The 57,671-nt window shown below is 65.2% G+C and carries 52 protein-coding genes, 1 tRNA gene, 1 rRNA gene and 1 other RNA gene (1 of these 55 only partly in view); 24 read left to right on the top strand and 31 right to left on the bottom strand.

What is annotated here, in order from left to right; all coding sequences use genetic code 11:
• The 3 genes from F4X41_06490 to F4X41_06480 all read right to left on the bottom strand — a co-directional run.
• A 23S ribosomal RNA gene (locus tag F4X41_06490) occupies positions 1-1,124 on the bottom strand (its annotated part extends 2,299 nt beyond the left edge of the window); the annotation flags it as partial.
• A gap of 164 nt (positions 1,125-1,288) precedes the next feature.
• Positions 1,289-2,278 (bottom strand): nucleoside hydrolase, encoded by a 990-nt coding sequence (locus tag F4X41_06485; protein ID MYB16667.1) that lies wholly within the window; start codon positions 2,276-2,278, stop codon positions 1,289-1,291.
• 57 nt (positions 2,279-2,335) lie between these two features.
• Positions 2,336-4,918 carry a hypothetical protein gene (locus tag F4X41_06480; protein ID MYB16666.1) on the bottom strand — a complete coding sequence of 861 codons (2,583 nt, stop codon included), beginning with the start codon at positions 4,916-4,918 and terminating at the stop codon, positions 2,336-2,338.
• Here F4X41_06480 and F4X41_06475 point away from each other — a divergent pair.
• Positions 4,649-6,244: an iron-containing alcohol dehydrogenase gene (locus F4X41_06475; GenBank protein ID MYB16665.1), complete on the top strand. Its 1,596-nt coding sequence runs from the start codon at positions 4,649-4,651 to the stop codon at positions 6,242-6,244. The genes F4X41_06480 and F4X41_06475 overlap by 270 nt on opposite strands.
• Here the strand turns inward: F4X41_06475 and F4X41_06470 are convergent.
• Positions 6,241-7,269 (bottom strand): C-terminal binding protein, encoded by a 1,029-nt coding sequence (locus F4X41_06470; protein ID MYB16664.1) that lies wholly within the window; start codon positions 7,267-7,269, stop codon positions 6,241-6,243. The two genes, F4X41_06475 and F4X41_06470, sit on opposite strands and share 4 nt — an antisense overlap.
• The gene (locus F4X41_06465; protein MYB16663.1) at positions 7,239-8,516 is read right to left on the bottom strand and encodes an iron-containing alcohol dehydrogenase; all 1,278 of its coding nucleotides are present in this window, start codon (positions 8,514-8,516) and stop codon (positions 7,239-7,241) included. Before F4X41_06465 ends, F4X41_06470 begins: the two co-directional genes overlap by 31 nt.
• A gap of 49 nt (positions 8,517-8,565) precedes the next feature.
• Here F4X41_06465 and F4X41_06460 point away from each other — a divergent pair, with 49 nt between their 5' ends.
• The gene (locus F4X41_06460) at positions 8,566-9,375 is read left to right on the top strand and encodes a TerC family protein (GenBank protein ID MYB16662.1); all 810 of its coding nucleotides are present in this window, start codon (positions 8,566-8,568) and stop codon (positions 9,373-9,375) included.
• A gap of 21 nt (positions 9,376-9,396) precedes the next feature.
• Here the strand turns inward: F4X41_06460 and recR are convergent, their stop codons facing one another.
• The 4 genes from recR to ffs all read right to left on the bottom strand — a co-directional run bounded on the left by recR (position 9,397) and on the right by ffs (position 12,381).
• Complete coding sequence (gene recR, locus F4X41_06455) at positions 9,397-10,002, bottom strand: recombination protein RecR (GenBank protein MYB16661.1); 606 nt, start codon at positions 10,000-10,002, stop codon at positions 9,397-9,399.
• Positions 10,003-10,035: 33 nt separating this feature from the next.
• Positions 10,036-10,329 carry a YbaB/EbfC family nucleoid-associated protein gene (locus F4X41_06450; GenBank protein ID MYB16660.1) on the bottom strand — a complete coding sequence of 98 codons (294 nt, stop codon included), beginning with the start codon at positions 10,327-10,329 and terminating at the stop codon, positions 10,036-10,038.
• Between the two features lie 32 nt (positions 10,330-10,361).
• The gene (dnaX, locus tag F4X41_06445; GenBank protein ID MYB16659.1) at positions 10,362-12,056 is read right to left on the bottom strand and encodes a DNA polymerase III subunit gamma/tau; all 1,695 of its coding nucleotides are present in this window, start codon (positions 12,054-12,056) and stop codon (positions 10,362-10,364) included.
• Positions 12,057-12,115: 59 nt separating this feature from the next.
• An RNA gene (gene ffs / locus F4X41_06440) (signal recognition particle sRNA large type) lies at positions 12,116-12,381 on the bottom strand.
• Positions 12,382-12,576: 195 nt separating this feature from the next.
• On the opposite strand from ffs, the gene F4X41_06435 reads away from it, so the two are divergent.
• Positions 12,577-12,897 (top strand): NIPSNAP family containing protein, encoded by a 321-nt coding sequence (locus tag F4X41_06435; protein ID MYB16658.1) that lies wholly within the window; start codon positions 12,577-12,579, stop codon positions 12,895-12,897.
• Between the two features lie 25 nt (positions 12,898-12,922).
• Here the strand turns inward: F4X41_06435 and F4X41_06430 are convergent, their stop codons facing one another.
• Positions 12,923-14,257, bottom strand: a complete 1,335-nt coding sequence (locus tag F4X41_06430; protein MYB16657.1) for an MFS transporter — start codon at positions 14,255-14,257, stop codon at positions 12,923-12,925.
• A 164-nt stretch (positions 14,258-14,421) separates the two neighbouring features.
• Between F4X41_06430 and F4X41_06425 the strand changes: the two genes are divergently transcribed.
• From F4X41_06425 to F4X41_06385, 9 genes are all read left to right on the top strand, one after another.
• Positions 14,422-15,201, top strand: a complete 780-nt coding sequence (locus F4X41_06425) for a glucose 1-dehydrogenase (protein MYB16656.1) — start codon at positions 14,422-14,424, stop codon at positions 15,199-15,201.
• Between the two features lie 41 nt (positions 15,202-15,242).
• Entirely contained in the window at positions 15,243-15,698 is a 456-nt protein-coding gene (gene rpiB, locus F4X41_06420; GenBank protein ID MYB16655.1) for a ribose 5-phosphate isomerase B, read from the top strand.
• Between the two features lie 86 nt (positions 15,699-15,784).
• On the top strand, positions 15,785-16,888 hold the full coding sequence (gene tal / locus F4X41_06415; protein ID MYB16654.1) for a transaldolase: 1,104 nt from the start codon (positions 15,785-15,787) through the stop codon (positions 16,886-16,888).
• A 15-nt stretch (positions 16,889-16,903) separates the two neighbouring features.
• Positions 16,904-18,508 (top strand): glucose-6-phosphate isomerase, encoded by a 1,605-nt coding sequence (locus F4X41_06410; GenBank protein ID MYB16653.1) that lies wholly within the window; start codon positions 16,904-16,906, stop codon positions 18,506-18,508.
• A 29-nt stretch (positions 18,509-18,537) separates the two neighbouring features.
• Positions 18,538-19,464 (top strand): decarboxylating 6-phosphogluconate dehydrogenase, encoded by a 927-nt coding sequence (gnd, locus tag F4X41_06405; GenBank protein MYB16652.1) that lies wholly within the window; start codon positions 18,538-18,540, stop codon positions 19,462-19,464.
• The gene (gene zwf, locus F4X41_06400; GenBank protein ID MYB16651.1) at positions 19,362-20,936 is read left to right on the top strand and encodes a glucose-6-phosphate dehydrogenase; all 1,575 of its coding nucleotides are present in this window, start codon (positions 19,362-19,364) and stop codon (positions 20,934-20,936) included. Before gnd ends, zwf begins: the two co-directional genes overlap by 103 nt.
• Positions 20,937-20,958: 22 nt before the next feature.
• Positions 20,959-21,822 (top strand): PHP domain-containing protein, encoded by an 864-nt coding sequence (locus tag F4X41_06395; protein ID MYB16650.1) that lies wholly within the window; start codon positions 20,959-20,961, stop codon positions 21,820-21,822.
• Between the two features lie 121 nt (positions 21,823-21,943).
• Complete coding sequence (locus tag F4X41_06390) at positions 21,944-22,792, top strand: fructose-bisphosphate aldolase (protein MYB16649.1); 849 nt, start codon at positions 21,944-21,946, stop codon at positions 22,790-22,792.
• A 65-nt stretch (positions 22,793-22,857) separates the two neighbouring features.
• Positions 22,858-23,328 (top strand): molybdenum cofactor biosynthesis protein MoaB, encoded by a 471-nt coding sequence (locus F4X41_06385; GenBank protein MYB16648.1) that lies wholly within the window; start codon positions 22,858-22,860, stop codon positions 23,326-23,328.
• Here the strand turns inward: F4X41_06385 and def are convergent.
• Both def and F4X41_06375 read right to left on the bottom strand, forming a co-directional pair.
• Positions 23,325-23,834, bottom strand: coding sequence for a peptide deformylase (gene def / locus F4X41_06380; GenBank protein MYB16647.1), 510 nt, complete (start codon positions 23,832-23,834; stop codon positions 23,325-23,327). The two genes, F4X41_06385 and def, sit on opposite strands and share 4 nt — an antisense overlap.
• A gap of 337 nt (positions 23,835-24,171) precedes the next feature.
• Entirely contained in the window at positions 24,172-24,597 is a 426-nt protein-coding gene (locus F4X41_06375) for a hypothetical protein (GenBank protein ID MYB16646.1), read from the bottom strand.
• Positions 24,598-24,867: 270 nt separating this feature from the next.
• On the opposite strand from F4X41_06375, the gene F4X41_06370 reads away from it, so the two are divergent.
• Positions 24,868-26,163 carry an insulinase family protein gene (locus tag F4X41_06370; GenBank protein ID MYB16645.1) on the top strand — a complete coding sequence of 432 codons (1,296 nt, stop codon included), beginning with the start codon at positions 24,868-24,870 and terminating at the stop codon, positions 26,161-26,163.
• Positions 26,164-26,203: 40 nt separating this feature from the next.
• On the opposite strand, the gene glpK is transcribed toward F4X41_06370, so the two are convergent.
• A complete protein-coding gene (glpK, locus tag F4X41_06365; protein ID MYB16644.1) occupies positions 26,204-27,694 on the bottom strand; it encodes a glycerol kinase GlpK in 1,491 nt (496 codons plus the stop codon).
• Positions 27,695-27,762: 68 nt separating this feature from the next.
• Between glpK and F4X41_06360 the strand changes: the two genes are divergently transcribed.
• Positions 27,763-29,424: a peptide ABC transporter substrate-binding protein gene (locus F4X41_06360; protein MYB16643.1), complete on the top strand. Its 1,662-nt coding sequence runs from the start codon at positions 27,763-27,765 to the stop codon at positions 29,422-29,424.
• Here the strand turns inward: F4X41_06360 and F4X41_06355 are convergent.
• The 4 genes from F4X41_06355 to F4X41_06340 are packed head-to-tail and all read right to left on the bottom strand — an operon-like array spanning position 29,406 to position 34,312.
• Positions 29,406-30,386, bottom strand: coding sequence for an ROK family protein (locus F4X41_06355; GenBank protein MYB16642.1), 981 nt, complete (start codon positions 30,384-30,386; stop codon positions 29,406-29,408). The two genes, F4X41_06360 and F4X41_06355, sit on opposite strands and share 19 nt — an antisense overlap.
• Complete coding sequence (locus F4X41_06350; protein MYB16641.1) at positions 30,383-31,573, bottom strand: MFS transporter; 1,191 nt, start codon at positions 31,571-31,573, stop codon at positions 30,383-30,385. Before F4X41_06350 ends, F4X41_06355 begins: the two co-directional genes overlap by 4 nt.
• Before the next feature lie 32 nt (positions 31,574-31,605).
• Positions 31,606-32,859 carry a DUF2088 domain-containing protein gene (locus F4X41_06345; protein ID MYB16640.1) on the bottom strand — a complete coding sequence of 418 codons (1,254 nt, stop codon included), beginning with the start codon at positions 32,857-32,859 and terminating at the stop codon, positions 31,606-31,608.
• Between the two features lie 58 nt (positions 32,860-32,917).
• Positions 32,918-34,312: a sulfatase-like hydrolase/transferase gene (locus F4X41_06340; GenBank protein MYB16639.1), complete on the bottom strand. Its 1,395-nt coding sequence runs from the start codon at positions 34,310-34,312 to the stop codon at positions 32,918-32,920.
• Positions 34,313-34,460: 148 nt separating this feature from the next.
• Between F4X41_06340 and F4X41_06335 the strand changes: the two genes are divergently transcribed.
• The 7 genes from F4X41_06335 (at position 34,461) to F4X41_06305 (ending at position 39,919) form a co-directional block, all read left to right on the top strand.
• Entirely contained in the window at positions 34,461-34,700 is a 240-nt protein-coding gene (locus tag F4X41_06335; protein MYB16638.1) for a FeS-binding protein, read from the top strand.
• Positions 34,701-34,726: 26 nt separating this feature from the next.
• On the top strand, positions 34,727-35,914 hold the full coding sequence (locus tag F4X41_06330; protein ID MYB16637.1) for a polysaccharide deacetylase family protein: 1,188 nt from the start codon (positions 34,727-34,729) through the stop codon (positions 35,912-35,914).
• Between the two features lie 10 nt (positions 35,915-35,924).
• Entirely contained in the window at positions 35,925-36,137 is a 213-nt protein-coding gene (locus F4X41_06325; protein MYB16636.1) for a hypothetical protein, read from the top strand.
• A complete protein-coding gene (locus tag F4X41_06320) occupies positions 36,138-37,271 on the top strand; it encodes a DNA replication/repair protein RecF (GenBank protein ID MYB16635.1) in 1,134 nt (377 codons plus the stop codon).
• Positions 37,102-37,629 carry a DUF721 domain-containing protein gene (locus F4X41_06315; GenBank protein ID MYB16634.1) on the top strand — a complete coding sequence of 176 codons (528 nt, stop codon included), beginning with the start codon at positions 37,102-37,104 and terminating at the stop codon, positions 37,627-37,629. The genes F4X41_06320 and F4X41_06315 overlap by 170 nt, the downstream gene beginning before the upstream one ends.
• Positions 37,607-38,737 (top strand): mandelate racemase/muconate lactonizing enzyme family protein, encoded by a 1,131-nt coding sequence (locus tag F4X41_06310; protein ID MYB16633.1) that lies wholly within the window; start codon positions 37,607-37,609, stop codon positions 38,735-38,737. Before F4X41_06315 ends, F4X41_06310 begins: the two co-directional genes overlap by 23 nt.
• 102 nt (positions 38,738-38,839) lie before the next feature.
• Entirely contained in the window at positions 38,840-39,919 is a 1,080-nt protein-coding gene (locus tag F4X41_06305; protein ID MYB16632.1) for an LLM class flavin-dependent oxidoreductase, read from the top strand.
• A gap of 9 nt (positions 39,920-39,928) precedes the next feature.
• On the opposite strand, the gene F4X41_06300 is transcribed toward F4X41_06305, so the two are convergent.
• A complete protein-coding gene (locus tag F4X41_06300; GenBank protein MYB16631.1) occupies positions 39,929-40,684 on the bottom strand; it encodes a sugar phosphate isomerase/epimerase in 756 nt (251 codons plus the stop codon).
• A gap of 139 nt (positions 40,685-40,823) precedes the next feature.
• On the opposite strand from F4X41_06300, the gene F4X41_06295 reads away from it, so the two are divergent.
• Positions 40,824-42,347, top strand: coding sequence for a sulfatase-like hydrolase/transferase (locus F4X41_06295; protein ID MYB16630.1), 1,524 nt, complete (start codon positions 40,824-40,826; stop codon positions 42,345-42,347).
• A gap of 26 nt (positions 42,348-42,373) precedes the next feature.
• On the opposite strand, the gene F4X41_06290 is transcribed toward F4X41_06295, so the two are convergent.
• The 4 genes from F4X41_06290 to F4X41_06275 all read right to left on the bottom strand — a co-directional run bounded on the left by F4X41_06290 (position 42,374) and on the right by F4X41_06275 (position 46,619).
• Positions 42,374-43,318, bottom strand: a complete 945-nt coding sequence (locus tag F4X41_06290; protein MYB16629.1) for a sugar ABC transporter permease — start codon at positions 43,316-43,318, stop codon at positions 42,374-42,376.
• 158 nt (positions 43,319-43,476) lie between these two features.
• Positions 43,477-44,412, bottom strand: coding sequence for a sugar ABC transporter permease (locus tag F4X41_06285; GenBank protein MYB16628.1), 936 nt, complete (start codon positions 44,410-44,412; stop codon positions 43,477-43,479).
• A 138-nt stretch (positions 44,413-44,550) separates the two neighbouring features.
• Entirely contained in the window at positions 44,551-45,498 is a 948-nt protein-coding gene (locus F4X41_06280) for a sugar ABC transporter permease (protein ID MYB16627.1), read from the bottom strand.
• A 179-nt stretch (positions 45,499-45,677) separates the two neighbouring features.
• Complete coding sequence (locus F4X41_06275; protein ID MYB16626.1) at positions 45,678-46,619, bottom strand: sugar ABC transporter permease; 942 nt, start codon at positions 46,617-46,619, stop codon at positions 45,678-45,680.
• A gap of 113 nt (positions 46,620-46,732) precedes the next feature.
• On the opposite strand from F4X41_06275, the gene F4X41_06270 reads away from it, so the two are divergent.
• Positions 46,733-46,805 (top strand) — tRNA-Gly (locus F4X41_06270).
• 55 nt (positions 46,806-46,860) lie between these two features.
• On the opposite strand, the gene F4X41_06265 is transcribed toward F4X41_06270, so the two are convergent.
• The 5 genes from F4X41_06265 to F4X41_06245 are packed head-to-tail and all read right to left on the bottom strand — an operon-like array spanning position 46,861 to position 51,857.
• The gene (locus F4X41_06265) at positions 46,861-47,571 is read right to left on the bottom strand and encodes an ABC transporter ATP-binding protein (GenBank protein ID MYB16625.1); all 711 of its coding nucleotides are present in this window, start codon (positions 47,569-47,571) and stop codon (positions 46,861-46,863) included.
• Positions 47,572-47,586: 15 nt separating this feature from the next.
• On the bottom strand, positions 47,587-48,348 hold the full coding sequence (locus tag F4X41_06260) for an ABC transporter ATP-binding protein (GenBank protein MYB16624.1): 762 nt from the start codon (positions 48,346-48,348) through the stop codon (positions 47,587-47,589).
• The gene (locus F4X41_06255; GenBank protein ID MYB16623.1) at positions 48,345-49,361 is read right to left on the bottom strand and encodes a branched-chain amino acid ABC transporter permease; all 1,017 of its coding nucleotides are present in this window, start codon (positions 49,359-49,361) and stop codon (positions 48,345-48,347) included. Before F4X41_06255 ends, F4X41_06260 begins: the two co-directional genes overlap by 4 nt.
• Before the next feature lie 42 nt (positions 49,362-49,403).
• Complete coding sequence (locus tag F4X41_06250) at positions 49,404-50,762, bottom strand: hypothetical protein (protein ID MYB16622.1); 1,359 nt, start codon at positions 50,760-50,762, stop codon at positions 49,404-49,406.
• A gap of 30 nt (positions 50,763-50,792) precedes the next feature.
• On the bottom strand, positions 50,793-51,857 hold the full coding sequence (locus F4X41_06245; protein MYB16621.1) for an ABC transporter substrate-binding protein: 1,065 nt from the start codon (positions 51,855-51,857) through the stop codon (positions 50,793-50,795).
• Positions 51,858-52,114: 257 nt separating this feature from the next.
• Here F4X41_06245 and otsB point away from each other — a divergent pair, with 257 nt between their 5' ends.
• The gene (otsB, locus tag F4X41_06240) at positions 52,115-53,071 is read left to right on the top strand and encodes a trehalose-phosphatase (GenBank protein ID MYB16620.1); all 957 of its coding nucleotides are present in this window, start codon (positions 52,115-52,117) and stop codon (positions 53,069-53,071) included.
• A 27-nt stretch (positions 53,072-53,098) separates the two neighbouring features.
• On the opposite strand, the gene F4X41_06235 is transcribed toward otsB, so the two are convergent.
• The 4 genes from F4X41_06235 to F4X41_06220 form a co-directional block, all read right to left on the bottom strand.
• Positions 53,099-53,992, bottom strand: a complete 894-nt coding sequence (locus F4X41_06235; protein ID MYB16619.1) for a hypothetical protein — start codon at positions 53,990-53,992, stop codon at positions 53,099-53,101.
• A gap of 57 nt (positions 53,993-54,049) precedes the next feature.
• Positions 54,050-55,969, bottom strand: coding sequence for a DUF4914 family protein (locus F4X41_06230; protein MYB16618.1), 1,920 nt, complete (start codon positions 55,967-55,969; stop codon positions 54,050-54,052).
• Between the two features lie 99 nt (positions 55,970-56,068).
• Positions 56,069-56,542 (bottom strand): SsrA-binding protein SmpB, encoded by a 474-nt coding sequence (smpB, locus tag F4X41_06225; protein MYB16617.1) that lies wholly within the window; start codon positions 56,540-56,542, stop codon positions 56,069-56,071.
• Between the two features lie 100 nt (positions 56,543-56,642).
• Positions 56,643-57,377: a hypothetical protein gene (locus tag F4X41_06220; protein MYB16616.1), complete on the bottom strand. Its 735-nt coding sequence runs from the start codon at positions 57,375-57,377 to the stop codon at positions 56,643-56,645.
• Positions 57,378-57,671: the final 294 nt, after the last annotated feature.

The following is a 57,671-nucleotide window of genomic DNA, read 5'->3' as shown; positions in this document are numbered from 1 at the left end:
ACTGCCCGGTATATCTGCTGGTATTCGGAGTTTGATAGGGGTTGGTAAGCGTGAGCCCCCTAGCCCAGTCAGTGCTCTACCCCCAGCAGACTCAAGATCCGGACGCTAGCCCTAAAACTATTTCGGGGAGAACCAGCTATATCCAGGTTCGATTGGCGTTTCACCCCTAACCACAGCTCATCGCCCAAATTTGCAGCTTTGGTGCGTTCGAACGTCCACGAAATGTTACTTCCGCTTCCTTCTGGCCATGGTTAGATCACCTGGTTTCGGGTCTAACCGCTGTGACTATTCGCCCTATTAAGACTCGCTTTCGCTCCGGCTCCGAACCAGAGATTCTTAACCTCGCCACAACAGTTAACTCGCCGGCTCATTCTTCGATAGGCACGCCATCACGCGTTGCGACCGTTTACGGGCTTAGGCGCCGGCGGTGTCCCGCGATTCCTGCCGAAGCAGTCCCCGCGTTCAACCACCCGCGCTTGGCCCAAGTCGCCATAGCGCTCTGACTGTTTGTAAGCGATCAGTTTCAGGTTCTATTTCACTCCCCTCCCGGGGTACTTTTCACCTTTCTCTCACGATACTCGTTCGCTATCGGTCACCAGGAGTAATTAGCCTTGGAAGATGGTCCTCCCAGGTTCCCACAGGGTTTCACGTGTCCCGTGGTACTCAGGATTTAGAACGGAAGGTCGCGGGCTTTCGCCTACCGGGCTATCACCGTCTCTGGCGGGGCTTTCCAGCCGCCTTCGGCTAACCTGCGTCTTTGTAACTTCCTTGGTCCCTGCAGGGGGACCGGTTCGATCCTGCAACCCCGCGCGCACAACGGCCTGCACCTTCATACATGAACGCGGTTTGGGCTGATCCCCTTTCGCTCGCCACTACTGAGGGATTCGCTATTGCTTTCTTTTCCTCGGGGTACTTAGATGATTCAATTCCCCCGCTTGCCTACCTGCTCCTACTTTGGAAATCCTTCAGAACAGGCCGACAGGCGTTTCCGCCTGCCAGGTTTCCCCATTCGGGCATCTGCGGGTCAAAGCTCGCTCACAGCTCACCGCAGCATTTCGTAGTCTGCCACGCCCTTCTTCGGCTCCTAGTGCCAAGGCATCCACCAATCGCCCTTAATATCTTGGGATCTATTGGATTCCTCGGGTCGGCAAAACTGAAGTTTTGCACATATTGACTTGTAAAAGGTGCTGCCTCAGCCTGGTTTCGGCATCAAGCGATACCGCGTCCAAGGACGGGCTTTGGCAAAGTTAGCTGTAGATTGTAATCCAACCACCCGGAAGCGGTCGAATCAGCCGCCCAGCAGCGATGCGAATGCGGCCCTGAAAGCACCCTCGTCGGCCGAACGCGATATCTCCCAGACCGCGGTCGGAGTCACCGCCGGATCAACCGAGCGCCGCATCGCGTCGTCCAACAGGGCCTGGGACCGCAGATCGACCACGGTCATCCCCCAGGCCGCGTCCCGGCCGGCGTCCACGTCAAGCGGATACAGGCCCGAGTCGACCGCGTCGCGGTCGGACAGCCAGACCATCGTCAGCATGTCCGGACAGACCATGCGGCCGCCGGCATTGGCTTTCGCGGTTACCGCGTGGTAGTGGGTCAGCGGCTCACGCAGGAATCGGGCCGCCGCGGTTCGGCCTTCGTTGAGCAGGCTCACCTCGGCCTCGCCGAAGGTGGTGTTTTTCATCACGTCAAAAGTGAGCATCCGTGGCGGACTGGGCCAGTTGGCGTTGACCATTTCCTTGGCCGCCAGAGGGTCGCCGGCCACGTTGAAGCTGGCCACCGGCGAAACGTTCCCGGGCAGGTTGAAGGTGCCGCCCATATATATGAACTCCTTCAGCAGCCCCGGCAGTCCAGGTTCGAGGCGCAGCGCGCGGGCGATGTTGGTGGCCGGGCCGAGGGCCGCCAGGGTGTACTTCCCGGGATTGCGACGGCATAGGTCGACGATCGCCTGGTCGGCCGGCAGGGGATGTGGGTCGATTTCGTGATCGGGAAGCTCAGCATCGCCGAGCCCGTCGTCGCCGTGCACGTAGCTGGCCCGTGCCGGAACCGGCGAACCGGCCAGGGCGTCGGCCGCGCCCAACGCAAGTGGCACATCGGACCGATCGGCGGCGCCCAGAACCCGGGCAATGTTGCGGGCCACCGCCGGTTCGCCGACATTGCCGTGAACGCTGCAGATCAGCGCGACGTCGAACTGCGGCGTGGTCAACGCGTACCAGAGCGCTACGGCGTCATCGACGCCGCAGTCGCTGTCGACGATCAATTCAATTGGTTCAGACATTGGTTGGCTTCCAGGGAGAGTTCGGACCCTTCAATCGGCTAGGCACTGGTCAAATCGCTATCCGATCGCCGCCAGGGTAGGCGTGGCCGGCGGCACTTCGATTTGGCTCGTCCGCAACCAGACGCCGACAGATGCGTCGGCCGGCAGGATCCTCGCCCGTGGTTCGATGTGCGCACCATCGGACGCAAGGAATGACAGCAGGATCCGGCCTTCCGCGTCGCGGATTGAACGGATCACGCCGATCGACTGGCCAAAGAGCTGGACTGCACTGCTTGAGTGTTGGGCGCCGGGTTGCGAATCCGCTTCCAGGAACCTTCGTTGCGGGAGGATTCGGCGGCCGTTGGCCAGCTCTACCGCGTGCTCGACGCGACCGTCTTCATGCACGCGGACGAGGATGCGCAGGCGGTGCGGATCGGGTTCATCAGCCGGAGCGGTGGATACGAACCGGTACCCGGGCAATTGGAGTGCCTGGAATGGCGAGATGCCCAGCGTACTCAAGAGCTGGTCATTTTCGTCGTCGATTTCCGCGATCGCGCACTGGGCGTTGTCGACCAAATACCCGAACAGCGGCAACGCGAGCCGCAGTTCGGCGTCAAGATCCAGAGCCGCCGCCGGATCCGCCCCGTCGGCCAGGGCCAGCATTCCCGCCAGGCCGCGAACGGATCCAAAACACGTCGCTTCGCGTGCGAATTCGGACAACTGCTCCGCCACCGCGCCGTCCCAACCTTCATCGTCAGTGCGGGCTGACCGAACCAGTTCGCCGGCGTCGATCAGGGGCGCCAGCACGCTCTCGGCGTACCTCAGTTGGGAAAGCAGGGCGAGCGCTTCCGCGTAGGAGATTGCCGCGCCTCCGGCCAGCCTTGACTGGAGATTTCGCCAGCTCGAGGCAAGGGCCGCGTATTTTCGCGACGCATTTTGCGCGCTTACCAGCACCAGGCCCTCGACTCGCGCCGGATCTATGAGCAGCCCCGCGGAGTGCGATCCGGCGAGGCCGGATTCGGTCACCGACATCAGGTAGTCACGTGCCAATGCGGCGCGGACCGAATCGGGCGTCGGGCCGGTGGGGAAATCCGGGTCTCCCGGAACCGGAACCGTGCCGGTTCGAAGTTCCTCCAACCGTGAAACTGCGGGCCGGTCGAAGATGCCGCCTAACAGCACGCTCCGCACCCCGGCGGCAAATACTGCCTGTCTGCGCTGCAGAATTCCGACCGCGGCTTCGCGGTCGGCCAGGTCGGTGACCGTCCGGGTGACTTCGCCGTCGGCATCCGATTGCGCGGTCACCTCGAAGGTTGAGTCGTCGACGCGTACGCGCAGGGGTCCGAACGTGGCCCCGTCGATGACGTCGATGTGCTTCCAGACGCTGTGGTAACTGACGCCACGTCTTTCCTCATCGAGGACGAAAAGCGCGACAAGCACCCAGGACCGGCCGGGTCGATTAAGGGTCATTTCCTGGGCCGCCACCCCCGCAAGGGTTTCGCTGGAACCGCTGGCCGTGACGTCGCCGGTGTGGTACGAGGAGCCCGCGCTCCAAGCAGATTCCGTCACCGCCAGGTTGTAGAACCACTGCCGGATGAAGCCCCCGGTGCTGCCGGGCCCGTAGCCTTGGACCTGGACGATCGGGGCGACTTCGTGCAAATCGCCACCGCCGACGTTACCCACGCGGTAGTGCACCGTGAATGGTTCGCCGGCGATTACCCGGTCCGGGACCACCAGGGCTTCGACTTTCGGAGCGGGCATCAGCTGCCGGTCCAGCTCGTCGATCAGTCGGATGAATAGCTCGAAGTCGGCCGCCAGCGGTTGCAGACCCCCACGGCTGTAGGTCGTTGCCTCGACGATGTACGCGCCGGCCGGCAGGAATTTCTCGATGCGCGCGTTGTTGCCTATCCCGCCGTCGTCATTCGCGCCGATCACGGCCCCTTCGGGAGTGGCCATCGACAGAACCGGGTCGCCGTTCGTCGACGTGAGGTCGACGCGGACGCGACCTGGCTCCGGAATTTGGAATAGGTAGTTGCGAGCCGGGTGGGCGACGACGATCCTGGAGCCGCACGTCTGGTGCGACCAGGTCCCGGAGGCGGCGAGGTCGGTTCCCGGCTGCAAAGTACCCAGAGGGATGATCTCGCAACCCTCGACGAACCCAATCGTCAATGCGAAGGAAGCCGCCCCGCGGGCGCGTCCGCCGACCGTTGTGGCTTCGATTTGATATGTGCCCGGCTCGAGTTCGCGTTCGATGCGGGCATTCAGCAGCTGACCGCCGTCATCGTCGTCGGCCAGGCGGTTTCCGTCGGAGTCGAAGAGATACAGATAGGGATCGGCCGATTCGGAGGTCAGCTCGATGCGCACGCGCCCGGCCGCCGCCACTTCGAATTCGAAATGCCTGGCTTCGCTCCCGGGGCGCAGTTCGGACTCGCAGTCGGCGGTGCTCCAGCGTCCGCTGGCCTCGAGCGCGGCGGTCGGATCGGAAAGCTGGCCCAGCGCGGTGGCCGCGCAGCGCTGTTCATCCTGACCCAGGGCCGCATCGAAAGCCGGACTCACCGCGATCACGGCGGCCACTGCCAGAAGGGCAACCAGCAGCCGCGCGGCGGCCGGGCGTGGGAGGATCGCGATTCTCAGTGGGTACTGCCTGCCGAGAGGGAAAGTCAGCGGATATTCTCGCCCCGCCCGCCGCCGCCGATTCGAATCGGGTCGCGCGGCGGTGCCGCCGGTCGGCGAAAGCCGGCGCCGGCCAAAAAATCGGCGAACATATCAGGGGTTACCCCAGCAACAGAACCGTCCGCTCAACGGACGACAGCGATCCGAGGATTTTTCATGGCCGTAGACCCTGCCGTATTCAGGACGACCAAGATCGTGGATTTCGAAGCCGGCGCGGTTGGCCGGCTGGCCGAGGAATTCGGATACCTTGGCGGAAGCAAGGCCTTCGTCGTCACCGACCAAGGACTGCGCCAGGCCGGCATCGTCGACCGGGTTGAATCGCTTCTCGCCGAGGCCGGAATCCCCTTCCAGACGCGCGAAAACCCGGCCCAGGAACCGCCGGCGTCGCTGATCAACGCCACTGCCGATGAAATCGCCGGTTCCGGCGCCGACGTCGTCATCGGCCTGGGCGGCGGCAGTTCGATGGACACCGCGCAGATCGCCGGTTGCGCGGTCGCCAACGGCAAGCGGGTCGAGCAACTGATCGGGGTAAACGAGGTGACCCGTCCCGGTTTACCCAACATTTCGATTCCGACCACCGCCGGCACCGCCTCCGAGGTGACCGGCAACGCGGTGGTAGTGATGGACGATTCCTCCAACAAGGTGCCGGTTATTTCGCCGCACATTTACCCGGACGTGGCGATCGTTGATCCCGAACTGACGCTGGGTCTGCCGCCCGCGGTGACCGCCGCTTCGGGGATCGATGCGTTCTGCCACGCGACCGAGTCGTACCTCTCCAGCAACGCCACCGTGCAAACGAAGATGTTCGCCCGCGAGGCGATGGGATTGATTCTCCAGAACCTGCCGCGCGCCTACCGGACGGGCTCGGATATCGAGGCGCGCAGCGGCCAGATGCTGGGAGCGCTATTGGCCGGATATACGTTGGCAAATGCCGGCGTGACCATCATTCACGCCGCCGCCCACGTCATCGGCGCCCGCTACAAGGTCCCGCACGGCATAGCCAACGCGATCTGCCTGGTGCCGATATTCAAGTTCTACGCGCGAACCGTGCCCGAGCGGGTGGCGGAGTTGGCCGGTCCGCTGGGGATCTCGGACAAGATCGCCGCAACCACGGCCCGCGCCGATGCCGCGATTGGGGTCGTCGAGCAACTGGTCGACGATCTGGAAATCGAGACCCGGATGAGCGCCTACGGCGTGCGCATGGACGACATCGACGAAATGGCGCGTTTGACCGCCGATTCCGAACGCCTGCAGCTGCAGAGTCCCGCCCAGGCCTCCTTCGAGGAGCTGCAGGAGATGTTCCGGGGGATCTACTAGCTGCGGGAGCGACCCTTGCCGCCCTCGGCAAAGTCGGGGTTGGCGATGTGGTCGGGCTCTCGGCCGGCCAGGACGTCAACCACGCTCTGAGCGGCGCGCCGCCGGTTTTCCTCCAGCGAGGTCTCGGAGTAGAAAGCGGTGTGCGAAGTCAGGATCGTGTTCGGCGCCGTCCGCAGCGGGTGGTCCGGTTCTAGCGGTTCGGTTTCGTAAACATCCAGCCCCGCGCCGGCGATCCGGCCCTGCTCCAGCGCTCTGGCCAAGGCGACGGTGTCTACCACCGGCCCCCGGGAGGTGTTGACCAGATAAGCGCTGTCTTTCATTGCCGCAAATTCGGCGTCGGAGAAAAGATGGTGAGTATCGGGTCGCAGCGGTACGTGCAGGCTGATCATGTCGGCGGTTGCGATGATATCGTCCAGGGAGACGAAGCGGGCGCCGGTCTCGGGGTCGGCGGCGCCGGTCGGGAAGCCCGGGTCGCAGGCGACGATCTCCATCCCCAATCCGGCCGAGATCCGGCCCAGCTGCCTGCCGCAACGCCCGAAACCGACGATCCCCAGGCGCAGCCCTGACAGGCGCCAGACTGGCTTGGCCAGACCGACTCCGAAACCTCCCTCGATAAGGCCGCGGTGGGTCTTTAGCAGGGCGCGGTTCAGGCCCAGCAGCAACGCCAGCGCGTGCCCGGCGACCTCCTCGGTGCAGTAGTCGGGGATGTAGGTGACCGGCACGCCGCGCGCGGTGGCGGCGGACACGTCGATGTTGTCCACGCCGACCCCGTAGCGGGCCACGACCCGCAGGTCGGCGGGCGATCGAATGACGGCCGCCGTCGTCTTGGCGAAAACGGTCAGGATCGCGTCGCAGTCGCGGGCCATTTCGACCAGGGTCGCCTCGTCGCCGCTGGGGGCGATCTTGTATTCGATGCCGGCCCCGCCCAGGACCTCGTCCTCGATCCGGGTGCCCACCCAGAACGTGTCGGTCAAAAGAGCCCGCGGCACGGCGGCTACCAGTAACTCATCGCGTCGCTGAACAATCCGGCCAGATCATCGCGTCCGGCCGGCCGCGGCGAGAGCTTGGTCACACGGTGCTGCGGCAGGGTGCCCTCGACCAGCGCCGGTATGTCGTCGGGCCCGAATCCAATCGCGGCCAGGCCGCTGGGCAATTCCAGCCGTCGCATGAGGGCAATGACGGTTTCGGCCAGCAGCGCGCCGGCGTCAGCGTGGTCAACCCCGGCCACGGCGGCTCCCATAAGGCGGGCCGCCTCCAGGTGCCTGGACGGGTCGGCCGATGCGGTCCAGCGGAAAACCGCCGGCGAATTGAGCACGACCGAAATACCGTGCGGGATTATTGGCTTGCCGGGCGGATATCCTGACGGCTGGTAATTGCGGACCATGCTCGAGACCGGGTAGGACATTCCGTGGGGAAGGTGGACTCCGGCGTTGCCGAAGCCGATTCCGGCGTAAGCGGCCGCCAGCATCATCTGCAGGCGGGCCCCGGAATCGGAAGGGTCTTCGATCGCAGTCACGATGTGGGAGCCGACCAGGCCGATCGAGGCGGTGGACCAGATATCGGAAATCGGATTGGCGCCCTGGTAGGCCGGCCGCATACCCGGTTCGGACGGCGCCTCGCGCTGCCCGAACGGTATCGCGGTGAGCGATTCGAGGGCGTGCGAGAGTACGTCCAACCCGGAGGCCGCCGCAACCATCGGCGGCAGCGTTGCGGTCGCGGCCGGGTCGATGATGCCCACCGTCGGACGCAGGGCACGGTGCGCGATCCCGGTCTTGGCGTTCAGTTCGGCGTAGTCGAATATCGCCACTCCGGTTGTCTCCGAACCGGTGCCGGCGGTGGTCGGGACGGCGATGTGCGGCCGCAATTGGCCGGGCACCGGCGCGCCCCGGCCGATCGGCTGATTCACGTAGGTGTCGAATTCGGCCGGGAATACGGAATAAAGATTGGCGACCTTGGCGGTGTCCATGCTGGAACCGCCCCCGATCGATACGAATCCGTCGCAGTGGGCCGATTGTGCCGCGGAGACCGCGTGTTGCATGGAGCTGTCGGTGGGTTCGACCGCGACCTCGTCGAAGACTTCCGTCTCCACCCCGCCTGACTTGAGACCGGCGATGGCATCGCTGAAGAAATCGAGCTGGGCCACCACCGGATCGGTGATGACCATCGCCCGGCGGATCCCCAGCCGCGCGGCCTCGAAGCCAATCTCGGATATCGCCCCCGGCCCCACCTTGATCGATGAGGTGTCCAGGGTGAATACTCGGTCTACTAGCATCTAATGGCCCAACCTGGCGTAGCCAGCGTTCGCGGGAGGCTGGCCTGCGATTTTGGCAACCGGCCGGTGCCCTGACCGGTTTGCAGTGCCGGGCTCAGAGCCGGGTCGAACCCAGCACCGTTTCCCCAGACTCCGAGGTCCCTTAGCCTTGCCCTTCGCCCCATCCGTCGATGGCGAGCTGCTCGGCAGCATCCTGCAAATCATCGTCATCGACCTGGTCCTGTCCGGCGACAACGCAATCCTGATCGGGGTGGTCGCGTCCAGCCTGAGCGGCAGCGAGCGCCGCAACGCGATCATTATCGGCGCCGGAACGGCCACGGTGCTGCGGGTCGGCCTGGCGGCGGTCGCCACCCAGCTGTTGGCGTTGCCGTTCCTGGCCGCGGCCGGGGGGCTGGCCTTGTTCTGGGTGGGCTGGCGGCTGCTGACGATGGACAAGTCCGACCATTCCGGGGGCCGCAAGGCCGGATCGTTCCGCCAGGCGATCGGCCTGATCCTGCTTGCCGACGTCGTGATGAGCCTGGACAACATCCTCTCGGTGGCCGGGGCGGCGCACGGAAACGTCGGCCTGTTGATTTTTGGCCTGGCGTTGTCGATCCCGCTGCTGTTCGTGGGGTCGGGACTGATCGCCCACTTCACCGGCCGTTTCCCGATCCTCATTTACATCGGTGCGGCGGTCATCTTCCGCATCGGGGTCGTGCTCATCGTCGAGGACTCGGCCGTGCACGATTTCCTGGGACAGAACTTCTTCCTGGAGGTCCTGCTCCCCTGGATCGCCGCTTTTGCCGGGCCGCTCCTCTACGTGGCCGTGTCCAAGATCCGCAACCGGCCGGTAAATCCGCTGTGGGTGTCGCGCGACTAGCGCACCTTCTCGGATCGGTAGCTAAACCGGTCGCCGGGCTTCCAGGGCCATCGCCAGGGTTCGGGCATCGACGAATTCAATATCTCCGCCGGTGGCCAGACCGCGCGCCAGGCGCGTGACCCGGCACGAGTCGCCCTCCAGCTGGCGCGCTATTTCGCTGGCGGTCGCGTCGCCCTCGATCGAGGCGTTGGTCGCCACGATGACCTCGGAAACCGAACGCTCGCGGACCAGATCCCTGAGCCGGCCGATTTGCAGGTCGGCCGGACCCACCCCGTCGATCGGCGAGAGCACCCCGTGCAGGACGAAGTAACGACCCTCGTAGCTCCCGGACTGCTCCAGGGCGAGCAGGTCCAGCGGGTCTTCGACGACGCATAGCACGCGGTCCTGGCGATCGGGATCGGTGCAGTAGCGGCAGCGCTGCGAATCGGCGTAGTTGCGGCAGACCGAGCACTCAAACACCTGCTCGCTCAGGTTGCCGATTGCCGACGCCAGCGCGGCGGCGGTCCCCGGATGGGAACGCAATAGGTGCATCGCGTAGCGGGTCGCGGTCTTGGCCCCGACGCCGGGCAGTGCGGTGAATCGTTCGATCAACTCGCGCAGCGGCCCCGGAAGTTGTGCGTCAAGCATCGGGCCCGCCCGCCAGGGGAGAACCGGCCGGGTTCACATGGAAAGCCCGGGAATCTTCATGCCCCCGGTCAGCGCGCTCATCTTGCGTGCCGCCACCGATCGCGATTCGCCGACGGCATCGTTGACCGCGGCCAGCACCAGGTCCTCCAGAAGTTCGACGTCCTCCGGATCGACCGCATCCGGCGAGATGCTGATTGATTCGATATCCTGCTGGCCGTTGATGACGACCTTGACCAGCCCGCCGCCGGCGCTGGTCTCGATCCGGGTCGATTCCAGCTCCTGTTGGATCTTCTCCATCTGGCGCTGCATCTTGCGCATCATCTGCATCGTCCGTCTCTTTTCATTGGATTAGGTCCGAGTCATACGTCTTTGATTTCGCGGGCGCCCAGCAATTCACCGGCAGCCCTGGCGATTCTGGCAGTGTACGCCTCGCCGCCCGAATCGCTCGGAACATGCTCGAGCCGCAACTCGACCGGTTCTCCGAGCGCGGTCTGGGCGATCTGCTCCAGGCCGGCCCGCTTGGCCGGGCTGTCGAGCCGGTCGAGCGCGAACTGCTGCCGGATCCCCAGCACCAACGCGGAACCCTCCATCCGGGCCGGGGCGCCCAGAAACTGTCCCTGTACGGTAGGGTCCCATTCGCGGACCAGGGCGATGAACCGTTCTCGCACCGCTTCGAATCGTTCCAGCAGATCCGAATCGCCGGTTCCCGGGGGCGGAGCAGGCTCCGGCTCGGGTTCCGGTTCCGGCTCGGGCCCGGTCCCGGGGTCCACCGATGGTTTGGGTGATGGCTCGAGTCCGGCGGCCGGGGCGTTGGCGGCCGCCCCCGCGGGTTCTGGCCGGGCCTGCGGGTCCGGTTCTGCGGCTGGCGCCGGGTAGGAGGGAGCGGCGGTTTTTACTGTGGGCGCTTCGACCGCCGGCAACGGCTGGAGCGCGTCCTCGGCGCCGGTGGCCAGGGCCGCCTGCACGATCGCCAATTCAAGGTCTAGCTGCGGAGGCCGGGCCGCCGTGAGCGGCGGGCGTTCGGTCAACGCTTCCACCACTGCCAGGGGTTGCCGGATCCGCGCGAAGTTGTTGGCGACCTCGCGCAGGACCGCCAGCTCGTCGGCCGAGTACTGGCCCAGGATCGACTCGTTGCGGCTGGTCAAGAGCATCAGGACTGCGCGGAAAAATCCGACCAGCTGGCGGTGCAGTGCGGTCGGATCGGCCCCGTCGTCGATCGATTGGGCCAGGGCGGTCATCGCGTCGCCGACCGACCCGCGCGCGATCGCGGCCGCGACGATGCTGACGCCTTCGTAACCGGCCGTGCCCAGAAGCTCGCGCATCTGGCGCTCGGTCAGGCGGTTTTCGGCGTAGGCAAGGCCCTGTTCCAGCAGGCCCAGCGCATCCCGCAGGCTGCCTTCGGCGTTGCGGGCGATCAGCGCCAGCGCCTGGTCGTCGGCCATCGCTTCCTCGAGTCCAACGATGCGCTCCAGTTGGCCGATCATCTGCGCGTGGTCTATGCGCTTGAAGCGCAGGTGCTGGCACCGGGACCGCACGGTCGGCAGGACACGGTGCGGATCGGTGGTCGCGAGGATGAAAACCGCGTGGTCGGGGGGTTCTTCCAGGGTCTTCAAGAACGCGTTGTAGGCCGAGCGCGAGAGCTGGTGCACCTCGTCGATCAGGTAGACCTTGTAACGGCCCGAGGCCGGGCGGTAGCGGACCTTCTCGCGCAGGTCGCGGATGTCGTTTACCGAAGTGTGGCTGGCCGCGTCAATCTCGATCAGATCCAGAAAGGACTCGTTGCCGACGCTGCGACAGTGTTCGCAGTCGTTGCAGGGTTCGGGCTGGATGCCGCGCTGGCAGTTGAGAGCCTTGGCCAGGATCCGGCCGACCGTGGTCTTGCCGGTGCCCCGCTCGCCTGAGAAAAGGTAGGCGTGCGATACACGCTTGTGCACCAGCGCGTTCTGCAGGATCCGCACGACGTGGCGCTGTCCGGCGACGTCGGCGAACCGCTGCGGCCGGTATTTGTTGTACAGCGCCCGCAGCGAATCCCCGGCCAGTATGGAAGCGCACATCTACCGGCTCGAATCAGCGACCACTTGTGGCCGAAACCTCGGATCATTTGCCTTTATGGCCGCGCACCCTTCGTTGTAACCCATTTGGCCGCCACGATCCGCCCCCGCCGCTCGGGCCAGGTGATCCCGCGGCGCCCGGAAAGGTCCCCTTACCGCTGCTTCCTTCCAGACCTGACGGAGTTCGGAGTTTCCCGTCGCACGGGGCCCAACCTTCGTCGCGCCGGTTGCGAACCAGAATCGACCGCCGGAATTCCGAGGAAGGGAATTCGGTCCCGCTGTAGCGGTTTGCGGGTGCAGGGCACCGCTATCTCCCCACCTAGCGCGGCCATTAGAAGTTTATTTGAGGAGCGGGGTTGCGCGGCCGGCGGGATCGCTCGAACTTCGCCCGGCCGGCTCCTATCCGCCCCACGGCAACGGCCCCTAGACTTTGGCCGTGACCGCGTTTTCGCCGGAAGCCAGTTTTGGTTCGGCGCATCGGCGGTGACCGGGACCGTCCGGCGAGATTTGGCGGGGAGGCAGCATGGTCGTCGAACTGCGCGAGTACAAGACCCTTCCGGGGCAGCGCCAGAACTGGGTCGATTACATGGAGGAAGTGATCATTCCCTTCCAGCGCGCGAAGGGAATGACGATCGTCGGCAGCTTCGTTGGCTCCGAGGACGAAAACACCTACGTCTGGATCCGGACCTTCGCCGACGAGTCCGAGCGCACCCGGTTGTATGCGGCCGTCTACCAGACTCCCGAATGGGAGGACGAGATTTCGCTGAGAGTCGCCGAGATGCTCGACCGGGACCGGATCAAGGTGACGCTGCTGGATCCGACGCCGGCCTCGGCGATCGGATAGTCGCGCCGCCGGCCCGGAGCGCCGGTTAAACCTGCAGGCGCCTAATCTGCGGGGCGGCCGCCAGGAGCACCAAAAGCAGACCCAGCCCGACCGCCGCGGCCAGGCCGACCGCAAACGAGGAGCTGGTCGCATCGCCCAGGATCCCCATCGGAATGGCACCGATCGGGGTCAGCCCCCAGAGCACCAGCTGGACCGCGCCCATGCGGCCCCGGTAGTGGTCTTCGGCCAATAGCTGCAGGAGCGCGCCGTTGGTGGCCTGAGCCAGCCCTGAACCCAGTCCGGCCAGAAAGAGCATCGCAGCCGCCAGCAGCAGCCAGGCGGTCTGGGCAAAGACCAATATCGACCCCCCGAAAAGCATCGACCCGGCAAACAGCAGCAACCCCTTGCGGCGGATGTGATCGAGCCGCGAAGCCACCAGGGCTCCGATCAGGCCGCCGGCCCCGGAAGCGGCCGAGAGGATCGCCAGGCCGGCCTCGGGCGAGAGCAGCACGTCGCGGGCGATCGCCGGAATGAATTGGTAATGCGAATAGAACAGCACCGAAATGACGACGCCGGTTATCACCACCGGCCGCAGTTGGGGGCTGCGCAGGACGTAAAGGTAGCCGCCCAGGATGTCGCGGACGAATGAAACGCGCCGATTGGGCATTTCGACCGGCGGCGCCTTGATGCGGCGGATGTAGAGGCCGGCCAGCGCGGTCAGCACCGCCGTTGACGCGTAGCACCAGGCGACGCTGACGAAAGCCAGGACCGCCCCGGCGACCGGCGGGCCCAGAATGCGCGTGGCGCCGATGCTGGTTGTGTGCAGGGCGACCGCGTTCATCATGTATTTGCGCCCCACGATCGACATGACCAGGGCCTGGCGGGCCGGGAAGTTGGCGGCGATCGCCACTCCGCCGAGCAGCGCTCCGACGACCAGGTGCCAGGGCTCGATCAGGTCCAGGAAGATCAACGCCGCTACCACCGCGGCCACGATCGCCCCGGCCGCCTGCGCCGCCACCAGCATGTTCAGGCGGTCGACGCGATCGGCAAGCGTTCCCAGAACCGGCGCCACGACGACCATTGGCAGCGATCTGGCCATGCCCACGATGGCCAGCATCGAATTGGAACCGGTCAGGAGGTATACGAAGTAGCCCTCGGCGGTAAATTGCATCCAGAACGCCAGCATGGTGGCGATGTTGCCCTGCCAGAGGACCATGTAGGCCGGAATCGCCACCGCCGGAAACAACCCGTAAAGGAAGCGACCCACGCGACCCGAGTATTCCAGGCGGTCTTGGACCAGCTGGTCGCGCGGATCGCCGTCGCCTTCGTTGGCCGCTGCCGCGGCGGGGCCGCCGGGAGCGGGCTTGGAGGTCTGCTGCAAACGCGAATGCCAATTGCGGCGAAGGCTGCGAGAGGCCGGTGCCGCCAAGTAACTAGATTAATTGCCGGGAGGAGTCGCCGGTCGCATTCCCCAGCCGCTACCGGCGGTCAAAATTGCCCAAGGGCTTTATCCAGCCGGGCTGCGACCGGCGGGGGAACGAATCGATGCGCGATCTGAGCGGAAAAGCGATCCTGATTACCGGCGGCGGCGGGGCGCTGGGCAACGCAATCATCGACCGTCTGGCTGCCGACGGCGCCGACCTGGTAGTCAACGACTACAACCCGGAAGCGGCCGAAAGGGCCTGCGACCTAGCCCGTTCGCGCGGGCGCCGCGCGATCCCCATTGGCGGCGACGTTACCGAGGAAGACGACGTTGCGGCGATGGTCGAGAAGACAGTGTCCGAATTCGGCAAGCTCGACGTCGTGATCGCCAATGCTGGGCTGCACACCACCACCTGGCTGGTGGAGACCACCCGGGCCGAATTCGACCGCATCAATTCGGTCAACAACTGGGGAGTGTTCCTCACCGACCGCGAGGCCGCCAAGCAGATGATCAAGCAGGGCCACGGCAAGATCATCAACGCCGCCTCGATTTCCGGCAAGCGGACGACGCCGCTGCAATCGGTCTACCATGCGTCCAAGTTCGCGGTGGTGGGGATCACGCGGGCGGTCGCGACCGAGTTGGCCCCGCACGGGATAACCTGCAACGCCTACTGCCCGGGGATGGTCGATTCCCCGATGTGGGACCACCTGGCCGGCGAACGATCCGACCGGCTGGGAATCCCGGTGGACGAGGTGCGCCGCCAATCACTGGAAAAGATCCCGCTTGGCCGCATGCAGAAACCATCCGAAGTCGCAGCCGCAGTCAGCTTCCTGGCATCGCCCGATTCCGATTACATGACCGGCCAGGCGCTGAACATCTGCGGCGGGATTTTCATGTCGTGAGCATCACGCGAACGCGTTTGAGCAAATCAAGGAGTTGAGCGTTGAAGGTCGCAATCGGCGCCGATCACGCCGGGTTCGAACTCAAGCAGGTGGTGGCCGCCTGGCTGGCCGAACGGCCGTATGACTTGATCGACTGCGGGGCCTCCGAGTACGACCCCGTCGACGACTTCCCCGACTACTGCGTCGCCGTATCGGAACTGATCCAGTCCGGCGCGGCCGACCGCGGAATCGTCATCTGCGGCTCGGGAGTCGGGGCTTCGATAGCCTGCTCCAAGCACGCCGGCGTGCGCGCGGCAACCTGCCACGACCGCTATTCGGCCCACCAGGGCGTCGAGCATGACGGGATGAACGTGCTCTGCCTAGGTGGGCGGGTCATCGGCGTGGAACCGGCCCTGGAGATCGTGGAGGCATTCTTGGGCGCCAGTTTCGACCCCCAGGAGCGCTTCCTGCGACGCGTGTCCAAGGTGGACGCGATCGAACGCGCCGGAGGGCGGTAACCGGCGGCCGCGGTGGTCGAAAATCGCCCCAACCGGACGGTGCTTGGAGCGTCTACCATCCGCCGCCAGCCTAAGGAACGACGGAAATGACCCAGAACCCCATTGCCGACCTCTTGCAACACGGCCAGGCCGTCTGGCTGGATGAAATCTCGCGTGAGCTGCTCGATTCGGGGCGGCTGTCCGAACTGATCGCCGCCGGGGTCCGGGGCGTGACCTCCAATCCGACCATTTTTGAAAAAGCGATCTCGTCCTCGAGCGACTACGATGCCGACATAAGCGCGCTCCGCGGACAGGGACTGGAGCCGGAGGCGGTCTTCGAGGAAGTGGCGCTGGCCGACATAACCCGCGCATGCGACCTATTCGCCGACGTCTACTCCGCCAGCGGGCGGTCCGACGGGTTCGTCAGCTACGAACTGCCACCGCGGCTGGCCGACGACGAGGCGGCCTCGGTGGCCGCCGCCAGACGTCTGTTCGCCAAGGTGGATCGTCCCAACCTGATGATCAAGGTGCCCGGGACGGCGGCCGGCGTCGGCGCTTTCCGGACCCTGATCGGCGAGGGCGTAAACGTGAACGTTACCCTGCTGTTCGCGGTGCCGCGCTACCGCGAGATCGCCAGCGCGTACGTGGAGGGCCTAGAAAAGTGGGCCGCGTCCGGCGGTGACCTCGGAGCGGTTTCCTCGGTCGCCTCGTTCTTTGTCTCGCGGGTCGATTCGGCCGCCGACGCGGCCCTTGGCGAGCTGGGACGACCCGACCTTCAGGGGCGGATCGCCATCGCCAACGCGCGCCTGGCCTATGCGGCCTACCTGGAGATATTCGGGGGTTTTCGGTTTGCTTGGCTCGAACGCGCCGGCGCTCGCCGGCAGCGCTGCCTTTGGGCTTCGACCAGCACCAAGAACCCGGAATACTCGGACGTCTTGTACGTGCGCGAACTAATCGGTTCCGATACCGTAAACACGCTCCCCGGGTCCACCCTCGAGGCTTGGCTGGACCACGGCGAGGCGGCCGATACGCTCGGACCCGGGATCGCCCAGGCCAGGGACACTGTCGCGGCGGCACGCGCGGCCGGCCTTGACCTGGACGCGATTACCGATCAACTGACCGCCGCCGGGGTCAAGTCCTTCGCCGATTCCTACGATGCGTTGCTGGCGGTCGTCGCCGAAAAGGCCCGCCAACTGGCGCCGGCCGGCTGACCCGGAGACCCGCATTTGGATGACCTGACCCGGCAGGGGCTGGCCGCGCTGGCTGAAGCCGACGCGGTTGAGCGGCTCTGGCGGCGCGATCGAACGCTCTGGCCGGGACTGGGCGACCTGGACGCGCTCGGTTGGCTCGAATACCCGGCCGCCGGTCTGGGCCGACTCGACGGCCTGCTCAACCTGCACGATTCGGCCCGACAGCGGGGTATTTCGCACGCGGTGCTCCTTGGCATGGGCGGCAGCTCATTGGCCGCCGCGGTGTTCGCCTCGCTTTACGAGCCCGCCACCGGGATCAGCTTCCGGGTTCTTGACAGCACCGTCCCTGACCAGGTCGCGGCCGTCGAGGCCGAGTTGCCGCCGCGGCGGACGCTTTTCCTGACCGCTTCAAAATCGGGGACCACGACCGAGGTCTGGTCGCTGTTGGAACACTTCCGGGACTGGCTCGAGCGGGCCGGGATCGAATCCCCGCTTTCCCACTTTGCCGCCATTTCCGATCCGGGATCCCCGCTGGTGGAATTTGCCGCCTCTCAGGGCATGGCGACGTATCTTCCCGGTGACCCCCGGGTGGGCGGTCGCTACTCGGCGTTCACCCCCTTCGGGTTGATAGCCCCGGCGATGCTGGGGCAGGACCTGCGGTCGCTTAGCGCCGCTGGCGAAGTGGGCCGCCGGGCCTGCGGGCCCGGCGTGGAATTGGCCGTCAACCCGGGTGCCCGGCTGGCCGCCCTGCTCGCCGGCCAGGTCCGCGGCGGGGGCGACAAACTCACCCTGCTTCTCTCGCCGCGGCTGGCGCGCCTGGGGCTCTGGATCGAACAACTGGTCGCCGAAAGCCTGGGTAAAAACGGCCGCGGAATCGTGCCGGTCTGCGGCGAACCGCTGCTGGCGGAGCAGCACTACGGACCGGATCGCTTTTTCTGCTACCTGCGCCTGGAAGGCGACCAGAACGAAGCGACCGATCTCCTGGCCGAGCGGCTGGAGGGTAGCGGGTTCGCGCTGCAGCGCCGCGGGGTCCCCAACGTTGGCGCGGTACCGGGGGAGATGTTCGTCTGGATGTTCGCGGTCGCGCTGGCCGGCGCGCTGCTGGAGATGAACCCTTTCGATCAGCCGGACGTGCAGGCGGCCAAGGACAAGACCGCGAACCTGCTCGCCGGCCTTGCCGAAGGCCGCGAATTGGCGGCGCTGCCGGCCGGTGATTTCGGGCAGTGGGTAAATCGTCTGCAGAAGGGTGGGTACGCCGCGCTGCTCTCCTACTACCCCGAGACCGCCGATTACGACCAGGCGGTAGCCGGTTTGGCCGGCGAAATCGGCCGACTAGGGATTGCCGTTACGTCGGCATATGGACCGCGCTACCTGCATTCCACCGGTCAGCTGCACAAGGGCGGACCGCGCAACGGGAGTTTTCTTTTCCTGGCCCCCGCCCGGCCTCCGCTTGAACCACCCGTGGCCGACAGCCAATACGGGCTGGGAACGCTCGCCCACGCCCAAGCCGGCGGCGACCTGGCGCGGCTGGCGGAGCTGGACCTGAACGTTGCCGGTATCGATCTGGGCGGCGATCCGGTGGCGGGACTGAACGGGCTGGCCCGGCAACTGGCCGGATCCGACCGCCCGCCGGGGAATTGAACCCAGATTCCGCAGTCAAGGAGTCACGCTTGGAAATCGGAATAATCGGCCTGGGCCGCATGGGCCTGAACATGACCGAACGCTGGCTGCGGTCTTCGCACCGCGTCGTGGCCTATAACCGCAGCCCCGGCCCGGTCGCCGAAGCGGTTGCAAAAGGGGCGGTCGGCGCCGCCAGCTTGCCGGACCTGGTCGGCAAGCTGGAACAGCCGGCCGGACGGCGTGTTCTCTGGACGATGGTTCCGGCCGGCGCCGTCACCGAAAACATGATCATGCAGCTGATTCCGCTGCTGGACCGGGGGGACGTGATCGTCGACGGCGGCAACGCCAATTACAAAGACTCGCAGCGGCGCTCGGAGATGTTGGCGGCCGAGGGCCTGGAGTTCCTTGATTGCGGAACCTCGGGCGGCGTCTGGGGACTGGCCAACGGCTACAGCCTCATGATCGGCGGTGATCGCCGGGTCTACGAGCGCATCGAGCCGCTGTTCCAGGCCTTAGCACCCGGCCCTGACCGCGGCCTCGGGCTGGTCGGTCCGGCCGGGGCCGGGCACTTTACGAAGATGATTCACAACGGCATCGAATACGGCATGATGCAGGCCATGGCCGAAGGATTCGAGATCATGGCCAAGAAGGCGGAAATGGACCTGGACTTGGCCCAGGTTGGACAGATTTGGCGCTACGGTTCGGTCATCCAGTCCTGGCTGCTCGACCTAGCGGTCCGCGCCCTGGAAGAGGACCCGCGCCTGGAGCGCCTGGAGGCCTACGTGGCCGATTCGGGGGAGGGGCGTTGGACTGTCCAGGAGGCGATCGACCTTGACAGCCCGGCCGAGGTCCTGAGCCTGGCCCTGCTGCGGCGATTTCGATCCCGCGACCCGTCGCCGTTTTCGGAACGAATGCTGGCCGCCCTGCGGCAACAGTTCGGCGGCCACGCGGTGCGCCCCCGGGAGCAGCAGCAGTAGTCACCACCGTAGTCATCTTCGGAGCGACCGGCGATCTGACCCGTCGCAAGCTCATTCCGGCGCTGCTGGAAGGTTGGCGGACGGGCCAGATCGCGCGCCAACTGCGAGTTCTGGCGGTCGCGCACACCGACATCGATCTCGGCGAGCTGCGCCGCCGCCTGCGTCCGGGCGGGACGAGCGCAGTTCAGTGGGACGAGTTCGCCGCCGGGATCGAGTACCTGCGGCTTGATTTCGGCGACACCGACGGCTACGCGCGCTTAGCCGGCCTGCTCAACGAGACCGAATCAACCGAGCAAGGGCCGCGCCTTTACTACCTGGCCTGCGCGCCGCGCTTCTTCGGCGCGGTCGCCCGGGGCCTGGCCAAGGTCGAAGAGCTAGCGCGGCACCCGCAGAGCCGGCTGGTCGTGGAAAAGCCGTTCGGGCGCGACCTGGAATCGGCCCGCGAACTCAACCGGCTGCTGCATTCGCGGTTCGCCGAAGAGCAGATCCTGCGCATCGACCATTACCTCGGCAAGGACACCGTCCAGAACATCCTGGTGCTCAGATTCGCGAACGGGATCTTCGAGCCGCTCTGGAACAACCACTACATCAGGCAGGTCCAGATCACCGTCGCCGAGGACGAGGGCATCGGCGCCCGCGGCGGCTACTACGACAGCGCCGGGATCTTTCGCGACATGTTTCAGAACCATCTGCTGCAACTGCTGACCCTGGTGGCGATGGAGCCGCCCGCGACGATCGAGTCGGACGCGCTGCGCAACGAGAAAGTCAAAGTGCTGCGCGCCGTGCGCCGGGTCGTCGGAGATGCGGTCTTCGACGAGTCGGTGCGTGGCCAGTACACCGGCTACCGCGATACCGAGCGCGTCGACCCGGCTTCCAACACCGCCACCTTCGCCGCCCTCCGCCTGCAGGTGGAGAACTGGCGCTGGAAGGGGGTGCCGTTCTTCCTGCGCTCCGGCAAGGGGCTGCCGCAACGTTCGACCACGATAGTGGTCGAATTCAACGCTCCGCCGCACGTGATGTTCAACCGCGCAGGCCAGGATCTGGAGCTGCGGCCCAACGCGCTCACCCTGCGCCTGCAACCGGCCGAGGGCATGGACCTGAGCTTCGAAACGCGGCTGCCCGGGAAAATGCAGATGGCCCCGGTAAAGATGAACTTCGACTACGCCCAGCACTCGCCCGAGCTGGCCATACCCGATGCCTACGAACGGCTGGTCGTCGACGCGCTCGCGGGCGATTCCTCACTGTTCATCCGTTCGGACGAGATCGAGCTGTCATGGCAGATCGTCGACCCGTTGATCAGCGCCTGGGAACAAGTCGGCTCATACCGCCTCGGCGGTTACGAGCACGGCAGCTGGGGCCCGGCCCTGGCCGACGAATTCATCGACCGTTTCGACTTGGCCTGGATCCAGCCCGAACCGGCTTCGGGCCCGGTCGCCACCGGTTCGGCCGAGCGCGCCGCGAGTTCCCCTTGAAAACGCGGGGGAGCCTGTCGCAATGATTGCCCCGGGCGCCGACCTTCACGCCCATACCACCGCCTCCGATGGCGAGTTCACTCCGGAGGAGCTGGTCCGCGCGGCCCGGGCGGCTGGGATCGCCACCCTGGCCGTCACCGACCACGACACCATGTCCGGGGTCGCCGCCGCACAGGCGGCGGGCGAACGGATGGGGATCGAGGTGATCGCCGGCGTGGAGATGTCGTGTCACTGGAAGACCGCGGCCGGAGGCCCGCAGACGGTCCATGTGCTGGGTTATTTCTGCGACCCGCGGGCCGAGGAAATGGCGCGCCTGGACCGGGTCAAGCGCGAAAGCCGGACCCGACGCGCGCGGGCCATGGTGCAGCGGCTGCGGGACTTGGGAGTCGCGGTGTCGTTCGACCGCGTGCGCCAAATCGCCGGCGACGCCCAGATCGGGCGCCCCCACATAGCGCGCGCCGTCATCGAGGCCGGCTACGAAAACGACTGGGGCCGGGTATTCGATCGCTGGCTTGGCAACGACGCGCCGGCTTACGTGAGTGGTGAGAGAACGCTGGTGCCGGAGGCGATCGAGTTGATCCGGGCGGCCGGGGGCTTGGCGGTGATCGCCCACCCCTACTACGATTTCCACGGCGGCAAGCTGGAACTCGACCGCCTGCTGCCGGCCGCGATCGAGGCGGGATTGGCCGGCCTGGAAGTCTTCTACGGCAGCTTTCCCGACGCCGAACGGGCCTGGGCGCTTGGCTACGCGGAGCGCTTCGATCTGGTTCCGACCGGCGGCAGCGACTTTCACGGCCCCGGCAGCGGCACCAACCCGCTCGGCACGTCGCTGTGTCCGCCGGCGAACCTGTCCGCGCTGAAAGGGCTGCGCCACCCGCCGGTTTAGAGACTCGGCCGGACCGGGATCGCGATAATTTCTGCGGTCCCTTGCAACGGAGCCCCAATTGACTCGACCGACACTTGCAGATCTAGGTCTTAGCGCCGGCAAGAGCGTGCGCTTGGGCCGCATGCTCAATCAACACGGCCCCGGCGGCTCGACCCTGCTGGTCTTGCCGGTCGACCAGGGCATGGAGCACGGGCCGCGGGATTTCTTCGTCAATCCGGCCAGTCTCGACCCCGACTACGTCTTTTCGCTGGCCGCCGATACCGGTTATTCGGCGATCGCCGTCCAATTCGGTCTGGCCAACAAATACGTGGGCCGCTACGCCGGCGCGGTACCGTTGATCCTCAAGCTCAACGGCAAGAGCGAGATTCCGCCCGCCAACGCGCCGCGTTCGCCGCTGACGGCGCGGGTCGAAGACGCGGTTCGGATTGGTGCCGACGCCATCGGCTACACGCTTTACTTCGGGTCCGCCCAGCAGGAGACCGACTTCGAGAACTTCTCGCAGGTTCGCCTGGAAGCCGATCGCGCCGGATTGCCGGTGGTGGTCTGGGCATATCCGCGCGGCGAGCACATCGACGCCAAGGGCGGGCGCGACAGCATCTACGCGATCGACTACGCTGCCCGCGTGGCCTCAGAGCTCGGCGCCGATGTGATCAAGGTCAATTACCCGGTCCAAAACCCCGACGGATCGGTCGGTCCGGTCGAGGGCGCGCCCGCGCCGTACGACTCGAAGGTCTGGCCGGACATGGGCAGCGCGCTGCGCCAGGTCCTGAGCTCGGCCGCCAATTCGATGGTGATCATGTCCGGCGGATCGCGGGTCGGGGACGAGGAGTTGCTGAAGCGGGTCGAACTTTCGATGCAGGCCGGGGCCACCGGGTTCATTTACGGCCGCAATATCTGGCAGCGCGAGCGATCGGCTTCCGAAGCCATCATCGCCAAGATCAAGGACTGCATGCGCGGCTACGCCCTTTAGTGGCTCAATCGGCGCAGCCTTCCGGGTCAGCTTCCACCACCGAGCACCGCCGCGAAGCCCGCGCGCTGGGGGCCATCAGTTGCGACGTGGTGGTCGTCTCGGACTCCCGAACTCCGCGCACCGATGTCTCCGGCCGGGTTGCCCGGGAACTGATCGAGAGCGCGGGCTACGGAATCGGCCGCAGCGACCTGGTGGCGAACGAACCGGCTGCAATAAACGCGACGATCGACCGGTTCATGTCCGGCGAATCGGCCTGCTTGATACTGCTCGGCGGCACCGGGCTCTCATCCCGCGACCGGACCGTCGAAACGCTGCAGGCTCGGCTGGACAAGGAACTGCCCGGTTACGGCGAGGCTTTCCGCCGGATCAGTTGGGGCGAAATCGGTACCGCCGCCATCTTGAGCCGCGCCCTGGCGGGCTCCATACAAGACCGGATCGTGGTCGTGACTCCGGGGTCGCCGAACGCGGTCAAGACCGCGCTTGATGGCGTTCTGCTGCCCGAACTTGCCCACCTCGTACGCGAGGTACGCCGTTAGGCGGGCACTGGCTCAGGATGGGTTTCGGCCCGGACCAAGTGCAACGAGCCGACCCGATCGGTGAACAGGATCCCGCGCAGGTGATCGATCTCGTGCTGCAAGGCCTGGGCCAGCTGGCCCTCGGCTTCCAGCCGCATCGGCCGACCATATAAGTCCAGCGCCCGCACACGGGCCCGCTTGGCCCGGTTCGGGTACCCGAAGTAACCGGGCAGCGACAGACAGCCCTCGCGCATCGGCTCGAATTCGGACAACCCTTCAATCACCGCATCGCGCAGGATGTAGAGGCGCGTAGATTCCGATTCCGGATCGGCCGGTTCGGGCACCTCGATGACGATCAAGGCCGTGGGGACGCCGACCTGGGGCGCGGCCAAACCCACCCCGTCGTGGGCCCGCATGGTCTCGACCATGTCCCCAGCCAGCGCAATCAAATCGCCTTGAAAATTGGAAGTGATTCGCGCCGGCCGGCGCAGGCTCGTATCCCCAATCGGGAGGATTCTGCGTAACATCTGCCGATTCTCCCGGAATCGGCTTCGGGTCGCTGGAGATCGGTCCGGAGCGGACGGGCGAGCTTCCGCGCGCGCACCGGCCAACCACAGGGTTTGGCGCCGCCGCCAAATTGGTCGGCCAACTCGACCGCTTCGTCCCGCACCTACCGTACCCCGGCCCCAAGCGCGGGTCCCACCGACCTTGAAAAATTGCAATAGATCCCCGGGATTGAATCGCACGGGCCGCGCCCGGATCGATGTTGCGCCGCACGGCCACCTGACGTTCGACCGCGGTACGGTCGCGGATGGGGAGGCAACCTTGGGCGTTGAGAATTCCGGCGGACGCCTATTCGCGGGCCTACCCGGGCTCGACCAAGGCCTTTAACAGGCGCAGTTGCTTGCCGTCGGAATATCGAATTGCGATTCGCAGCAGTGGCGAGACCAATCGCCAAAAAAGTCCGGAAAACCTACAGTCGGCGACCAGGGTAACGCGGGAAGAGCCTCCTCCCAGTTCCTGGATTTCGTATCGGTAGTCCGCAACTACCCCGCCCTGTATCGAACGCAGCACGATGGACCGGCCGGGATCGCAGCTCACGATGGTGCTGGTCCGCCGCGCCCCGCGTGCCTGGAAAATCAGCTCCGTGCCGGTCGCAGTCTCGCCATTGGCGGTCATTGCTTCGATTCCGGGCATCCATCGGTGGGCGTTGTTCCAATCCGTGAGCGCCGACCAGACTTCTTCGGGCGGCCTCTGGAACTCCTCTTCGACGGAAATAGTTCTGGCCATTGCCAAGCTCCCTGGAGGTGTGTTCTGCGACAGTGGTTCGATTGAGCACCTGCGAATTGTGGCAACCTGCCATTGCCCGGCACGAATCCAGACATTCTGCTGGGGAGCGAACCGGGCCAAGTCGCTGCAACTCGGTCGGCCCGGGTCTGATTCACGGACCGGGCAGAGCCCGGCGTCGCCGGCCGCCAATTGCGGTCTTCGGCGGGGTCCGCGCGGCTGATAATTTCGGCAGAATCCGCCCGAAATACGCCAAGGCCATAACCGACCAACATGCTCGAAATCGCCGCCAACCCGATCGATCAAGCCGAATCAACCACCCTCGAAAACGGCCTGCGAGTGGTATCGGCGACGATGCCCAACACCCAGGCTGTCTCTTACGCGGTGTTGATAAACGCCGGATCACGCTTCGAAAGCAGCGCCCAAGCCGGCATATCCCATTTCATCGAACACCTGGTCTTCAAGGGGACCCGCCGCTGGCCCACGCCGCGCGCCATCTCCGAGCAGATCGAGGGGGTCGGCGGAGTTCTGAACGCATCGACCGGCAAGGAACTGGTCACCTACTGGTGCAAGGTCCCGGCCCCGCGTTTTGAGAAGGGATCGTCGGTTATCTCCTCCCTGGTGACCGAACACCTGATCCCCGCCGAGGACGTGGACCGCGAACGCAGCGTGATCCTCGAAGAGATCGACATGTACTACGATGACCCGCATTCCATGACGGACCTGCTTTCGGAGCGGATCACCTATCCCGACCATCCGATGGGGCGCGACATCATCGGGAGTCGCGAAACGCTCAATTCGATCGAGCGCGACGACCTGCTGGACTTCATTTCCAAGCAGTACGAGCCGCGATCGACGGTGGTCGCGATCGCCGGCAAACCAAGCCACGCCGAGGCGGTGGCTATGGCCGAACGCGAATTCGGGTCCTGGGCGAGCGATCGGGCGCCGGCCCAAAGGGAATATTCCGACGGGCGCGCGACGGGGCAGGCGCTGCATGTCGAGGAGCGCGCAACCGAACAGGCCAACATGCTGCTGACGATGCCGGCCCCGGCCCAGAACGACCCCGACCGATTCGCGCTCAGCCTGCTGAACGCCGCCCTCGGACAGGGCATGAGTTCACGTCTTTTCCAGCGCATCCGCGAACAGATGGGTCTGGCCTACGCGGTATACGCGTACTGGCACCCGTCCTCGGACCAGGGTCATTTCGGGGTTTACGCCGGCGTGAGCCCGGACAAGGCGGTCAGCGCCCTGGAGGCGATCAAGTCCGAGCTCGGACTGGCGCTGGGCGGGCTGGACCCCGACGAACTCGAGCGGGCGCGCGAATTCGTGCGTGGCCGGTTGATCCTGGGAACCGAGGACACGCGCGGAGTCCTGGCCTGGATCGGTCGCCAGACCGCGCTCTACGACCGGGTGCTTCCGTTGTCGGAAGCCGTGGCCCAGATCGACGCGGTCACCTCCGAAGACGTCGTGCGGGTGGCCGAGCGGGTGCTGGACCCGGCCAATTTCCGGCTGGCGGTGCTGGGTCCGTTTGCCGACGCCGGTCCCTTTGAGGCCGCGCTGGGCAACTGATCTGACGAGGGACGGTGTCGAACGCTCGCCGTTCCCTCGGCTAGCGTGCCCAGCCCATAGACCGCTCCACCGCGCGGCGCCAGTTAGCCATCATCGCGACGCGATCCAGGTCCCGGTCAGGGTAGAAGGTGGCCTGGCGTTCCCAGACCCCGGAGATAGCGGCCAGGTCCGGCCACCAGCCGAGCGTTAACCCGGCCAGCAGGGCTGCGCCTAGCCCGGTCGTCTCGGTCACCGCCGGCCGGATGACCGCCATGCCGCTGTAGTCGGCCTGCATCTGCATCAGCAGGTCGTTCTCCGCGGCCCCACCGTCTACCCGCATCTCGGCGATCGGCGAGCCGGTATCGGCGCCCATTGCCGCGAGGACGTCGCAGACCTGGAGGGCGATCGATTCCAGGCCGGCGCGGACGATGTGCGCGGACCGCGTGTCGCGGGTCATTCCCAGGATGGCGGCCCGCGCGTCGGGGTCCCAGTCGGGCGCGCCCAGGCCGGTGAACGCGGGCACCAGGATCGCTCCCCCGCTGTCGGGAACGCTGCCTGCAACCGTTTCGGACTCGGCGGCGTTTTCGATCAGGCCGAGGTTGTCGCGCAGCCACTGCACGGTCGCCCCGCCCATGAAGACTGAGCCCTCCAGCGCGTACGTGGTCTCTTCGCCGATCTGCCAGGCCAGGGTGGACAGGAGTTTGTTCTCCGAGCGGGGCGGACGGCTCCCGGCATTCAGCAACACGAAACAGCCGGTGCCGTAGGTCGTCTTGACCTGCCCGGGCTCAAAACAGGCTTGCCCGAAAAGCGCCGCGTGCTGGTCGCCGGCGATCCCGGCCAAAGGCACCGCCGCGCCGAACACGTCGCGGTCGGTAAGCGCGCTCCATCCCGAGGAGGGAACGATCCGGGGCAGGATCGAACGGGGCACCCCCAAAAGATCCAGAAGATCGTCATCCCAACCCGGCGGATCGATGCGGGCCAGCATCGTGCGCGCGGCATTGGTCGCGTCGATAACGTGCTCGCGTCCGCCGGTGAGTTTCCAGATGAGCCAGGAATCCACCGTCCCGAAGCACACCCGGCCGGAGCGGGCCCTGGCCGCAAGGTCCGGATCGGAATCGAACAACCAGGCTAGCTTGGTCCCCGAAAAATACGGATCGATGACCAACCCGGTCCGCTCCTGGACCATGGCCTCGGCGCCCCGCTGCTTGAGCTCCAGGCAGATTTCGGCGGTCCGCCGGTCCTGCCATACGATGGCCGGAGCCAGCGGCCGGGAGCTGGCCCGGTCCCAGAGAAGGGTCGTCTCGCGCTGGTTGGTTATGCCGATCCCGGCGGGCGGCGATCCCTGGCGGCCCAGCAGTTCGCGGGCTGCCCCCAGGGCCGATTCGAAAATCTCTGCGGCGCTCTGCTCGACCCATCCGTCGCGGGGGAACCGCGACCCCAGCGGACGGTAGGCGCGGTCGAGGACCTTGCCGCCACGGTCCACCGCCAACACGGTGGTGCCGGAGGTGCCCTGGTCGATCGCCAAAAGATAATTTGTTGCCGGAATCTGCATGGCGGCTTTCACCAGACTGCCCGGTAATTCTGGCGTCCCGTTCCGCGGAAGACACTGAACCCTCCTACATGACCGAGCAATTGGCGCCGGTCGCACGCTGGAGCACGATCGGATTGCTGCTGGCGCTGCTGCTCGCCCTGACCTGGCCGGCTTCGCCCGTTTTCGGCGACGAATCGTCTGCCGACGCCCAGGCCGTGTGTACGCCGGCCCCCAATGTCCTGCGGATGGCCCAGCGCCGCCCGATCACCCTGGATCCGGCCACCGCCCGCAGTTCGTCCTCGAATTTCTACATTGGATTGTTGTACTCGGGCCTGGTCCGCGGCACAAGCGATGGTTCGATCGAGGGTGATCTGGCCATCGATTGGGAACAGTCCGAAGACCGGCGCATTTACACCTTCACCCTGCGCCCGGACACCGCCTTTGCCGACGGGGTCCCGATCGACGCCGACGACGTGGTTTTCTCCATCCGGCGCGCCCTCTCGCCGGAAGTTGCCTCTAGCACCGCGCAGACCTACCTCGGCGACATTTTGGGAGCGAAAGAATTCCGCGCCGCCCTCCGCGCCGACCTCCCGGGTGTTCGCGCGGTCGATGGGCGGACCGTGCAGATTGAGCTCGAACAACCCAAATCCTCGTTTCTGCAGAAACTGAGCTATCCGGCCAGCTACGTCGTCGACGCCAATCAGGTCGAGCAAACCGGCTGGTGGCTCAATCCCAATTCCAGTGGCGCCTTCGTTTTGGTCGACTATCCGCGCGCCGACGAAGGCGATCCGATCATCGTCACCGGCAACCGCAATCACCATCGCGGCGCGGAGACCGAACTGATCCGGGCCGAATTTCACCCGGTGGGCGGGCAGCAGGCGTTCGACACGTATCAGCGCGGTGGGTTCGACGCAATCCCCATTGCCGGCCCCACGCTGATCCAGGTGACGGATCCGGCGCATCCGCTGAGCTCCCACGTGACCGCCTCGCCGCCGGTGTCGCTCTCCTACCTGGGATTCAGGTCGGAAACTCCCCCATTCGACGATCCCCTGGTCCGGGCCGCATTTGCACACGCGATCAACGTCGATCGCTTGGTCCTGCTCCAGAACGACGGATCGATTCAGGTGGCGGATGGAATAATCCCGCCGGGCATTCCTGGTTACGAGGCCGGATCGGCCGGGGTTCCCGGCTACGATCCGGAGCGGGCGCGCGAACTGCTGGCCGAGTCCAGCTACGGGTCCGCCGAGGACCTGCCCGAGATAATCTTCACTTTGGTCGGGCGATCTCTGAACGTCGATTGGCTCGAGTGGACCATCGCCCAGAGCCTCAAGCGAAACCTCGGCGTCGATGTCAAATTCCGGACCCTGACGTTCGCCGAAACCCTGGACGCCCTGGACGGACCGTCCGATCCCAAATTCCAGCTTTTCGCGCTGGGCTGGTACGCCGATTACCTGGACCCGGAGAACTTCGTCGCAGCACTATTTGGGTCCGAGAGTCCGGTCAATCATTTCGAGTACAGCTCGGATACGGTTGACTCCCTGATCGCCGAGGCCGATGACCTCGGATTTGGTCCCGACCGGTTGGCCCTATTCCGGGCCGCCGAGCGCCAGGTTGTGGGCGACCATCCACTGCTGCCACTGTATTTCGGGAGCGACCGTTACCTGGTCCAACCCTGGATCGAAGGTTTTGACCTGCAGGTCCTGTCCGATTGGCTCAGCCTCGTCAGCACCGCTCAGGCCTGCCCGGCCTGATTTCGCCACCCCCAGACAGCGGCGCCCAAAATCCCGACCCGGTTGCCCAGGGCGGCCGGAACGATCTGCAGGTGTTCGGAAAACCCGGGTAAGGTCCAGCGCCTGACGTAATCGCGCAGCGGCGCAAACAGCATCTCGCCGGCGTTGGCCACCCCGCCGCCAACGACTATGATCTCGGGGTTCAGGACGTGCACGAAACTGACCGTCCCGGCGCCGAGCCCGGCAAGCGCGCGCTGCCAGGTCGCCAGCGCCAGCGGGTCGCCGTCGCGCGCCGCAGCGACAACCGCTTCACCGTCCAGCTCGCCGCCGTCGGCCACGACCTTCGTCAGCGAGGACCGCTGGCCGGCCGCCAGCCGGGACGCGGCGTATTTTGCCAGGTGGTCGCCCGAAGCCTGGCCCTCCATCGTGCCCAGACACCCCGATTGGTAGACGCGGTCGTTCAAGTCCACCGTCATCTGTCCGACTTCACCGGCATTGCCGGTCGCGCCCTGCAACAGGCGCCCGTGCGAGATGATTCCCGCCCCGATCCCTGACGAAATGGTCAGGTAGACCATGTGATCGAACCCGCGACCGGCCCCGAACTCGTGCTCGGCCAGGGCGGCCGCGTTGGCGTCGTTTTGCAGAAAAACCGGGAGCCCGAACCGCTCGCTGACCGAATCGCAGATGGGAACGTTGGCGAATCCGGCAATATTCGGTGCGCTCAGGATCACCCCCCTGGCGAAGTCGATCGGGCCGGGTGCGGCAATCGAAATCGCGGCGGGTTTGTCGCCTGCTGCCGCCGCCGCTTCCCAGGACCGGGCGACGACGCCGATGATCCGGGCGACCACTTCGCCGGGTTCCCCGTCGCCGGTCAGGCCGTAGTTTTCATCGAGGATCGAACCGTCGCGCATCACTCGGGCGGCGCGGATTTGGGTGCCGCCGAAGTCGACCGCCAGCACCGATCGCGATAGTTCGTCGTTCACGAGTGCCCCGCTTGGCGCCTGTTCATTCGCGCAATCAGCACCAGCCCCGCTCCGAGCAGGGCGAGCGGCGCCGGCAGGAGCATGACCAGATCGAATTGCCCATTTTCGGCCAGCACTCCCGAGATCGGCGGAAAAGTCATCCCGGCGATTCCCGCCGACGCCACGATCAGGCCCGTGGCGCTGCCCACGTTTGACCTAAGTTCGGCCGTTCCCAGCGAGATCGCGGTCGGAAAACCCCCGGCCGCCAGCAGAGATGCCAGGCCGAACAAGGCGACCGCCAGCACCGGACTCTGAACCAACATTGCCGCCAACGCCGCCAGGGCGCATCCCGCCATCAGGACCGCCAGCAGCCGGTATGGGTCCCAGCGGCCGGCTACGAGCCCCATCGCTGCCCGACCGAGGACCAGTCCGACCGAGACCGCAGTCAGCGATGCGGCCGCGATCGTGCGTTCGAAGCCGCGCTCCAATTCGAGGAAGCTGGGCAGCCAGGACTGATAGATCAACTCAACCCCAACCGCGCAGAACATTACCCCCATGATCAGCGTCAGGTGCAGCCCGAGCACGCTGCGTATTCGCCATCCCGCCGACCGCGCCGGCAATTCCTTTGGGACCGACACGAGGGCAAACGGAATCGCCAGCAGGAGCCAGGCCACCGCCAGCGCTACGAACACCGGTCGCCAGTCGCCAGTTTGACTGTAGACGATCGCGGCGAAAACCGGTCCGATCACCGCACCGACTCCGAATCCGCCGTGCACAAAGTTCAGGACCCGGGCCGAGCGGGGACCGGAAATGTCGACCAGCAGGGCGTTGCAGGGCCCGTCGAGCATGCCGTATCCGATCCCGAAAAACACGCCGTTTAGCAGAAAGATCTGAATGTTCGGCGCCAGCCCCGAAAAGAGGAACCCGAGCGCCAGGGTGACCAGACCGGCCACGACGAACAGCCGCCGCCCGATGAGGTCCGAAAAATACGATCCGGCCATCGTTCCCGCAACGTGCGCGGCGGACGAAAAAAGGAAAAGCAGCCCGATGGTGGCGTTGTTGGTCGCAAACTCCTCGCGGATCGGCTGCAGGAGCGGGCCGATGACGGTCAGTGAGACTCCGAAAAGGACGAACGCCGCCCCGCCCGCGCCGATTGTGGGACGGTATCTGGGCCAGTTCGCGGCCGGCTGGGCCGTTTCGGCGTTGATGGTGGGCCGCGAGGCGGGCTAGGGGGTTCTGGTCAGAGGTTTCTCAGGCCAAGCATTTCACCGGCGTCGCCGAAGGCGAACCCGGCTGCCGGGCCGACAAGTTCGGCCTTGCCGGAAGCTTGGATCTCCTGGGCCAGGGCTTCGGACGCCCAAAAGTGCCCGATTTCCATCGTGTTGATGATCCGCATGACCTTGAGGTCCTCGCCGTCGGCGCGGGCGCGGCGGCCGGCCATCGAAAACCCCACGTCCAGGCATTCGCGGTCGGAATCGAAGACCATCGGACAACCCGAGTCGGGCGCCATCGCGGTGATCATGTTGATGTAGGTGTCGTTCCAGTCCACCTCGTCGACCAGCTGGCGGGTGGTAAATTGCGCCTGCCCCAGTCCGGCCGCGTTGCCGTGCGACGCCTGGGTCAGGCGATGCACGCTGATGAACTCGAACTGCTTGCGCTCGCGCTCCCTGTTCCGGAAAGCCTTGGTCCCGATAACGTTCGAGTCCATGCCCGAACCGGAGATGTTCTTACCCATTTCATCGACCATCAGCAGATGGGCGCGGTCGGTCGGGAGTTCCGGGAATATGGCTATCGACTTGGCGAGCAGGTCGCGATCGGTGGCGATGTATTCGGCCGGTGTCGGCATCTCGGCGTAAATGGTCTCGTCAAGCGGGTTCTCGACCAGCCCCACCCCGCAAAGGATCTTGCCGGTGTCCAGCATTACCTGGGCCGCCTTGGGCACCTGCCGGTTGACGCCGGATTCGTGGATGCGTTCGGCGCCGAATCGCTTGCCCAGGCCAATGGACAGGATCTTGCACAGGCCGCTCTGGATCGGGCCGGTCATGCCGGTGTGGAGCTTGACTCGGCCGATCGGAATCACGTGATCGGCGGCGTGGGCGTTGGCGTCCATGTGGACCTCGACCCCGTCATCGGTGTGGCCGACCAGGACGGTCTCCATGGTGGCCCGCACCGGTGCGCCGACCGCGTCCTCGGTCACGCCGTACTCGCCCAGTACCGAGGCCTGGCCCTCGGCGGTCCCGCCGCCGTGACTGCCCATCGCCGGGACGACGAACGGGCGGAGTCCGGCCGCCTTCAACCCCTGGACCAGGGTTTTGACGACGGTGACTATTGGAGTAACGCCGCGGCTACCGACCCCAATTGCAACGGAGCCATTTGGGGTCAGTTCCGATTTGGCCAGGGCGGCCTTCAGGCGCCCGCTGAGGTGTCCCTCAAGGTCGGGAATGTGGTCGGTGACCAGGTCCTGACGCATGCGCAGCATGTTGGGGTAGTGCATGTCCCTGATCTCCCTGTTTGGCCAGCCGCCGCCGGTCGGGCCGCTTGCGGCGCTTTGCTTAAATCCACCCGACGCGGCGCGGGCCCCAGTCGGTTTCGAACACGGTGTCGTCAAACATTTTGATCATGTAGCGATTAATTACTTCGGCAATTTCGGGCTCGTAGTAAAGATTGCGGTGCTCGTTCGGGTCCGCGGCCAGGTCGTACAGTTCGCCAAGCCCGTCCTTGCCGTGGTATAGCACCAGCTTCCAGCGCTTGTCGGCAATCATGGACGCGTGAGTCCCGTCGCCTAGCCGGATCGCGTTGCGGAATTCGCAGCGCACATAGTCGCGGAATTCTTCCGGATCGGCGTCGCCGGTCAGGATCGGCAGCAGCGATCGCCCGTTCATGCGTTCGGGGATGTCCAGTCCCGCAATCTCCAGCAGGGTAGGGGCGATGTCGGTCAGCTGGACCAGGGCGTCCGACCGCAATCCCTGGCAAAAATGGCCCGGCCAGCACATCACCAGCGGCACCCGCGCCATTCCCTCCATGAACCGGCAGCCCTTCTCCACCAGGCCGTGGTCGCCCAGCGATTCGCCGTGATCGGAGGTGAAGATGATCAGGGTGTTGTCCAGCTGGCCGACCGATTCGATGTGCTTCAGCAGTCGGGCCAACTGGTCGTCGATCAGCTCGATCATGGCGTAGTACTGGGCCTGGATCTTGCGGCCGTCGAAGCTGTCGGGGTGCTCCGGGTAATTCTGGAAGTCGACTCCCGCGTCGGAGATCCGGCGCTGGATTTCCAGGTCCCCGTCCTCAAAAATCGGTCCGGGCAGGGACTCTGGATCGAACCGCTCGAAGTACTCGCGCGGCGGGTTGAACGGCGGGTGCGGATAGTAGGGATTGACGCTCAGCAGCCAGGGACCGTTGCGCGGCTGGTCGATGAACTCGATGCAGGCGTCGGTCGCCCAGGTCGTCTGCTGGTACCGGGCCGGCACGTTGTCCGGTGAGGCCAGCAGCGTCTTCAGGTCCTGCCCCCGCTCGCGCAGCCACTCGACGTATGCGTGGCCTTCGGCCCAGTCGTCACGGGGCGCGTGCGAATAGGCGAAGAACCGGTAGCCGTCGCGCCCGCGCGGTTCGACCCCGGCCTCGGCGGTGGCTATGTGCAGCTTGCCGACCAGGCCGCAGTCGTAACCGGCGTCGGCCAGCAGCTGGGTAACCAGCGGATAGTCCTGGGGCATGAACTCGATGCCGTTGCCGTTGGCGCGGACGGTTGAGGGGAGCTGACCGGTGAGGAAGCTGGCGCGCGAAGGGGTGCAGATCGGGCTCTGGCAGTACGTGCGGGTAAAGCTCACGCCCCGCCCGACCAGGCCGTCGACGGTGTCGGTGTGGACGTGCTCGTTGCCGAGCGCGGCAATCGTGTCGAAGCGCTGCTGATCGGTGCAATACCAGAGGATGTTAGGTCGTGAATCTGCCATTGCCGCTCCCGGGCCGCTGGTGTTGGCTGCGCGCATTTTATGGAGGGCGCGAGGGTGCGTCTGGCTTGGCGATCGGCGCTGTCCATATCAAAATGGCATACAGCGGCATTTGCCCGAGCTCCCGCGGTGTCGGGTTAGGGAGTCGAAGATGGCTAGCGTGCGCCTCAAATTGACGTTCCCCGAGGAACTGATCACCGAACCGATCGTCTATTTGGTGTCCCGCGACTTCGAATTGGTATCCAATATCCGTCGCGCAGACGTACGCGAGCACATCGGCTGGATGGTCCTCTCGCTAGAGGGCGACGAGGACAACATAGACGCCGGAATCGCCTGGATGCAGTCGCGCGGCGTGATCGTCGACCCGGTGGAGGGCGACATTGTCCAATAGGCCCGGCGGCCGCTGCCGGGCAGGCGATGACGGCGACCGACGGGGCCCCTGAGTTCCGGGCGGCCGGCGAATTCGGTCTTTTTCTGGCGCGGATCGGATATGGCGTCGGACCGCCGATATCGGCCCCCGCTTACCAGGGTTCGGTGCTGACGCAGTGCTTTGCGGGCGCCCGCCTGGAACTTTGCACGGACGCCGCGATGGGGCCGTTCGGGCAGGTTCGGCTTTCCGATCTGGGCACGATGCTCCTGTCCGCTGCGGCCCTGCCGGGGGAGGTCCAAGCGGCCGGACTGGCGCCGCCGGACCCGGACTCTGAAGGCGAGGTCGACCGGCAGCTGGCTGGATTCTTCGCCGCCCATGGAGGACGCGAACGCTTCGGCGCGCCGCTGGCGGCCGGGTTTGACCACGCCGGGGCGCGCTGCCAGTTGTTCGCCAAGGCAGTCCTGCGCGGCTCCGGCGGCGGAAACGTGGTCGCCGACCCGCTGGGGAGCCGGTACATGGGCCTGCCGCAATCACTGCGACGCCAAATCGACCCGCTGCCGGCGCCGGGCGCACCGGCCGACCCCGCGGCGGGCATCGACGCCCCGATCATCTACTACCACGATGTGCCCGATGCGGGTGCGTTCGCAAGCCAGCTGGAAGGCCTGGTCGGCGAGGGTTTCACGGTCGTTCCATACGAACGACTGGTCAGGGCGTTGCGAGGCAAGGCCGATCTGCCGGACAATCCGCTGGTCATAACTTTCGATGATGGACGCACGAGCCAATTGCACAATGCGGCACCGGTCTTGCTGCGCCTGCGCCTGCCGGCCACGTTCTTCGTCCTGCCCGGATTCGACCAACTTGAGCCCGGGCACCTGAGCGCCCGCGCTTTCGCGCGCCTGCGCAACTGGGGGTTTTCGGTTCAGTCCCACACCCTAAACCACGCCGACATTCCGAGCCTTCTGCGCAGCGACCGCGGCGCGGCCGAAGCCGAGGTCGTGAGCTCGCGCGACGCTCTGCTGCCCATCGGCGGCGGCGATCACTTCTCCTATCCGTTCGGCGGCTACGATCAGGCCGCCGCCGACCTGGTGCGGGCGGCGGGCTATGAATCTGCCGTCAGCACCAGGTTCGAGAGGGTGCACTTCCCGGCCGATCTCTACCGCCTGGCGAGGATTCAGGCCAACCCGCAGGCAAGCTACGAACAGGTCAGCGCCGATCTGGCCGCGGCCGGCGGGTAATTGAATTCGATTGGCTCGGCTTAGCAAATATCTGCCCCGTTTCGGCTGGCGCGTCTATGCAATCGCCGCCCTGGCCCTGGCCATCGTTTATCTGGCCGCCCTGCTGGCCTTTTTCGGCAAGATCGGATGGAGCCTGCTGGTGTTATTCGGGCTTGCGTTGGTTATCGCGCTGGTCCTGCTGGCATCGCAGGTCGCTCATATCGTTCTGCGGGGGAGGTCCTAGATGACGCCGGTTCTTTGTCATCTGCTGGACCTGACCGGGTTTCGCAACTACCACCGGCTCGCCCTTGAGCCGCCCACCGGAGGCTGCCTGTTTATCGGCCCCAACGGCGCGGGCAAATCGAATCTGCTGGAGGCGATAGGACTGGTCTCGGCCGGCCGCGGTTCGAACCCGTCGGCCGGGTTGGAATTGATCCGGATCAGCCAGGAAGGCGAGCGCGCCGACTTCGCCCGGGTTCGGGCTAGGGTGGCGGTCGGTGACCGGTTGCCCCAGCTGCTGGAAATGGTCGTGGCCCCGGGCGACGGCGGCCGGGTGTCGCGCCGGGCTTGGATCGAGGGCCGGATGCGCCCGCGCCGCGATCTGATCGGGCGGCTGCCGCTGGTTCAGTTCGAACCCCGCGACCTGGAGCTGGTCGGCGGCCAACCGGCCGCTCGCCGGCGATTCGCCAATTGGGCAATCGGCCAGGCGGACGGCGAATACGTCGCCGCGCTGGGCGATTTTGAACGCTCCCGCCGGCAACGCAACGCCCTGCTCCGCGAATTGGCCCTGGGTCCAGGGAAGGACCCCGACCGGCTTGATTACTGGGACGATCTGCTGGATACCCACGGGGGAGTGCTGGTCCGGGCGCGGGCAGGCTGGCTGGAGCAAATGTCGACCCGGGCCCAGTCGCACTTTGCGCGATTGGCGCGCGGACCCGAATCGGTAAGCCTGGAGTATCGACCGGCGCTCGCCGAGCTTGCCCCGGGATCGCTGGCCGAGGCATTGCGTCGGACGCGGCAGCGCGAGATCGCGGTCGGCAATACCTTGATCGGGCCGCACCGGGATGACTTTCGGATCCACGTTGACGGACGCCTGGCGGCCCAGTTCGCTTCGCGCGGACAACAGCGCCTCGCAGTTCTCTGCGTGAAATTGGCCCTGTTGGACTGGTTGACCGAAAAGATCGGCCAGACCCCGGTGCTATCGCTGGATGAAGTTTTTTCTGAACTCGATCCGCACCATCGCAACCAGCTGGCTGAAATCCTGCCCGCCGATGCACAGCTCTTCCTGGCCGCCGCCGACCGCGGCTTGGTGCCCGACAGCCTGGTCGAGCGCTGCCAGCCATGCGCACTGGCCGACGGCGATGTCAAGCCGCTCTGACCCGGAGTCGCTTGACCCTGGCGATCCCGGCCCGCGCCGGCTGGGCGATCACGTCGCCGAAGTCCTCGGCGACCCCGCCTACCGGGCCGGTTTGGCGCGCGGACGCCAGGTCGATCTGGTCCGGCGGGCGTTGCGTGAAGTCTGCGGCGAATACGCCGCCGGCTGCCGGCCTGTTCAGTTGCGCGAAGGGCGCCTGCGGCTGGAGGTCCCGAATTCGACCGCCCTGCAATTTATAAACCTGAATCAACGCGCGGTGATCGCGCGCGCCCGCCGCCTTGGCCTGGCTGACCCGATTGAGGAAATCCACCTGGCGATCATCCCGGCGCTAAGGCCGGATGGAGGTCCGCATGGTAATTGAGGAACTCGCAGTCGAACTCCTGCGCTGGGAGATGGATTCACCGATCCGCGATGCCCAGGTCGAGATCCGGGCCCGCGAATGCATGCTGGTGCGGGTCCGCACCCGCGACGGCATCGAGGGGGTCGGCGAGGCCGGCACCTTCGGCGGAACCGCTTTCGGGGTGAAGGCGATCCTGGAGACGCGGCTGGCGCCGATGATCGTCGGCTCCGACCCGACCTATATCGCCGATCTCTGGGACCGGATGTACAAGGGCACGATCCAGTCGGGTCGTCGCGGCGTGATGCAGTCGGCGATCGCCGGCGTAGACCTGGCCCTCTGGGACATCCTCGGCAAGTCGGCGGGTCTGCCGGTGCACAAGCTGCTCGGTTCCCGCGCGGACAGAGTCCGCGCCTACGGCAGCGGAGGCTTTTACGAACCGGGTAAGGACCTTGCCGGCCTGGCGGCCGAAATGGAGCGCATCGCGGGCCGCGGGTACCGCGCCGCCAAGATGAAAGTCGGCCGAATCTGCGCGGACGATGACGCAGACAGGGTGCGGGTGGCACGCGAGGGTCTGGGGCCCGGCCGGGAATTGATGATCGACGCCAACAACCAGATGACCCCGCACGGCGCAATCGCGTTCGCACGTTCGGTCGAGTCCCACCAAATCGCCTGGTTCGAGGAACCGACCTGGACCGAAGACACCGCCGGGGCGGCGTTCGTGCGCGAGCGAATCTCAATGCCGGTGGCCGGTTACGAGACCGAGACCTCGCTGCCGGGCTTTAAAACCCTGATTGACGGCGGCTGCATCGATATCGCCCAGCCGGATGCGGCCTGGGCGGGCGGAATCAGCGAATGCCAGCGAATCTCCTCCTACGCCGCCGCCTGCCACCTCGGTTTTGCCCCGCACAACTACGGCGCCGCGGTCTCCGGCTTTGCGAATCTGAACCTGCTGTGCGCCTCGCCCACCGGCTACGCGTTCGAAATGGACCAGAATCCCAATCCGCTCCGCAGCGAACTGGTCCGCAACTGGCCGGTCGTCGGCAACGACGGCCTGATCGAGGCGCCGCAGCGGGCGGGCCTGGGTTTCGAGCTGGACGAGCAAGCGGCCGCGCGCTACCGGGTGGCCTGACCGGGCGGCGTGCGCCGCGGCCGGCAAAGCCCGTCCCTAGAATCTTCCGATCACCGGAACCACCAGGGTCCGGCCCACCGGACAGCGAAGGATGCGCAGCACATGAAACTCGGGGCCTTCAACATGCCGCTGCATCCGCCCGGCCACGACTTCACGCAGACGCTCGCCGACGACCTGGACACGATCGTTACCTGCGACCGCCTGGGGCTGACCGAGTACTGGCTGGGCGAGCATTTCACTTCCGAATGGGAGAACATCCCGGCGCCCGATCTGGTGATCGCCCAGGCGCTGGCCCTGACCGAGCAAATAAAGCTCGGCACCGGGGTTTCCTGTCTCCCCAACCACAATCCGTTCATGCTCGCGCACCGCATTGCCCAGCTCGACCACATGGCCAACGGCAGGTTCATGTGGGGAATCGGCGCGGGCGGGTTCCCGGGCGATTTCGAGGTGTTCGGATACGAAGAACCCGGCGCCGCGCCCAAGATCATGCGCGAGACCCTGGACGCGGTCCTAGAGCTCTGGGGGGCGGCCAAGCCCGGTCCCTACGGATCGGGCAACTGGGGGTTCAAGGTGCCGGAGCCCCAAGACGACATCGGCCTTTCGGTCCACGTCCGTCCGCTGCAGAAACCGCATCCCCCGATCGGCGTCGCCGGCGTGTCGAAGCACTCTGGCACGCTGCGGGTCGCCGGCCTGAAGGGCTGGATCCCGATGAGCATCAACATAGTGCCCATGCCGTTGTTGCGGACCCACTGGGAGGCGGTCGAGGAGGGCGCCGCCGCCGCCGGTTTGACCCCCGAGCGCAGCTCCTGGCGGATCGCCCGCAACATCTTCGTCGCCGAGACCTCCGAGGCAGCGTTCGACGGAGCCGTCAACGGCACCCTCGGGCGTGATTTCGAAGACTACTTCTTCAAGCTTTTGCCCTATGTCGGCTACATGGACCTGGTAAAAACCGACCCCGAAATGCCGGATTCGGATGTCACGCTCGAATACATGGCCGAGAACATCTGGGTGGTCGGCGACCCCGACGAAGTGGCCGCCAAGCTGCGCCGCCTGCACGGGGACGTGGGCGGTTTCGGCGTGCTCCTGATGATGATCCACGAGTGGCGCGACCAGCCGTCATGGCGCCGTTCGGTCGACCTGCTCACCAACGAGGTGATGCCGCAACTGGCCGATCTGGACTAGCCGCCCGGTTCAGGCCCCGCAGGACTTTAGGACCTCGAGAGTCTTGAGAGCGCTGCCCAGCGGGTCCGGAAGGGCCGGCGCGCTCTCGACCGCCAGCGGGCGCCGGTAGCCGACGCTTCGAAGCTCGGCGACGATCTCCTCGACCAGGCGGCGGTCGAATATTCCGTCGGTGAGCCCGAGGTGGTTGTCGTTTACGCCGTCGGTGTCGTTGAAGTGGACGTAGGCGAGGCGCTCCCCGCAAACTTCGATCGCCTCGACCGGATCCTCGTCGACCAACAGGCAATGGGCGAAGTCGAGCAGGATGTGGAAGTTTTCCACGCCGAGGGATTCGATGAATTCCCGGGTTTCGCCGATCGTGCGCAGTCCGCGCGGGGGCGATGGTTCGACCGCCAGCAGCAAGCCGCGGCGGGTCGAGTGCGCGGCAAGTTCGGGGACGCAGTCGGCAAACCAACTCATGGCCTGCTCGTCCGGGTTGGGCGCTCCCACGTATACGACCTCGGCTCCCAGGCGGGCGGCCTCGTCGATAGCCGCCAGCACGTGCCGGCGGGCCGCGGCGCGGTCGTCGGGTTCCGGATCGTCCAGTCGGGTCCCGCCGGGGAACAGGTGTCCGGCCGCCAGGCAGGACACCGGGAGAGCCGATTCCCAGTTGGCGGCCGGCCCAAATCCCGGGTCGACGTCGATCGTGTCGAATCCCGCCCGATCGAAGGCGGCGGCGGCCGCCGCCTGGTCGCGGCGGAGTCCCCATGTGCATCCCGCAATCTGCATTTGCGCCTCGCCAACTGCTAGTTCAAACGTCAACTGAATCCGCGTACACCCGCCGTGCGACCACACAATAAGGTGTTCTGCGATCGGGCCCGGACCGGTCCGGTGATCTGCAATCAGTGATCAGAACAACGCGCGCGGAATGACGCCAATGCCCAAATCCGACCGACCCGACATTATTTTCTTCATGGTCGACCAGCTCGCCGCGCGATGGCTCGAACTCGGCCTGGCCGGCGGAATCGTCGAGCTTCCGAATTTCTCCGCCCTGGCCCGGTCGGGGACGTGGTTCCGGCGCGCAATTTCCTCCAATCCGCTCTGCTGTCCGGCCCGGGCCACGCTCGCCACCGGCCTGACCACGCAGCAGCACGGGGTGCTCCAGAACGGCTACTTCCTGGACCCGCAGATTCCGACCTTCATGCGCGCGCTGCAAGATTCCGGATACCAGACCGGCGCCGCCGGAAAGGTGCACCTGCACCCCCACTACGAATCGCTCTACCCCGATTACCGCGAGTACGGATTCGATGCCTGCTGGGTCACCGAGGACGCCCGCGGCGGCCCCTGGCTTGACTGGATCCTGGCCGAGCACCCCGAGCACGCCGACGCTGTTCTCTCGACCGTCTGGGCCCGCCAGATCGAAGAATTCGGAAGTTACGGTCCCGCACGAGTCGACTTGGCCGCGCGCATGGACGAGATCCCGCCGCAACCCGGCGCCTACGAACTGCCCTTCCCGGCCGAACTGTCGCAGACCGAATGGATCACCGCCCGCGCCTTGGATTTCATCTCTGGGGCCGAAGCCGGCCGGCCGCTGTACATGCACATCTCCTACGTGCAACCGCATGGCCCGTTCGCCCCGCCGCAGGGGTATCTGGGGCGAGTGAATGCGGACGCTATTCCGCGTCCGCTGGCGGCCGAATGGCGCGACGATCCGGAGGCGCCGCATTGCCTGGCGCCGCTTTCGCAGGCCGCCGAAGGCCGCGACTGGCTGGAAGATCGCTGCCACTATTTCGCCGACCTGGTTCACCTTGACGAGCAGCTCGGCCGCTTGCAGGCGGCAATCCGCGCCCGCGGCCGGGCTGAAAACACCTATCTGGTGTTCCTCTCCGACCACGGCGAAATGCTCGGCGACCACGACCTGATGTCCAAGGGCGAAATGCACTACGACGCCTGCATCCGGGTCCCGCTGATGATTGCCGGCCCCGGGGTTTGCGCGCGGCAGCAGCGCTCCGAATTCGTCCAGCTCGAGGACATTTACCCCACGGTTTTCGACATGGCGGGCCTGGCTGTCCCGGAACCTGTCTCGCTTCGCCTGGCGCTGCCGTTCGCGGCCCTGCCGGGACGCTCATTGCTTCCCTTAAGTTGCGGCGCGCCGGCCGATTCCTGGCGGACGTGCGCTTACGCCGAGAGTTACAACAACATCGACTCGAACACGCTGGATCGCTGGGCGCGCACGGTCGTGGACGACCGCTTCCGCTTCACCTGGTACCCCGAAGGGTCCGGGCAACAACTGTTCGACTTGGTCGCCGATCCGGGCGAACAGACCAACCTGGCCGGCCGCTCCGAATTCGGGCAGCAGCGCGAGCGGCTGCGCGATCTGCTGCTGGAGCAGGTCGTCCTGCAGGCCTACCCGGCTACGCCGCGCTCACGTTTTGCTTACGGTGTTCACTGAATCCGGCGGTCGGACCGCAGACCGGATCAATAGCCGATTTCGTAACTGAGAATCCGGGCGTTGGCGATCGTCACGATCCCGATGACCATGAACAGGATGAACGATAGCGCCGCCGCGAAGCCCATTCGCAGATAGGCGAACGCTTCCAGGTAGATGAGCATGACGATCGTGATCGTCGAGTCCAGCGGTCCGCCACAGTTGATCTGCGTGTGCGGGCAGGCCATGATGAAGACCTGCACGAACATCTGCAGGGCGCCGATGAAGTAGACGATGACCACGAAATAGGTCGTCGGGGCCAGCATCGGGATGGTGATGCGGAACATCTTCGATAGCCTTCCGGCCCCGTCGATTTCGGCCGCCTCGTAGAGATGCGGCGGGATCCCCTGCAGGCCGGCCAGGTAGATGACCATGTTCAGGCCCATGTTCTTCCAGACGCTCATCAGGATGATCGCCAGCAGCGCGGTCTCGGGCCCGGTGAGCCACTTCGAAGCGGGCAACCCCATAAAGCGCAGGGCCGCGTTCGCCAGCCCGAACTGTGGTTCGTACATCCAGAGCCAGATCAGCGAGACGGTCACGAACGAGGAGACCACCGGCATGTAGAACATGGCCCGGAAGAAGTAGATTCCGCGGATCGCGCGGTTGACCAGCATCGCCAGCAGCAGCGAGGTGATCACGCCGGCCGGCACCGTTCCCACCGCGAACATCAGCGTATTGCGCATCGCCGGGATGAACCGCGGTTCGCTGGCCACCAAACGGTAATTCTTGAACCACGCCCATTCGGGCGCGGTCAGCAGGTCGTAGTTGTTGAAGCTGTAGTAGAGCGCCCCGAAGATCGGGACGATTACGAAAACGCCGATGAAGATGACCGACGGCAGTACGAACAGATACGCGGTCGCCCCGCCCCGGTAGGTGAGCCCTAGGCGACGACGCAAACCGAATCGCGCCCGTTGGGCCGTAGCCGCCATTCCCATCAAATGCTCTCCGGTTCCAACCGCGCACAAGCGGCCCAGCAAACCCTGGGACGCGCCCGGATATCCGCGCGGTTCGGCGTGCGAATCTGATTCTGCTTATTCAGGATATGTTCGGCGTCCCCGGTGAATCGATCAATCGGGCCCGCGACGCGGCCGGATCAGTAGCCGATCTCGTAGCTGAGGACCCGGGCGTTAAGGATCGTGACCGCCCCGATCAGGACGAAGAGTATGAAAGACAGCGCTGCCGCGAACCCCATCCGCAGAGCCAGAAACGCCTCCAGATAAATGAGCATCACGATTGTGATCGTGGAGTCCAGCGGTCCGCCGCACGATCCGGCCGGATCGTTGCAGGACATGATGAATACCTGCACGAACATCTGCAGGGCGCCGATGAAGTAGACGATTACCACGAAATAGGTGGTCGGCGCCAGCAGCGGGACGGTTATCCGGAACATCTGCGAGAGGCGGCCCGCCCCGTCGATCTCGGCCGCCTCGTAGAGGTGCGGCGGAATCCCCTGCAGGCCGGCCAGGTAGATGACCATGTTCAGGCCCATGTTCTTCCAGATGCTCATCAGGATGATGGCGAAAAGGGCGGTCTCGGGCCCGCGCAGCCACTTCGACGCCGGCAGGTCGAGCGCCCGCAGAAACGCGTTGGCCAGTCCGAACTGCGGCTCGTACATCCACAGGAAGATCAGCGAGACCGAGACGAACGAGGAGACAACCGGCATGTAGAACATGGCCCGGAAGAAGTAGATTCCGCGGATCGCGCGGTTCACCAGCACCGCCAGCAGCAGCGAGGTAATCACCCCGGCGGGGACCGTGCCCAGCGCGAACAGCATGGTGTTGCGGACCGACGGCCAGAAGCGCGGTTCTTTGCCGATGACCTGATAGTTCTTCAGACCCACCCATTCCGGCGGAGTCAAAAGGTCGTAGTTGGTAAACGAGTAATAGAGCGCCCCGACGATCGGGACGATTACGAAAACGCCGATGAAGATGACTGAGGGCAGTACGAACAGGTACGCGGTCGCCCCACCCCGGTAGGTGAGCCGAAATCGTCGCCGGAGCGCCAGCTGCAGGCTGCTTCGGTCGATCATCTGGCGCTGCACCCGACGCAGAGGGCGCCGCCGGGGCCGAGCATGCCGAGGCGCACCGCGCGCCAGGGTCTTGCGAGACGGTGAAGCATATTCGAACTCCTCAACCGGCCAGAGCGCCGGCGGGCGAATTCGAGCCTTTTAGTAGCCGATCTCGTATTCGAGCAATTTTGAGTTGATGATCGTGATCAACCCAATGACCGCAAACAAGATGAACGACAGCGCGGCCGCAAACCCCATGCGCAAATTGGCGAAGGCTTCGATATATATCAGCAGCACGATCGTCACAGTCGCATCGACTGGTCCCCCGCAGAGACCCTGCGCGTCCTGACAGGCCATGATGAATACCTGCACGAACATCTGCAGCGCGCCGATGAAGTAGACGATTACCACGAAATAGGTGGTCGGCGCCAGCAGCGGGACGGTTATCCGGAACATCTGCGAGAGGCGGCCCGCCCCGTCGATCTCGGCCGCCTCGTAGAGGTGCGGCGGAATCCCCTGCAGGCCGGCCAGGTAGATGACCATGTTCAGGCCCATGTTCTTCCAGATGCTCATCAGGACGATTGCCAGGAGCGCCGTTTCGGGTCCGCGCAGCCACTTGGAAGCCGGCAAATCCATCGCCCGCAATAAATCGTTGGCCAGCCCGAACTGGGGTTCGTACATCCAGAGCCAGATCAGCGAGACCGAGACGAACGAGGAGACAACCGGCATGTAGAACATGGCCCGGAAGAAGTAGATCCCGCGGATCGCGCGATTGACCAGCACCGCCAGCAGCAGCGAGGTAATCACCCCGGCGGGAACGGTCCCGAAGGCGAAAAACACCGTGTTGCGGACCGCAGGCACGAATCGCGGTTCCTTGCCGATGAGTTGGTAGTTCTTGATGCCCGACCACTCAGGGGCGGTAAGAAGGTCGTAGTTGGTGAACGAGTAATACAGGGCACCGGCGATCGGCACGATTACGAACACGCCGATGAAGAGGACCGAAGGCAGCACGAACATGTAGGAGGTCGCGCCGCCGCGGTAGGTGAGCCCGAGTCTGCGCCGCAGGGTCATGCGGGGCGGTGGGCCGAAAACGTCGTTGGCCTGCATGATTAAGTAGTGACTCCCCTGAGGGTGCGCTGTGGCGTCACGATGTCTTACTTCAAATGCGCGCAGCCAGCCGATTAGCGTCGGCAAGCGCTTGCAAAGTCTAAGCTAGGAGCGCTTCGGGCTCTTCTTTAGCCGGGCAAGAATTCCTCGCCGGGGGCAGCGATCCGGTCTTGTCCCTCTCAGTAGCCGATTTCGTACTGGAGCAACCTGGCGTTCACGATTGTCACCAGGCCGATGACCACAAACAGGATGAAGGACAGCGCGGAGGCAAAGCCCATGCGCAGGTTGTTGAACGCCTCGAGGTAGATGAGGAGCACGATCGTAATCGTCGCATCCAGCGGTCCGCCACAGTTGCCCTGCGGCTCGCAGGCCATGATGAAAACCTGCACGAACATCTGCAGCGCGCCGATGAAGTAGACGATTACCACGAAATAGGTGGTCGGTGCCAGCAGCGGGACGGTTATCCGGAACATCTTGGAAAGCCTCCCCGCCCCGTCGATCTCGGCCGCCTCGTAGAGGTGCGGCGGTATCGACTGCAGCCCGGCCAGGTAGATGACCATGTTCAGGCCCATGTTCTTCCAGATGCTCATCATGATGATTGCCACCATGGCGGTCTCGGGTCCGCGCAGCCACTTAGAACGGGCGAAACCCAGGAATTCGAGCACCTGGTTGGCCAGTCCGAACTGCGGCTCGTACATCCAAAGGAAGATCAGCGAGACCGAGACGAAGGAAGAGACCACCGGCATGTAGAACATGGCCCGGAAGAAGTAAATTCCGCGGATTGCGCGGTTGATCAAGACCGCGAGCAGCAGCGAGGTGATGATGCCGGTCGGTACCGTGCCGAAGGCGAAGAATATCGTATTGCGGATCGACGGCCAAAAGCGCGGTTCCTTGCCGATCAGCTCGTAGTTCTTAAGGCCCGCGAATTCAGGCGCGGTCAACAGGTCGTAATCGTTGAACGAATAGAAAAGCGCCGCAAAGATCGGGACGATCACGAATACGCCGATAAAAATGATCGATGGCAGCACGAAGAGGTACGCCGAAGCGCCGCCCCGGTAGGTGAGGCCCAGCCGCCTGCGTAGCGTCGCCGCAGGATCCGGACCTGCAATCGCACCGGCCATCAGCAACCCCGCCCACTAACGCTTTACCGCACTGCCGTGCCGCCATGATAATCAAAAAATGGGGAGGAGCCTACCACATGCCAACCGGACGGCTACTAAAATCTGGCGCTCCGGCGGGGGTAGCTCAACTGGTAGAGCGCTAGCCTTCCAAGCTGGATGTTGCGGGTTCGAGCCCCGTCCCCCGCTCCCACTGGCGCGCTGCCTGCCCGGCGGCCGGGATAGCAAACCCCGTCGCGGGTTGTCAGGCCGCGCCCAGAAACACTTCGGTCAGGATGTCGGATTCGCGGACCGTTTGCGGGTCACCGTCATGGACCACTCGCCCGCGATCGAGCACATAGGCCCGGTCGACGATGTCGAGCACCCCCTTGATGTTGTGCTCGACTATCAGGGTGGTGGTACCCAGGCGGCGGTTGATTTCGGAGACCTTGGCGAACACCTCCTTGACCACGATGGGGGCCAGTCCCAGGGTCGGTTCATCCAATAGCAGCACTTGCGGAGCGGCCATGAGCCCGCGCCCCAGCGCCAGCATCTGTTGCTGCCCGCCCGACATCTGGCTGGCCAGATCGCCCCGCTTCTGGCCCAGGACCGGAAACAGATCGAGCACCGAATCAAGCCGCCGCCGCCGTTCGCGGCGATCGCCCAGATATAGACATCCCATCTCCAGGTTTTCCTCCACCGTCAGGTGCGTGAACACCCTGCGCCCCTGGGGCACGAACGCGATTCCCTGCTTGACAATCTGGTGGGTCGCCGCCGCCAGCGGCCGGCCGCGCCAGCGAACCGTTCCCTCAACCACCGGCGCCAGCCCCATCACCGCCTTCAGGACGGTCGACTTGCCGGCCCCGTTGGGACCCATCACCGCGACCATCTCGCCGCCGCCGGCCCGGATACAGGCCTGGGCTAGAGCGTTGACCGCTCCGTAGCGGACGGAGACGTTTTCCAGTTCGAGCAGCATCACCGCTGCACCCGGTCATTCACCAAGATAGGCCTCGATGACTTCCGGGCTTGCCAGCACCGGTTCGACTTGGCCTTCGGCCAGCAGCGAGCCGCTTTCCAGGACCACGATTTGGTCGGAAAGTTCGCGCACTATCTCCATGTTGTGCGAGATGAACACGATGGTGCGCCTTTCTTCGCGCATTTGCCGCAGGATGGCTTTCACCCGTTCGACCATCTGCGGAAACAGGCCGGCGAACGGCTCATCGAGGAGATAGATTTCGGCGCCCATCGCCAGGGCGCGGCCGATCTCGATCAATTTGCGCTGGCCGTAGGAGAGTTCGCCGGCCAGCGCGTCCCGCTTCTCCCACATGCCGACCAACTCCAGAATCTCGCGCGCCCGTCCGTAAAGGCCCCGGTTGCGCCGCTGCAGAAGCGCGGGGACCAGGCGCCGCTCGGTCAGGACCACGAGGATGTTGTCGATCACCTTGATCTGGTCGAAAAGGCGCACCTCCTGGAAGGTACGAGTCAGGCCGCGCTGCGATATGTCGTGCGAGCGAACGACCCGTAAACCTTGCCCGTCGATGATCACCAGCCCGCCGTCGAGCGGCAGGACTCCGCTGAGGACGTTGACCAGCGTCGATTTGCCGGATCCGTTGGGTCCGACGACGCTGGTGGTCACGCCCCGCCTGATGGCGAGAGTCAGTTCGTCAATCGCGCGGACCGCGCCGAAGTGCTTGGAAATGCCATCGGTTTGAAGGGCGTGGGACTCCGCCCCGGATTGCCCGGGTTCGTTCACAGCCGGTACCTTCCGACCAGGCCCTGTGGTCGGTAGAGCATGAGCAGGACCAGCATGATGCCCAGCACCACCTGCCGCCCCTGACCGACGTACTCGGTAGGAATGAACGGGATGAACCTCATCCCTTCCTCAAGCAGCACGAACGCCATCGCGCCGATCAGCGAACCGCGGATCGATGCCAGTCCGCCCAGGATCACGATTGAAACCAGCAGAACCGATTCCAGCAGCAGGAACGAGTTCGGGTCGATGAAGCTTGTCCAACTGGCGAACAGCCCGCCCGCCAATCCGGCCATCATTGCCGAAATTACCCAGATGGAAAGTTTGTAGTGGGTCGCGCGGTAGCCGAAGACCTCGATTGCCGTCTCGTCCTCGCGGATTGCCGTCAGCACCCGTCCGAACGAGGAAGTTACCAGCAGATAGGAGATCAGCACGGCAAGTCCGAGAAACGCAAGCACCAGAATCAGGAATTCAAGTTCGCCGTCAAACACCCAGCCGCCTACGGCCGGGGTGGCGATCTCGTGGATCCCAAATGCCCCGCGGGTAACGCCCCGCCAATTCAGGAACACGTTGAAGGCGATGATGGCGAAGCCGAACGAGACCAGGACGTAGATGTCGTCGCGGAAACGGTTGAAGGCGATCCCTACCGCCAGGGCCACTAGCCCGGCCGCCAGGACGCTGATCGGCAGGGCGGCGAAAAAGGGCCAACCGTAAGTCGGAATCGATTCAGTTCGGAGCTGCTCATAGGCGGGATCGGAGGTCAGGATCGCTACCGCATAGGCGCCGACGCCGAAGAATCCGATGTGCCCGACCGACAGCAGGCCGGTGAATCCCAGCACAAGGTTCAGGCTGACGGCAAGAATCGCCCAGATCCCGAACACCGTGCCCACCGTGATCGCAAACCCAACGCCCTGCCAGAGCATGAACGCAAAGGCCCACCCGATGACCACCACGGTTGCCCACAGCTCGATGCTGCCCAGGTGGGCAACGCAGAACCCGCGCGGGTCTGCCTGCAAGTGCCGTAATCCGGACTGCAGCGACGAACCCTCGAACACGGCCTATTTCCGGGGCAGGAGGCCGTTCGGCCAGAAGGACAGGAAAAGGATCAGCAGGACGAAAGCTATCGCGTCGCGCCATTCGCCGGCCAGGTCCCAGATGCCGAACTGCTCGACCATTCCCAGTACGAACCCGCCCAGGATCGCCCCGTAGAGATTGCCGATACCGCCGACCACGGAAGCGATCCAGCCTTTGAGCAGCAGCAGCAGCCCCATCTTCGGTTGAATCGCGGTATCGTGTCCGCTCAGCAGGCCGGCCAGGGCGGCGTAGGCGGCGCCGATGAAAAAGACGATCGATACGACCACTACCGTGTTGATTCCGACCACCTTGGCAACCTGTTCATCGTCGCCGATGGCCCGCACCGCCCGCCCGAACGCGGTTTTTTGCAGCATGATCCACATGGCCGCGAACCCCAGCAGGGCGACGCCGATCGCAAAGATGTTGAATCCCTTTATGTAGGCTCCGGCCACGCTTATCGAAGTCGATCCGAAAGTTTCCGGCAACGGCCGCGGCGCGCTCTCGAAGGCGATCGAAATAAACGCGGTAAAGCTCAGCAACACCCCGAGCGAGGCAACCAACATGATCAGCGGCGAATTGGCCCGTTCGCGCATGTGGACGTACAACCCGCGGTAAAGCGCCAGGCCGACCGAGCCGGCTAGGAGGCACGTGAGCAGCCAGCTCAGGTAGAGTTCCGACCCGTCCGCCCCGGCCAGCAGGAATCCGGCCGCGATGCCGCAAGCGATTCCGACCATACCCGCCAGCGCCTTGGCGCCATTTCCGGTTCCGGCGGTGATTTGCCCCAGGAGCCAAATAACCAGCCGTCCGGCCAGAACCGCCACCGCCAACCCGATCGCCGGAGCCAGCAGCAGTCGCAGGTGTTCGGGGTATGAAAGCAGGGCGAGGGTGTAGGCGCCGCCCGAGAGCCCCAGCGCGGCGACCACGCCGCGGTAGGCAGGCTTCGGCAGCTTGTCCTGCAGTCGGGCCAGCGGCCCGGCGTGCACCGCCCAGGCGATTACGCCGCCGACCACCACCGCAAGGACGATGTTGATGACTGGATTGGCCACCTCATAGCGGCCGTAAAGGGCGTCCGAAGACCGTAGATAAAAGACGCCGTAGGCACCCAGCGTCGCGGCCGCGCCGTAATAAAGATCGAAGAACCAGACCGTGCTGTAGACAAGCGTGAAGCCCATCGCCAGGAGCGCGTAAATCGCCCCCACCGCCAGTCCATTGAACGCAAACTGAAGTGCCTGCTGCGGCGACTGCCCCACCTTCCAGGCCAGGTAGGCAACCACCAGCAGCGACAACCCGATCGCGGCCAGCCGCCCCTGGTTGCGGAGCGCTGCGACCGGGTTACTGATCACGGCCGTGCGGGCGGGCGGCGGCTCTGGCCGCTATTCGGTCGGGGCCGGCCCCAGTACGCGGTATCCGTAGTTTTCCTCAGTGCGCTCGGCTACAGGCAGGATTTCGACGACCACATTGGACAGGCCGACTACTTCGCCCTTCTCGTCAAAGCTGTAATCGGTGCCGATCGCACCGCTCCAGGTGATCGCATACATGCAGTCGCGGAACCCGTCGGCGTCCTGGTCGTCGCCGGTTTGCTTCAAGCACTCGGCGGCGATGTAGACGTCATCGTAGGCCGATCCCAGGTACCAAGGCAGAGTCACGTAGTCGTAGCGGGCCCTGAAATTACCGAGAACCTCCTGGCCCTTGGCATTGGCCGGGTCGAGATCGACGAAGACCGCTTTCAGTCCGGTTGCGGCGTCGCCGGCAATCTCCAGCGCGGTCGTACCGGCCGGCACTATTTCCGAATAAAGCGGTCCGTCGTAGCCGATCTCCCGAAGCTGCTTGATCACCGTCCCGCCGGCAAACTCGCCTTGTGCGGAGATATGGATGGCGTCGGGCTGGGCGGCTACCAGTTTGGTCAACTGGCTGCGGAAATCGGTCACATCCGATGCATACTGCTCGGCCGCGACCACCTCCCCGCCGCGTTTTTCGAACTGCTCGACCGTAGTGCGCCTTACGCCCTCGGCGTAATCCGTGGATTCGGTGATAGTGGCCAGTTGGCGAACCCCGTCGGCCCACAGCGTGTTGCCGGTGTCGATGCCGACCAGGATGTCGTTAAGCGAGGTGCGGAAGATGTAGTCCCCGGCCTCGGCAATGTCTGGATTGGTCGCCAGGCCCGAGAACAGAATGACGCCCTCTTCCTCGGCCAGCGGAGCGGCGCCCAGCATCGCCCCGGAGCAGGACGTCCCGAGGATGATCTTGATTCCGTCGACGTCGGTCAGTTTCCGGTAAGCCGTTATCGAGTCCTGGGCGTTGCATTTGGAATCCTCGACCACCAGCTCCAAGGGCCGACCGTTGATTCCGCCGGCGGCGTTTATCTCGTCAACCGCCATCTGTTTGGCCTGGACCGCGACGGTTCCATACGTCTCGCCGGGACCGGTCAGCGATTCCATTACGCCAATTCGGAACGGCTCGGCCGGGGCGGCTGGCTCCGGTTCAGGTTCGGGTGCCGGGGCGGGAGTTGCCGGAGCCGGAGCCGGCGCCGTCGTCGGTTCGGCTTCCTCCCCGTTGCAGGCCGCCAGAATCGCCGCTAGGGCGGCAAGAACGACCACCGTAATTAAGACCGTGCCAATTTTTTTCATCGTTTCCCCACTGCCCAATTGCAACTCTCGCCAAATGTCATCTGCGGCAATTGACCTGATTATTCCTTATTCGACCAATTGGCCCGATTTCCGCGCGCGATTCAACCGGGGCCGCGGGTTGCAATCGGCAGGGGTGGTTCGTCGGAATTGACCCCGGCGACTGCCCGCATAATCCGCTCGCATACACTGCGGAGCACTTGAAGGGGCGAATACGGTTGCCGCAAGAAACCTCAAAAACCGGTTCGGGATTGCCCGGACTGGGGGCGTTGGTTCGGTCCCTGCTGGCGGCGCGCGAACCGCTCGCGCTGCTGCTCGACTTCGACGGCACCCTGGCCCGGATCTGCGATCGCCCCGGCGACGCCAGGCCGGAACCGGCCGCGCTCACGGCCCTGAATCGTATGTCGGCCGATACCCCGATCGCCATAGTCAGCGGGCGTGGGCTCGAAGATTTGCAGACCCTGATTGCGATCCCGCGTGCAACGTTTTTCGGCAGCCACGGGCAGGAAGCCCGGTTCCCCGGCGGCCAGACCATCAATCCCTTTGGCGAAAGCGCTCCCGAGCTGGGGCAGTTGCGCGGCCGCATAGCCGCCGTTGCGCGGGAGTTCGCCGGTTCTTGGATTGAAGAAAAACCGCAGGCGCTGGTGCTGCACTACCGCAACCTGCGCGATCAGGGCAAGTTGCCGGATCTGCGGCGGCGCATTCAGATCCTGGCCGGGGAGTTCCCGGAGCTGAGCATGATGGCCGGCCGCAAGGTGTTCGAGTTCGTGCCGGCGGCGGCGCCCGGCAAGGGCGGCGCGGTGCAGTGGTATCTGGACCGTTTGGACCCCGGCGGCAACGCCCCGCGCATCCCGGTTTACTTCGGTGACGACGTGAGTGACGAAGGGGCTTTTGCGGCAGTCGATCCCCTTGGAATCGGCGTTCTGGTGGCGCGGCGGACGCGTCCGACTGCGGCCGGTTACCGGCTCAGCGGTGTTAATGAAGTGGCGGCCGCCCTGACGCTGCTCGCCCGTTGGAATGCGCGTTAATCGCCCGCTCCACCTGGCCGGCACGTCCTACTTGAATTGCCCCACCACGGATAGCAGCTCCAACGATAGCCGGACGTTCCGTTCGGTCACGTGTCCGATCGAAACGCCCAGCGGCACCCCGGCCGCGGAACCTGCTTCGAGCGTGGCCGCCAAGAGGTCATGCAGGTAGTCGACCGTCCCGGGCCCGACCGCGGCCGAGGGAATTGCGGCCGCCGGCTCGGAGAGGCGCCGCCCGGGGTTGATCACCCGAGCCATCAGGCGCGCGGTGGGTGGCGATATGACCGGAACCAGGCTCAGAAACAGTCGTGCCGGTTTGACGTCGGCCTCACGGCAGGTTCGACCGTAGGCCGCGATAGTGGCCGCCATGCTGTCGGCGTCATAGTAGATCTGCGAGAGAAAGAACTCGGCCCCGGCCCCGGCCTTGGCCAGCATCCGGGCGGGTTCGGCATTGCGGGCATGGATCGCAATTGCCCCGGTCCGAATCCTGGGATCGGCGGCGCAGCGGGCGATCGCCGCGACGGTCGAGGTCGGATTGACGCTGGCCTGGTCGCGGCTCGACGGGCCCACCACCGCCAACGCGCCGATTCCGGCCCCGGCGACCCTGTCCAATAGCGATTCGATCGCCGCACCCCCCAGGTGGGTCAGCGGCTGGGCAACTATGGCAGTTGGTGGTGCTGGCGCCTGCGCCGCCTCAAGGTAGCGGGCCACGAACGCAATCGCGTCGTCCTTTACATAACGCTCAACCTCCAGGCCGCCGCCCGATTCGTCTTCGACCTGTGGCACCAGCACTGCGTCGACGATGTCGCCGAAACCGGTCAGGGTCCGCGCCAGCGCCGCGGCCGCGTGGACCGGATCGCCCTTTCCGCCCAGCGCCGGGGGCAGGGATTCGTAGATGACCGGCAGTTGCCGGTCACTGATCAAGCTGGAAATGGTTCTGATGAGAGCTCGCCCGTCTGGGATCCCCGAACCGCGGCGGGACTAGGCTGGGCCGCCTGCCGGCATCAACTTTTCATAATCGGCAACGCCGCCATCGTCGAGGGCGCATTCGATGATCTCTCGGCCCAGGGAAGCAAGCTCGGGGTGGCTGAAATCTGAGCGCAGCGTCGCCTTGAAGAACTCGGTCAGACGACCGGCGCCGATCATGTAGGCCTCCTCGCCGACTTCCGGCTGGGTGTCCACCTGGGTGAACCAGCGGTCGATCAACTGGCCCTCGATCCGCATTTGATCCATCGCGTAGCCGAGCAGCGAGCAGCGGGCCGGCGAGATCTGGTCCTGCCGGAAATGGGCGCCGCCGCGCCGCGCGAGGTACTCCCGAACCATCCACTGCGGCATGAAACCAACCCGCCAGGCGCCGATGTTCTGGTTGGGCGTGAGCGTGTAGCGGGTGTTGGGAGCTGACACCATCTGGTCCAGCAAGAGGTTGGCCTGGTCGACCCGGCGACCGGTTGCGAACGGCCAGTACGAACCCACCCCTTCGGATTCGAGACCCGACCCGCCGACGATGCTGGGGTTCAGATAACCGCGTGGGGCCACGAGGCGCCAGAGCCATGCCAACGCGGGTGGGAGGAAGTGCAGCATCCCGACGATCCCGTAAGTCGGAGCATTGCTGGTGCAGGGCGGTTGACGCAGGCCGAAATTGCGAACGTCAACGCTTACCGGATCGTTAACGACTTGCGGAACGATTTCCCGCGGCAGGATCACTCTCGGATTCGGGCAGGGCTGGCCGGGCGCGTCCTCGACCGGCTCCCAGATAAGTGCGGTGGCGTTGGGAACCGCGTGGATGTTCAGGAAAAGGATCGGACGTGGCGGCGTCGTGCACAAGCGCTCCAGGTACGGATCAACGCCGTAGGCGTGAATGTGGTCCACGCGAACGAACCAGGCCGCCTCGGCGTCGGTGACGGTAAGGCGCCCGGATTGGTCCTGGATTGATGGATGGCAGAGCGCCATGTCGTCGGTGACCGGCTGCAGCTGGCAGAACTGGTTGATCGAAAGATGACGCATTTCGCCGGAGATTTGGTTGTGCCCCAGCATTAGCCGGCCGTCGGTTTCCACGTGCGGGTATTCGAGCATTTCCGATTTCCCGCACCCGGAAGGTCCCTCGTGCATGATCGTGACGATGTTGTCGTAGGGCGTGATCGCCTGCACCACCGAACAGTGCGCGGTCACCCATTTTTCGGCCTCGCCGATCGACAGCAGGACTCCGTAAATCCCCTTCTTGGCGCTCGGGCCCAGGTAAAGGTTCAGGGAGAAGATTTCGTGCATCGCCTCGCTGCGGCAGTGAACCACCACCTGGCGGCCCTCACAGTGCAGGTGGCGGAACGGCGGAGCCAGGTAGATCACGGCCCGCGGCTCAAACTCTTCGCCCAGCTCCGATATGGGCACCATCTGCTGCAGCTCGGCCAGTCCGGCCGCGAAAAAGGCGGCGTTGCGCGGAGCCACCAGCAGCGCCGGATATCCGAGCCGCTCTCCTCCGGCCTGGATCGCCAGGACCAGCAGGTCCTGGTCGGCGAGCCAGCCGAACACCGCCTCGCGCAGCTCGTCCATTCCCAATTCGAGCCGGTCGGAAATGTTGACCTTGTCTGAACCCAAGCGGTCACCGATCACCATGCTGTCGGGATCGCGCCGGCGCATGTAGGGGTCGTGGAAATTGACTGCTACCCCGTTGCGGGTCCGGGTTACCGTCGCCTCCGGCACGTGCCCCTTGCCGGGCACGTCGTAGGCGACTTCAAAAATGTCCGCGCCCTCCCCGCCTAGGGAGAGGTCGCGCAGCTGATCGCCGCTCTCGATCCAGGCAACGGAAGGCGCCGATTCCAGGACGCTGCGCAGATCCGGCGATAGAACCAGTCCCGTCGGGAGCACAGCGGTGTTCTCGGCGACCGCGGTCGATTTGGTTGACATGGGCGCAGATCGAAAGGGACTTGAAACTAGGTCAGGGGGCGAATGGCGGTCGCCTGATTAATTCTCGCAAGCCTGCCGCTTCACACGTGTCAGGCGGGCTCAGGCCCGGCCGTGTTTGAGCAGCCGCCTTAAACGGGTTTCATTCTCGCGTCGCGAGATTGCTTCACGCTTGTCCCAGCGTTTCCGGCCGCGCGCGATGGCAAAGCGCAACTTGGCAAATCGACCCTGGATCAGCAGTTCAAGCGGGACTGCCGTATAACCCTGCTGCTGCGTACGGACCTGGATACGTAACAGTTCGCGGCGATTGAGCAGCAACTTGCGCGGGCGGTCGGGATCGTGGTTGCGGTCCGCGGCCGGCCGGTAGCGGGCAATGTGCATGCCGTGTATCCACGCCTCACGCACGTCGACTCTGATGTAGGCGTTGGCGATCGAAACGTTGCCCTGGCGCACCGATTTGATTTCAGTGCCGGCCAGAACGAGCCCGGCCACGAACTGCTCGCCGAGTTCGTAGTCATACCCCGCCCGACGGTTCCGGGCGACGCTGGCCCGGCGTTGCGGGGGGCCGGAATCGATATTGCTGCTGCGGCCGCGTCGGCGAGGAATCGTGCTACCCAGACGATCGTCCGGCGCAGCGGCGGACGAGGCGCGCGATCGCGGACGGAATTATTGGCGGTCAGTCAGTCTTTGTCGCCGGATCCCTGAACATCGCGAATCCCAGCAGGAATAGCAGCAACGTTCCCAGGGAGAGCACCGCGCTGTTGGTCTGCAGCATCAACCCTGGGTCAAAGGAGGGGACGTGCAGCGCTGTATGAAACACGGCAATCGCCAGGAGTCCGGCCAGCGCCAGTCCCCAGCCCAATATCGTCGGCAGGCCTATCGATCGCGATCGCAAAGCCAGGCCGATTCCGGTGAGGAAGGTCGCCACCGGGTAGATGGCCAGAAACGCCACCAGCACGGCCGTCAGGGCAATGAAAACTCCGCCCGCCGCCGCGAGCATTTGCTCCGCCATTGCCGGCTCTTCGGCGGCGCGTTGGGTTAAGTGGATCGCCATGTGCCGCATGCCCATAGCGGCCGTAAATATCGCCCACCCGAACAAGCTGACCCCGATACCGGTTCGCAGGAGGGTCGCGGCGAGACCCGACTCATTGCTGACAGACCGGTATATGCCCAGAAACCCGCGCGCATAGAGCAGCATCGAGACCATTGCCAGCAGCGTGGTCAGGTGTCCCAGGTTCGGGTTTTCTCCCAGCGACGCTAGCGCGCTGGTGGTATCGGTCTGGTCGACCGGATCGATCAGGGAAACGCCGGGACTCACCAGGGTCGCGACGATCATGACCGCCACCGCCGCCATTAGCGAAATGCCGGCGGCCTTGCCCGCCGCCGGCAATCCGCGTCCTTCACTCTTCATAAATCACACTCCCCTGGATCCAGGTCGGCAACTGTCGGGTACCGGATTGGAACTGCACCGCACGCATTGAGCCGCTCTAGCATCGCGCATGCGGCGACCGCAATAAGCGCCCGACCTTTTCTGGAATCAGCCGATTCCGCCCGGCAACTTATTTCACCAAACCTTAAATCATTGCGCCGCGTCGCCTTGGCCGAATCCGGCCGAAGTATCTCGGCGGCAACGTCAGATCGCTTCGGGCCGGGTGGCACCCTGCGGTCGTGTACGCTAATTTCCCAGGCACGGCGATCGCGGTTT

It is taken from the genome of Chloroflexota bacterium (assembly GCA_009840625.1).
Lineage (GTDB): Bacteria > Chloroflexota > UBA11872 > UBA11872 > VXNJ01 > VXNJ01.
The sequence above is the reverse complement of the archived record's forward strand: the minus strand, read 5'-3'. Positions and strand labels throughout refer to the sequence as shown.

Excerpts from the sequence above, each read along its gene's own strand:
- F4X41_06485 (MYB16667.1), bottom strand. The coding sequence starts at position 2,278 with ATGTCTGAACCAATTGAATTGATCGTCGACAGCGACTGCGGCGTCGAT.
- F4X41_06475 (MYB16665.1), top strand. The coding sequence starts at position 4,649 with ATGCCTGGCTTCGCTCCCGGGGCGCAGTTCGGACTCGCAGTCGGCGGT.
- F4X41_06465 (MYB16663.1), bottom strand. The coding sequence starts at position 8,516 with ATGCTAGTAGACCGAGTATTCACCCTGGACACCTCATCGATCAAGGTG.
- recR (MYB16661.1), bottom strand. The coding sequence starts at position 10,002 with ATGCTTGACGCACAACTTCCGGGGCCGCTGCGCGAGTTGATCGAACGA.
- F4X41_06450 (MYB16660.1), bottom strand. The coding sequence starts at position 10,329 with ATGCAGATGATGCGCAAGATGCAGCGCCAGATGGAGAAGATCCAACAG.
- dnaX (MYB16659.1), bottom strand. The coding sequence starts at position 12,056 with ATGTGCGCTTCCATACTGGCCGGGGATTCGCTGCGGGCGCTGTACAAC.
- F4X41_06435 (MYB16658.1), top strand. The coding sequence starts at position 12,577 with ATGGTCGTCGAACTGCGCGAGTACAAGACCCTTCCGGGGCAGCGCCAG.
- F4X41_06425 (MYB16656.1), top strand. The coding sequence starts at position 14,422 with ATGCGCGATCTGAGCGGAAAAGCGATCCTGATTACCGGCGGCGGCGGG.
- tal (MYB16654.1), top strand. The coding sequence starts at position 15,785 with ATGACCCAGAACCCCATTGCCGACCTCTTGCAACACGGCCAGGCCGTC.
- F4X41_06395 (MYB16650.1), top strand. The coding sequence starts at position 20,959 with ATGATTGCCCCGGGCGCCGACCTTCACGCCCATACCACCGCCTCCGAT.
- F4X41_06390 (MYB16649.1), top strand. The coding sequence starts at position 21,944 with ATGCTCAATCAACACGGCCCCGGCGGCTCGACCCTGCTGGTCTTGCCG.
- def (MYB16647.1), bottom strand. The coding sequence starts at position 23,834 with ATGTTACGCAGAATCCTCCCGATTGGGGATACGAGCCTGCGCCGGCCG.
- F4X41_06375 (MYB16646.1), bottom strand. The coding sequence starts at position 24,597 with ATGGCCAGAACTATTTCCGTCGAAGAGGAGTTCCAGAGGCCGCCCGAA.
- F4X41_06370 (MYB16645.1), top strand. The coding sequence starts at position 24,868 with ATGCTCGAAATCGCCGCCAACCCGATCGATCAAGCCGAATCAACCACC.
- glpK (MYB16644.1), bottom strand. The coding sequence starts at position 27,694 with ATGCAGATTCCGGCAACAAATTATCTTTTGGCGATCGACCAGGGCACC.
- F4X41_06360 (MYB16643.1), top strand. The coding sequence starts at position 27,763 with ATGACCGAGCAATTGGCGCCGGTCGCACGCTGGAGCACGATCGGATTG.
- F4X41_06345 (MYB16640.1), bottom strand. The coding sequence starts at position 32,859 with ATGCACTACCCCAACATGCTGCGCATGCGTCAGGACCTGGTCACCGAC.
- F4X41_06340 (MYB16639.1), bottom strand. The coding sequence starts at position 34,312 with ATGGCAGATTCACGACCTAACATCCTCTGGTATTGCACCGATCAGCAG.
- F4X41_06335 (MYB16638.1), top strand. The coding sequence starts at position 34,461 with ATGGCTAGCGTGCGCCTCAAATTGACGTTCCCCGAGGAACTGATCACC.
- F4X41_06330 (MYB16637.1), top strand. The coding sequence starts at position 34,727 with ATGACGGCGACCGACGGGGCCCCTGAGTTCCGGGCGGCCGGCGAATTC.
- F4X41_06320 (MYB16635.1), top strand. The coding sequence starts at position 36,138 with ATGACGCCGGTTCTTTGTCATCTGCTGGACCTGACCGGGTTTCGCAAC.
- F4X41_06315 (MYB16634.1), top strand. The coding sequence starts at position 37,102 with ATGAAGTTTTTTCTGAACTCGATCCGCACCATCGCAACCAGCTGGCTG.
- F4X41_06310 (MYB16633.1), top strand. The coding sequence starts at position 37,607 with ATGGAGGTCCGCATGGTAATTGAGGAACTCGCAGTCGAACTCCTGCGC.
- F4X41_06305 (MYB16632.1), top strand. The coding sequence starts at position 38,840 with ATGAAACTCGGGGCCTTCAACATGCCGCTGCATCCGCCCGGCCACGAC.
- F4X41_06300 (MYB16631.1), bottom strand. The coding sequence starts at position 40,684 with ATGCAGATTGCGGGATGCACATGGGGACTCCGCCGCGACCAGGCGGCG.
- F4X41_06295 (MYB16630.1), top strand. The coding sequence starts at position 40,824 with ATGACGCCAATGCCCAAATCCGACCGACCCGACATTATTTTCTTCATG.
- F4X41_06290 (MYB16629.1), bottom strand. The coding sequence starts at position 43,318 with ATGGGAATGGCGGCTACGGCCCAACGGGCGCGATTCGGTTTGCGTCGT.
- F4X41_06285 (MYB16628.1), bottom strand. The coding sequence starts at position 44,412 with ATGATCGACCGAAGCAGCCTGCAGCTGGCGCTCCGGCGACGATTTCGG.
- F4X41_06280 (MYB16627.1), bottom strand. The coding sequence starts at position 45,498 with ATGCAGGCCAACGACGTTTTCGGCCCACCGCCCCGCATGACCCTGCGG.
- F4X41_06275 (MYB16626.1), bottom strand. The coding sequence starts at position 46,619 with ATGGCCGGTGCGATTGCAGGTCCGGATCCTGCGGCGACGCTACGCAGG.
- F4X41_06265 (MYB16625.1), bottom strand. The coding sequence starts at position 47,571 with ATGCTGCTCGAACTGGAAAACGTCTCCGTCCGCTACGGAGCGGTCAAC.
- F4X41_06245 (MYB16621.1), bottom strand. The coding sequence starts at position 51,857 with ATGGAATCGCTGACCGGTCCCGGCGAGACGTATGGAACCGTCGCGGTC.
- F4X41_06230 (MYB16618.1), bottom strand. The coding sequence starts at position 55,969 with ATGTCAACCAAATCGACCGCGGTCGCCGAGAACACCGCTGTGCTCCCG.
- F4X41_06220 (MYB16616.1), bottom strand. The coding sequence starts at position 57,377 with ATGAAGAGTGAAGGACGCGGATTGCCGGCGGCGGGCAAGGCCGCCGGC.